62 protein-coding genes (1 of these 62 cut by a window edge) are annotated in these 54,854 nt (G+C 65.7%); 56 read left to right on the top strand and 6 right to left on the bottom strand.

Features of this window, described 5'->3' with window-relative positions; all coding sequences use genetic code 11:
• The 29 genes from rplD to dsbD all read left to right on the top strand — a co-directional run.
• On the top strand, nt 1-232 hold the 3' end of the coding sequence (gene rplD, locus AC07UK_RS20835) for a 50S ribosomal protein L4 (protein WP_010812396.1). It extends 389 nt beyond the left edge of the window; only the last 232 of its 621 coding nucleotides appear in the window; its start codon lies off the left edge, out of view; the stop codon is at nt 230-232.
• Nucleotides 229-543, top strand: a complete 315-nt coding sequence (gene rplW / locus AC07UK_RS20830; RefSeq protein WP_006576245.1) for a 50S ribosomal protein L23 — start codon at nt 229-231, stop codon at nt 541-543. Before rplD ends, rplW begins: the two co-directional genes overlap by 4 nt.
• Before the next feature lie 2 nt (nt 544-545).
• Nucleotides 546-1,376, top strand: coding sequence for a 50S ribosomal protein L2 (rplB, locus tag AC07UK_RS20825; protein WP_013958245.1), 831 nt, complete (start codon nt 546-548; stop codon nt 1,374-1,376).
• A 22-nt stretch (nt 1,377-1,398) separates the two neighbouring features.
• Nucleotides 1,399-1,674: a 30S ribosomal protein S19 gene (gene rpsS, locus AC07UK_RS20820; protein WP_010812394.1), complete on the top strand. Its 276-nt coding sequence runs from the start codon at nt 1,399-1,401 to the stop codon at nt 1,672-1,674.
• Nucleotides 1,675-1,683: 9 nt separating this feature from the next.
• Nucleotides 1,684-2,013 carry a 50S ribosomal protein L22 gene (gene rplV / locus AC07UK_RS20815; RefSeq protein WP_013958244.1) on the top strand — a complete coding sequence of 110 codons (330 nt, stop codon included), beginning with the start codon at nt 1,684-1,686 and terminating at the stop codon, nt 2,011-2,013.
• A 9-nt stretch (nt 2,014-2,022) separates the two neighbouring features.
• Nucleotides 2,023-2,823 carry a 30S ribosomal protein S3 gene (gene rpsC / locus AC07UK_RS20810; RefSeq protein ID WP_013958243.1) on the top strand — a complete coding sequence of 267 codons (801 nt, stop codon included), beginning with the start codon at nt 2,023-2,025 and terminating at the stop codon, nt 2,821-2,823.
• Nucleotides 2,824-2,825: 2 nt separating this feature from the next.
• Complete coding sequence (gene rplP, locus AC07UK_RS20805; RefSeq protein WP_013958242.1) at nt 2,826-3,242, top strand: 50S ribosomal protein L16; 417 nt, start codon at nt 2,826-2,828, stop codon at nt 3,240-3,242.
• A gap of 11 nt (nt 3,243-3,253) precedes the next feature.
• Nucleotides 3,254-3,448 carry a 50S ribosomal protein L29 gene (gene rpmC, locus AC07UK_RS20800; RefSeq protein ID WP_010812390.1) on the top strand — a complete coding sequence of 65 codons (195 nt, stop codon included), beginning with the start codon at nt 3,254-3,256 and terminating at the stop codon, nt 3,446-3,448.
• Nucleotides 3,445-3,723, top strand: coding sequence for a 30S ribosomal protein S17 (rpsQ, locus tag AC07UK_RS20795; protein ID WP_010812389.1), 279 nt, complete (start codon nt 3,445-3,447; stop codon nt 3,721-3,723). The genes rpmC and rpsQ overlap by 4 nt, the downstream gene beginning before the upstream one ends.
• A gap of 279 nt (nt 3,724-4,002) precedes the next feature.
• A complete protein-coding gene (gene rplN, locus AC07UK_RS20790; RefSeq protein WP_010812388.1) occupies nt 4,003-4,371 on the top strand; it encodes a 50S ribosomal protein L14 in 369 nt (122 codons plus the stop codon).
• 9 nt (nt 4,372-4,380) lie between these two features.
• Entirely contained in the window at nt 4,381-4,689 is a 309-nt protein-coding gene (rplX, locus tag AC07UK_RS20785) for a 50S ribosomal protein L24 (RefSeq protein ID WP_010812387.1), read from the top strand.
• A gap of 25 nt (nt 4,690-4,714) precedes the next feature.
• The gene (gene rplE / locus AC07UK_RS20780) at nt 4,715-5,257 is read left to right on the top strand and encodes a 50S ribosomal protein L5 (RefSeq protein ID WP_010812386.1); all 543 of its coding nucleotides are present in this window, start codon (nt 4,715-4,717) and stop codon (nt 5,255-5,257) included.
• A gap of 9 nt (nt 5,258-5,266) precedes the next feature.
• Nucleotides 5,267-5,572, top strand: a complete 306-nt coding sequence (rpsN, locus tag AC07UK_RS20775; RefSeq protein WP_010812385.1) for a 30S ribosomal protein S14 — start codon at nt 5,267-5,269, stop codon at nt 5,570-5,572.
• A gap of 27 nt (nt 5,573-5,599) precedes the next feature.
• Nucleotides 5,600-5,995: a 30S ribosomal protein S8 gene (gene rpsH / locus AC07UK_RS20770; protein WP_010812384.1), complete on the top strand. Its 396-nt coding sequence runs from the start codon at nt 5,600-5,602 to the stop codon at nt 5,993-5,995.
• Between the two features lie 10 nt (nt 5,996-6,005).
• Nucleotides 6,006-6,539, top strand: a complete 534-nt coding sequence (rplF, locus tag AC07UK_RS20765; protein WP_010812383.1) for a 50S ribosomal protein L6 — start codon at nt 6,006-6,008, stop codon at nt 6,537-6,539.
• Between the two features lie 11 nt (nt 6,540-6,550).
• Nucleotides 6,551-6,907, top strand: coding sequence for a 50S ribosomal protein L18 (gene rplR / locus AC07UK_RS20760; RefSeq protein ID WP_010812382.1), 357 nt, complete (start codon nt 6,551-6,553; stop codon nt 6,905-6,907).
• Nucleotides 6,908-6,928: 21 nt separating this feature from the next.
• Nucleotides 6,929-7,447 carry a 30S ribosomal protein S5 gene (gene rpsE, locus AC07UK_RS20755; RefSeq protein ID WP_006160449.1) on the top strand — a complete coding sequence of 173 codons (519 nt, stop codon included), beginning with the start codon at nt 6,929-6,931 and terminating at the stop codon, nt 7,445-7,447.
• A 10-nt stretch (nt 7,448-7,457) separates the two neighbouring features.
• A complete protein-coding gene (gene rpmD, locus AC07UK_RS20750; RefSeq protein WP_010812381.1) occupies nt 7,458-7,640 on the top strand; it encodes a 50S ribosomal protein L30 in 183 nt (60 codons plus the stop codon).
• A gap of 22 nt (nt 7,641-7,662) precedes the next feature.
• Complete coding sequence (gene rplO / locus AC07UK_RS20745) at nt 7,663-8,097, top strand: 50S ribosomal protein L15 (RefSeq protein WP_010812380.1); 435 nt, start codon at nt 7,663-7,665, stop codon at nt 8,095-8,097.
• Between the two features lie 44 nt (nt 8,098-8,141).
• Nucleotides 8,142-9,485 carry a preprotein translocase subunit SecY gene (gene secY, locus AC07UK_RS20740; RefSeq protein WP_013958241.1) on the top strand — a complete coding sequence of 448 codons (1,344 nt, stop codon included), beginning with the start codon at nt 8,142-8,144 and terminating at the stop codon, nt 9,483-9,485.
• Between the two features lie 23 nt (nt 9,486-9,508).
• Nucleotides 9,509-9,727 carry a translation initiation factor IF-1 gene (infA, locus tag AC07UK_RS20735; RefSeq protein ID WP_010812378.1) on the top strand — a complete coding sequence of 73 codons (219 nt, stop codon included), beginning with the start codon at nt 9,509-9,511 and terminating at the stop codon, nt 9,725-9,727.
• Between the two features lie 30 nt (nt 9,728-9,757).
• A complete protein-coding gene (gene rpmJ / locus AC07UK_RS20730; RefSeq protein ID WP_008642959.1) occupies nt 9,758-9,874 on the top strand; it encodes a 50S ribosomal protein L36 in 117 nt (38 codons plus the stop codon).
• A 19-nt stretch (nt 9,875-9,893) separates the two neighbouring features.
• Nucleotides 9,894-10,259, top strand: coding sequence for a 30S ribosomal protein S13 (gene rpsM / locus AC07UK_RS20725; RefSeq protein ID WP_010812377.1), 366 nt, complete (start codon nt 9,894-9,896; stop codon nt 10,257-10,259).
• A 24-nt stretch (nt 10,260-10,283) separates the two neighbouring features.
• Nucleotides 10,284-10,682: a 30S ribosomal protein S11 gene (rpsK, locus tag AC07UK_RS20720; protein WP_010812376.1), complete on the top strand. Its 399-nt coding sequence runs from the start codon at nt 10,284-10,286 to the stop codon at nt 10,680-10,682.
• Nucleotides 10,683-10,984: 302 nt separating this feature from the next.
• A complete protein-coding gene (gene rpsD / locus AC07UK_RS20715; protein WP_013958240.1) occupies nt 10,985-11,608 on the top strand; it encodes a 30S ribosomal protein S4 in 624 nt (207 codons plus the stop codon).
• A gap of 167 nt (nt 11,609-11,775) precedes the next feature.
• The gene (locus AC07UK_RS20710) at nt 11,776-12,756 is read left to right on the top strand and encodes a DNA-directed RNA polymerase subunit alpha (protein ID WP_010812374.1); all 981 of its coding nucleotides are present in this window, start codon (nt 11,776-11,778) and stop codon (nt 12,754-12,756) included.
• A gap of 135 nt (nt 12,757-12,891) precedes the next feature.
• A complete protein-coding gene (rplQ, locus tag AC07UK_RS20705) occupies nt 12,892-13,287 on the top strand; it encodes a 50S ribosomal protein L17 (RefSeq protein ID WP_010812373.1) in 396 nt (131 codons plus the stop codon).
• Nucleotides 13,288-13,407: 120 nt separating this feature from the next.
• Nucleotides 13,408-13,791 (top strand): divalent-cation tolerance protein CutA, encoded by a 384-nt coding sequence (cutA, locus tag AC07UK_RS20700; protein ID WP_013958239.1) that lies wholly within the window; start codon nt 13,408-13,410, stop codon nt 13,789-13,791.
• A gap of 72 nt (nt 13,792-13,863) precedes the next feature.
• The gene (dsbD, locus tag AC07UK_RS20695) at nt 13,864-15,771 is read left to right on the top strand and encodes a protein-disulfide reductase DsbD (RefSeq protein WP_436222844.1); all 1,908 of its coding nucleotides are present in this window, start codon (nt 13,864-13,866) and stop codon (nt 15,769-15,771) included.
• Between the two features lie 26 nt (nt 15,772-15,797).
• Here dsbD and AC07UK_RS20690 read toward each other — a convergent pair whose 3' ends face one another.
• The 3 genes from AC07UK_RS20690 to yihA form a co-directional block, all read right to left on the bottom strand.
• A complete protein-coding gene (locus AC07UK_RS20690) occupies nt 15,798-17,009 on the bottom strand; it encodes a magnesium transporter CorA family protein (protein WP_494687175.1) in 1,212 nt (403 codons plus the stop codon).
• 22 nt (nt 17,010-17,031) lie between these two features.
• Nucleotides 17,032-18,024 carry a porphobilinogen synthase gene (gene hemB / locus AC07UK_RS20685; RefSeq protein ID WP_494687176.1) on the bottom strand — a complete coding sequence of 331 codons (993 nt, stop codon included), beginning with the start codon at nt 18,022-18,024 and terminating at the stop codon, nt 17,032-17,034.
• A gap of 264 nt (nt 18,025-18,288) precedes the next feature.
• A complete protein-coding gene (yihA, locus tag AC07UK_RS20680; RefSeq protein WP_035817824.1) occupies nt 18,289-18,990 on the bottom strand; it encodes a ribosome biogenesis GTP-binding protein YihA/YsxC in 702 nt (233 codons plus the stop codon).
• Between the two features lie 499 nt (nt 18,991-19,489).
• Here yihA and AC07UK_RS20675 point away from each other — a divergent pair, with 499 nt between their 5' ends.
• From AC07UK_RS20675 to msrQ, 8 genes are all read left to right on the top strand, one after another.
• Nucleotides 19,490-20,149: a c-type cytochrome gene (locus AC07UK_RS20675; RefSeq protein WP_010812367.1), complete on the top strand. Its 660-nt coding sequence runs from the start codon at nt 19,490-19,492 to the stop codon at nt 20,147-20,149.
• A gap of 187 nt (nt 20,150-20,336) precedes the next feature.
• A complete protein-coding gene (locus AC07UK_RS20670) occupies nt 20,337-22,523 on the top strand; it encodes a cytochrome c biogenesis protein ResB (RefSeq protein WP_436222842.1) in 2,187 nt (728 codons plus the stop codon).
• 49 nt (nt 22,524-22,572) lie between these two features.
• Nucleotides 22,573-23,739, top strand: coding sequence for a c-type cytochrome biogenesis protein CcsB (gene ccsB / locus AC07UK_RS20665; RefSeq protein WP_494687214.1), 1,167 nt, complete (start codon nt 22,573-22,575; stop codon nt 23,737-23,739).
• A 159-nt stretch (nt 23,740-23,898) separates the two neighbouring features.
• Entirely contained in the window at nt 23,899-24,327 is a 429-nt protein-coding gene (locus tag AC07UK_RS20660) for a COG4315 family predicted lipoprotein (RefSeq protein ID WP_494687177.1), read from the top strand.
• Between the two features lie 30 nt (nt 24,328-24,357).
• Nucleotides 24,358-24,900, top strand: coding sequence for an RNA polymerase sigma factor (locus AC07UK_RS20655; protein ID WP_494687178.1), 543 nt, complete (start codon nt 24,358-24,360; stop codon nt 24,898-24,900).
• Nucleotides 24,897-25,739, top strand: a complete 843-nt coding sequence (locus AC07UK_RS20650; protein WP_494687179.1) for an anti-sigma factor family protein — start codon at nt 24,897-24,899, stop codon at nt 25,737-25,739. The genes AC07UK_RS20655 and AC07UK_RS20650 overlap by 4 nt, the downstream gene beginning before the upstream one ends.
• 179 nt (nt 25,740-25,918) lie before the next feature.
• Nucleotides 25,919-26,920, top strand: coding sequence for a protein-methionine-sulfoxide reductase catalytic subunit MsrP (gene msrP / locus AC07UK_RS20645; RefSeq protein ID WP_494687180.1), 1,002 nt, complete (start codon nt 25,919-25,921; stop codon nt 26,918-26,920).
• Complete coding sequence (gene msrQ, locus AC07UK_RS20640) at nt 26,920-27,618, top strand: protein-methionine-sulfoxide reductase heme-binding subunit MsrQ (protein ID WP_494687181.1); 699 nt, start codon at nt 26,920-26,922, stop codon at nt 27,616-27,618. The genes msrP and msrQ overlap by 1 nt, the downstream gene beginning before the upstream one ends.
• A 19-nt stretch (nt 27,619-27,637) precedes the next feature.
• Here msrQ and lysA read toward each other — a convergent pair whose 3' ends face one another.
• Nucleotides 27,638-28,897 (bottom strand): diaminopimelate decarboxylase, encoded by a 1,260-nt coding sequence (gene lysA, locus AC07UK_RS20635; RefSeq protein WP_494687182.1) that lies wholly within the window; start codon nt 28,895-28,897, stop codon nt 27,638-27,640.
• Between the two features lie 382 nt (nt 28,898-29,279).
• On the opposite strand from lysA, the gene cyaY reads away from it, so the two are divergent.
• Nucleotides 29,280-29,615, top strand: coding sequence for an iron donor protein CyaY (cyaY, locus tag AC07UK_RS20630; RefSeq protein ID WP_035820422.1), 336 nt, complete (start codon nt 29,280-29,282; stop codon nt 29,613-29,615).
• A gap of 71 nt (nt 29,616-29,686) precedes the next feature.
• Here the strand turns inward: cyaY and AC07UK_RS20625 are convergent, their stop codons facing one another.
• Nucleotides 29,687-32,059, bottom strand: coding sequence for a penicillin-binding protein 1A (locus AC07UK_RS20625; protein WP_436222836.1), 2,373 nt, complete (start codon nt 32,057-32,059; stop codon nt 29,687-29,689).
• Nucleotides 32,060-32,461: 402 nt separating this feature from the next.
• On the opposite strand from AC07UK_RS20625, the gene pilM reads away from it, so the two are divergent.
• The 11 genes from pilM to AC07UK_RS20570 all read left to right on the top strand — a co-directional run bounded on the left by pilM (nt 32,462) and on the right by AC07UK_RS20570 (nt 48,265).
• Nucleotides 32,462-33,532: a type IV pilus assembly protein PilM gene (gene pilM, locus AC07UK_RS20620; RefSeq protein WP_436223122.1), complete on the top strand. Its 1,071-nt coding sequence runs from the start codon at nt 32,462-32,464 to the stop codon at nt 33,530-33,532.
• Nucleotides 33,533-33,549: 17 nt separating this feature from the next.
• Nucleotides 33,550-34,209: a PilN domain-containing protein gene (locus AC07UK_RS20615; RefSeq protein WP_013958225.1), complete on the top strand. Its 660-nt coding sequence runs from the start codon at nt 33,550-33,552 to the stop codon at nt 34,207-34,209.
• A 2-nt stretch (nt 34,210-34,211) separates the two neighbouring features.
• Nucleotides 34,212-34,883 (top strand): type IV pilus inner membrane component PilO, encoded by a 672-nt coding sequence (locus tag AC07UK_RS20610; protein ID WP_114132203.1) that lies wholly within the window; start codon nt 34,212-34,214, stop codon nt 34,881-34,883.
• Nucleotides 34,880-35,431: a pilus assembly protein PilP gene (locus AC07UK_RS20605; RefSeq protein WP_013958223.1), complete on the top strand. Its 552-nt coding sequence runs from the start codon at nt 34,880-34,882 to the stop codon at nt 35,429-35,431. The genes AC07UK_RS20610 and AC07UK_RS20605 overlap by 4 nt, the downstream gene beginning before the upstream one ends.
• Complete coding sequence (locus tag AC07UK_RS20600) at nt 35,428-37,566, top strand: type IV pilus secretin PilQ (RefSeq protein WP_494687183.1); 2,139 nt, start codon at nt 35,428-35,430, stop codon at nt 37,564-37,566. Before AC07UK_RS20605 ends, AC07UK_RS20600 begins: the two co-directional genes overlap by 4 nt.
• Nucleotides 37,567-37,911: 345 nt before the next feature.
• Nucleotides 37,912-38,472, top strand: coding sequence for a shikimate kinase (locus tag AC07UK_RS20595; protein WP_436223121.1), 561 nt, complete (start codon nt 37,912-37,914; stop codon nt 38,470-38,472).
• Nucleotides 38,469-39,575, top strand: coding sequence for a 3-dehydroquinate synthase (gene aroB / locus AC07UK_RS20590; protein ID WP_436222833.1), 1,107 nt, complete (start codon nt 38,469-38,471; stop codon nt 39,573-39,575). The genes AC07UK_RS20595 and aroB overlap by 4 nt, the downstream gene beginning before the upstream one ends.
• Before the next feature lie 48 nt (nt 39,576-39,623).
• A complete protein-coding gene (locus AC07UK_RS20585; RefSeq protein WP_494687184.1) occupies nt 39,624-40,760 on the top strand; it encodes a deoxyguanosinetriphosphate triphosphohydrolase in 1,137 nt (378 codons plus the stop codon).
• Between the two features lie 101 nt (nt 40,761-40,861).
• On the top strand, nt 40,862-41,587 hold the full coding sequence (locus AC07UK_RS20580; RefSeq protein WP_494687185.1) for a transposase: 726 nt from the start codon (nt 40,862-40,864) through the stop codon (nt 41,585-41,587).
• A gap of 288 nt (nt 41,588-41,875) precedes the next feature.
• Complete coding sequence (locus tag AC07UK_RS20575; RefSeq protein ID WP_494687186.1) at nt 41,876-46,681, top strand: glutamate synthase-related protein; 4,806 nt, start codon at nt 41,876-41,878, stop codon at nt 46,679-46,681.
• A gap of 120 nt (nt 46,682-46,801) precedes the next feature.
• Entirely contained in the window at nt 46,802-48,265 is a 1,464-nt protein-coding gene (locus AC07UK_RS20570) for a glutamate synthase subunit beta (protein WP_436222829.1), read from the top strand.
• Nucleotides 48,266-48,349: 84 nt separating this feature from the next.
• Here AC07UK_RS20570 and AC07UK_RS20565 read toward each other — a convergent pair whose 3' ends face one another.
• Nucleotides 48,350-48,889 (bottom strand): GNAT family N-acetyltransferase, encoded by a 540-nt coding sequence (locus tag AC07UK_RS20565; protein WP_436222828.1) that lies wholly within the window; start codon nt 48,887-48,889, stop codon nt 48,350-48,352.
• Nucleotides 48,890-49,179: 290 nt separating this feature from the next.
• Here AC07UK_RS20565 and AC07UK_RS20560 point away from each other — a divergent pair, with 290 nt between their 5' ends.
• From AC07UK_RS20560 to AC07UK_RS20530, 7 genes are all read left to right on the top strand, one after another.
• Complete coding sequence (locus AC07UK_RS20560) at nt 49,180-50,202, top strand: Bug family tripartite tricarboxylate transporter substrate binding protein (protein ID WP_436222827.1); 1,023 nt, start codon at nt 49,180-49,182, stop codon at nt 50,200-50,202.
• Nucleotides 50,203-50,334: 132 nt separating this feature from the next.
• Nucleotides 50,335-51,153, top strand: a complete 819-nt coding sequence (locus AC07UK_RS20555; protein WP_436222826.1) for an ABC transporter ATP-binding protein — start codon at nt 50,335-50,337, stop codon at nt 51,151-51,153.
• The gene (mlaE, locus tag AC07UK_RS20550) at nt 51,150-51,929 is read left to right on the top strand and encodes a lipid asymmetry maintenance ABC transporter permease subunit MlaE (RefSeq protein WP_316151713.1); all 780 of its coding nucleotides are present in this window, start codon (nt 51,150-51,152) and stop codon (nt 51,927-51,929) included. Before AC07UK_RS20555 ends, mlaE begins: the two co-directional genes overlap by 4 nt.
• Nucleotides 51,930-51,991: 62 nt before the next feature.
• Entirely contained in the window at nt 51,992-52,504 is a 513-nt protein-coding gene (gene mlaD / locus AC07UK_RS20545) for an outer membrane lipid asymmetry maintenance protein MlaD (protein WP_114132215.1), read from the top strand.
• Nucleotides 52,501-53,475: an MlaA family lipoprotein gene (locus AC07UK_RS20540; protein ID WP_494687187.1), complete on the top strand. Its 975-nt coding sequence runs from the start codon at nt 52,501-52,503 to the stop codon at nt 53,473-53,475. Before mlaD ends, AC07UK_RS20540 begins: the two co-directional genes overlap by 4 nt.
• Nucleotides 53,476-53,688: 213 nt before the next feature.
• On the top strand, nt 53,689-54,318 hold the full coding sequence (locus AC07UK_RS20535) for an MlaC/ttg2D family ABC transporter substrate-binding protein (RefSeq protein WP_436222825.1): 630 nt from the start codon (nt 53,689-53,691) through the stop codon (nt 54,316-54,318).
• Between the two features lie 108 nt (nt 54,319-54,426).
• Complete coding sequence (locus AC07UK_RS20530; RefSeq protein WP_494687188.1) at nt 54,427-54,765, top strand: STAS domain-containing protein; 339 nt, start codon at nt 54,427-54,429, stop codon at nt 54,763-54,765.
• Nucleotides 54,766-54,854: the final 89 nt, after the last annotated feature.

The following is a 54,854-nucleotide window of genomic DNA, read 5'->3' as shown; positions in this document are numbered from 1 at the left end:
TGTCGACGCGCCCAAGACCAAGCTCTTGGCCGACAAGTTCAAGGCCATGGGCCTGGACTCGGTGCTGATCATCACCGACAGCCTCGACGAAAACCTCTACCTGGCTTCGCGCAACCTGCCGCACGTGGCAGTTGTCGAGCCGCGCCAGGCTGATCCGCTGTCGCTCGTGCACTACAAGAAGGTGCTGGTGACCAAGGCAGCCGTCGCGCAGATCGAGGAGTTGCTGAAATGACGCAAGTAGCCAAGAACGATCATCGTTTGATGCAGGTGCTGCTCGCGCCGGTGGTTTCCGAAAAGGCAACCCTGGTCGCCGACAAGAATGAACAAGTCGTGTTCGAAGTGGCCCGCGATGCCAACAAGGCAGAAGTGAAGGCCGCCGTCGAACTGCTGTTCAAGGTCGAGGTGCAGTCCGTTCAGATCCTGAACCAGAAGGGCAAGCAGAAGCGTTTTGGCCGTTTCATGGGGCGTCGCAACCACGTGAAGAAGGCCTACGTTTCGCTGAAGCCGGGTCAGGAAATCAATTTTGAAGCGGAGGCCAAGTAATCATGGCACTCGTCAAGACCAAGCCGACTTCCCCGGGTCGTCGCTCGATGGTGAAGGTGGTCAACAAGGACCTTCACAAGGGCGCCCCGCACGCTCCGCTGCTGGAAAAGCAATTCCAGAAGTCGGGCCGTAACAACAATGGTCATATCACCACCCGCCACAAGGGCGGTGGTCATAAGCACCACTACCGCGTGGTCGACTTCAAGCGTAACGACAAGGACGGCATCCCCGCCAAGGTCGAACGCCTGGAATACGATCCGAACCGCAGCGCCAATATTGCGCTGGTGCTGTTCGCCGACGGCGAGCGCCGCTACATCATCGCCACCAAGGGCATGGTTGCCGGTCAGCAACTGCTGAACGGCTCGGAAGCGCCGATCAAGGCCGGCAACAACCTGCCGATCCGCAACATTCCGGTCGGTACCACGATCAACAACGTGGAAATGCTGCCGGGCAAGGGTTCGCAGATCGCACGTGCTGCCGGCGGTTCCGCCGTGCTGCTGGCTCGTGAAGGCCTGTACGCCCAGGTTCGCCTGCGCTCCGGTGAAGTGCGCCGCGTGCACATCGAGTGCCGCGCCACCATCGGTGAAGTGGGCAACGAAGAGCACAGCCTGCGTGTCATCGGCAAGGCCGGTGCCACCCGCTGGCGCGGTATCCGCCCGACGGTGCGTGGTGTCGTGATGAACCCGGTGGATCACCCGCACGGTGGTGGTGAAGGCAAGACCGCCGCTGGTCGCGATCCGGTTTCGCCGTGGGGTACCCCGGCCAAGGGTTACCGTACCCGCAGCAACAAGCGCACGGACAGCATGATCGTCCAGAAGCGCCACAAGCGTTAATCGGTAGGTAGGAGCTAAAGATATGACTCGTTCCGCTAAAAAGGGTCCGTTCTGCGACGCCCACCTGCTGAAGAAGGTGGAAGTCGCCTCGAGCGGCAAGGACAAGAAGCCCATCAAGACTTGGTCGCGTCGCTCGACCATTCTGCCGGAGTTCATTGGCCTGACGATCGCCGTTCACAACGGCCGTCAACACGTGCCGGTGTACGTTACGGAAAACATGGTTGGCCACAAGCTCGGTGAATTTGCGATTACCCGCACGTTCAAGGGCCACGCGGCTGACAAGAAAGCGAAGAGGTAAGGTGCCATCATGGAAGTGAAAGCGATTCATCGCGGTGCCCGCATCTCCGCCCAGAAGACGCGCCTGGTCGCTGACCAGATCCGTGGTCTGCCGATCGAGCGCGCGCTCAATGTCCTGCAGTTCAGCCCGAAAAAGGCTGCCGGGATCGTGAAGAAGGTGGTCGAATCGGCCATCGCCAACGCTGAGCACAACGAAGGCGCCGACATCGACGAACTGAAGGTCAAATCGATCTTCGTCGACAAGGCAACCTCGCTCAAGCGCTTCACCGCACGGGCGAAGGGCCGCGGCAACCGCATCGAGAAACAAACCTGTCACATCACTGTGACGCTCGGCAACTAAGGAGTCACGATGGGACAGAAGATTCATCCGACTGGCTTCCGCCTGGCTGTCAGCCGTAACTGGGCTTCGCGCTGGTACGCCAGCAACACGAAGTTCGCCGGCATGCTGAAGGAAGACATCGAAGTTCGGGACTTCCTGAAGAAGAAGCTGAAGAACGCATCGGTTGGCCGCGTCGTGATCGAGCGCCCCGCCCGCAATGCACGCATCACCATTTACAGCTCGCGTCCGGGCGTGGTGATCGGCAAGAAGGGTGAGGACATCGAACTGCTCAAGGCTGAACTGCAGCGTCGCATGGGCGTGCCCGTGCACGTGAACATCGAGGAAATCCGCAAGCCGGAAACCGATGCTCAGCTGATCGCCGACTCGATCACCCAGCAGCTCGAGCGCCGCATCATGTTCCGCCGCGCCATGAAGCGCGCGATGCAGAACGCGATGCGCCTCGGTGCCCAGGGTATCAAGATCATGAGCGCCGGCCGTCTGAACGGTATCGAAATCGCACGTACCGAGTGGTACCGCGAAGGCCGTGTGCCCCTGCACACCCTGCGCGCCGACATCGACTATGGTTTCTCCGAAGCAGAAACCACCTACGGCATCATCGGTGTCAAGGTGTGGGTCTACAAGGGTGATCACCTCGGCCGCAACGACGCGCCGGTGGTGGAAGAGCCGCAAGACGACCGTCGTCGTCGCCCGGGTCGTCCGGAAGGCCGCCGCCGTGAAGGCGAAGGCCGCCCGGGTGGCAACCGTCGCGGTGGCGCCGGTGCAGGTGCCGGTCGCCGCGGTGCGCCTGGCGATGCGAAGAGTGGAGAATAACGATGCTGCAACCTAAGCGCAGAAAATACCGCAAGGAGCAGAAGGGCCGCAACACGGGTAAGGCTACCCGTGGTAACGCCGTGTCTTTCGGCGAATTCGGCCTGAAGGCCATGGGCCGTGGCCGCCTGACGGCTCGTCAGATCGAGTCGGCACGTCGTGCGATGACCCGCCACATCAAGCGTGGCGGCCGCATCTGGATCCGGATTTTCCCGGACAAGCCGATCTCGAAGAAGCCTGCCGAAGTCCGTATGGGTAACGGTAAGGGCAATCCGGAGTACTACGTGGCTGAAATCCAGCCGGGTAAGATGCTGTACGAAATGGATGGCGTGACCGAAGACCTGGCGCGTGAGGCGTTCCGCCTCGCAGCCGCCAAGCTGCCGATCGCCACCAATTTCGTGGTGCGCCAGGTCGGGACGTAAGGAGAGCAGGGATGAAAGCATCCGAACTTCGCGGCAAGGACGCCGCCGGGCTGAACCAGGAGCTCTCCGAGCTGCTGAAGGCCCAATTTAGCCTGCGCATGCAAAAGGCGACCCAACAGCTGCAGAACACCAGCCAGCTGAAGAAGGTTCGCAAGGACATCGCGCGTGTGCAAACCGTGCTGACTCAAAAGGCAAACGCGAAATGACTGAAGCTGCACAAACGGAAAAGTCGCTTCGCCGTACCCTGGTCGGCCGTGTCGTGAGCGACAAGATGGACAAGACCGTTACGGTCTTGGTGGAAAACCGCGTCAAGCATCCTCTGTACGGCAAGTACGTGCTGCGTTCGAAGAAGTACCACGCACACGACGAAGCCAACCAGTACAAGGAAGGCGACAAGGTCGAGATCCAGGAAGGCCGTCCGCTGTCGCGGACCAAGTCCTGGGTGGTTTCCCGGCTGGTAGAGGCTGCACGCGTCATCTAAGAACAACACGTTCTTAGCTTGACTTGCAAGTCCAGGATTATGTAGCTATAATCCTGGACTTCCGCTTTGTTGCGTTCGCCTTTGCAGTACCACCCGGGCGGGCCTGTGAAGCGAGCCAGGGCCGAGCGGCCTCAGCAAGTTGTTGAGATCGCCTGGTTCCTACCGACTTCAAAGTTGATCAACCCATACGGAGCTGGCGCAATGCCGGAGCCGACGGGACCAAGACTGACCGATGGGCGCTTTTTGCACCTGACGGATTAAGTTGGGAAGACAAACACCATGATTCAGACAGAAAGCCGGCTCGAAGTAGCCGATAACACTGGTGCGCGCGAAGTGCTGTGCATCAAGGTGCTGGGTGGCTCCAAGCGCCGCTACGCAAGCGTTGGCGACATCATCAAGGTGACCGTCAAGGACGCAGCGCCGCGCGGTCGCGTGAAGAAGGGCGACATCTACAACGCCGTCGTCGTGCGTACCGCCAAGGGCGTGCGCCGCGCTGACGGTTCGCTGATCAAGTTCGACGGCAACGCCGCCGTCCTGCTGAACAACAAGCTCGAGCCGATCGGCACCCGTATCTTCGGGCCGGTGACTCGTGAACTCCGTACCGAGCGCTTCATGAAGATCGTGTCGCTCGCTCCGGAAGTGCTGTAAGGAGCCGCCATGAACAAGATTCGCAAAGGCGACGAAGTCATTGTGCTGACCGGCAAGGACAAGGGCAAGCGCGGTACCGTGCAAGCCGTCCTGGGCGACAAGGTTGCGGTGCAAGGCGTGAACATCGCCAAGAAGCATGCCCGCCCGAACCCGATGCTGGGCACTACCGGTGGTGTGGTCGACAAGGTCATGCCCCTGCATATTTCCAACGTTGCGCTCGTGGATGCCAATGGCAAGCCGTCGCGCGTCGGCATCAAGGTGGAAGACGGCAAGCGTGTGCGCGTGCTGAAGACCACCGGCGCCGTCGTGGCAGCTTGATTCTGGGCACGTATAGGAGTTGAGCATGGCAGCACGTCTGCAAGAGTTTTACAAAGAACAGGTTGTGCCGAAACTGATCGAACAGTTCGGCTACAAGTCGGTCATGGAAGTGCCGCGCATCACCAAGATCACCCTGAACATGGGTCTTGGCGAAGCCATCAATGACAAGAAGATCATTGAGAACGCCGTGGGCGACCTGACCAAGATCGCCGGTCAGAAGCCGGTCGTGACGAAGGCCAAGAAGGCTATCGCCGGCTTCAAGATCCGTCAGGGCTACCCCATCGGTGCGATGGTGACCCTGCGCGGCGAGCGCATGTTCGAATTCCTCGATCGTTTCGTTACCGTGGCCCTGCCGCGCGTGCGTGACTTCCGTGGTGTGTCGGGCCGGTCGTTCGACGGTCGTGGCAACTACAACATCGGTGTGAAAGAGCAGATCATTTTCCCCGAAATCGAGTACGACAAGATCGACGCACTGCGTGGTCTGAACATCAGCATCACGACGACGGCAAAGAACGACGAGGAAGCCAAGGCACTCCTCGGTGCGTTCAAGTTCCCGTTCCGCAATTAAGGGGTAACCGTGGCTAAACTGGCTCTGATTGAACGTGAGAAGAAGCGCGCCAAGCTGGTGGCGAAGTATGCCGCCAAGCGCGCCAACCTCAAGGCCATTATTGACGACCAAGAAAAGTCGGAAGAAGAGCGTTACAGCGCGCGTCTCGAGCTGCAACAGCTCCCGCGCAACGCGAACCCGACTCGCCAGCGTAACCGCTGCGCGATCACCGGTCGTCCCCGCGGTACCTTCCGCAAGTTTGGCCTGGCGCGTAACAAGATCCGCGAAATCGCCTTCAAGGGCGAAATCCCGGGTCTGACGAAAGCCAGCTGGTAATTACGCACAGGCTACAGGAGAAACAGTATGAGCATGAGCGATCCTATCGCCGATATGCTGACGCGCATCCGCAACGCCCAGGGCGTGCAGAAAGCGTCGGTTGTCATGCCGTCGTCGAAGCTGAAAGTGGCAATCGCCAAGGTCCTGAAGGACGAAGGCTACATCGACGATTACGCCGTCCAGGAAGATGGCGGTAAGGCACAACTGAGCATCGGCCTGAAGTACTACGCCGGCCGTCCGGTCATCGAGCGCATTGAGCGCGTCTCGAAGCCCGGCCTGCGCGTGTACAAGGGCCGCAGCGACATCCCGCAAGTGATGAACGGCCTGGGTGTGGCGATCATTTCGACCCCGCAGGGTCTGATGACCGACCGCAAGGCTCGCGCCACTGGCGTGGGCGGCGAAGTTCTCTGCTACGTCGCTTAAGGAGAGAACCATGTCCCGTGTAGGTAAGGCTCCCATCGCGCTCCCCAAGGGCGCGGAAGTGAACGTGGCGGCTGGCGTGCTCTCCGTAAAGGGCCCGCTCGGTACGCTGTCGCAGCCGATTCACAGCCTGGTCAAGGTCAATGTCGAAAACGACACGCTGACCTTCAGCCCGGCTGACGAATCGCGTGAAGCAAACGCTCTGCAGGGCACGATGCGTGCTCTGGTGGCCAACATGGTCAAGGGCGTAACCACCGGTTTCGAGCGCAAGCTGAACCTCGTCGGCGTGGGCTATCGTGCCCAGCTGCAAGGCGCTGCGCTGAAGCTCCAGCTTGGTTTCTCGCACGACGTGATCCATGAGATGCCGGAAGGCGTGAAGGCGGAAACGCCGACGCAGACCGAGATCATCATCAAGGGTGCGGACAAGCAGAAAGTCGGTCAGGTTGCCGCGGAAGTCCGCGCGTACCGCCCGCCTGAGCCCTACAAGGGCAAGGGTGTGCGTTACTCGGACGAGCGCGTCATCCTGAAGGAAACCAAGAAGAAGTAAGGGGTGCAATGATGAACAAGAAAGACGCTCGTTTGCGCCGTGCACGTCAGACCCGCGCCAAGATCGCGGAGATGAAAGTCAATCGTCTGACCGTGTTCCGTACGAATTCGCATATTTACGCCCAGGTTTTCTCGGAGTGCGGCACCAAGGTGCTGGCTTCCGCGTCGACCGCAGAGGTGGAAGTGCGCAAGGAACTGGATGGCAAGGGCGCTACCGCCGCTGCCGCCACTGTGGTTGGCAAGCGCATCGCCGAAAAGGCGAAGGCTGCCGGCGTGGAAACCGTCGCGTTCGATCGCGCCGGCTTCCGTTTCCATGGCCGCGTTAAGGCCCTGGCAGACGCCGCCCGCGAAGCCGGCCTGAAGTTCTAAGCGCATAGAGAGAGATACGTCATGGCAAAGATGCAAGCAAAAGTCCAACAGGACGAACGCGACGACGGCCTCCGCGAGAAGATGATCTCGGTCAACCGCGTCACCAAGGTGGTGAAGGGTGGCCGGATTCTCGGTTTCGCTGCGCTGACCGTGGTTGGTGACGGCGATGGCCGCATCGGCATGGGCAAGGGCAAGGCTAAGGAAGTGCCGGTTGCTGTTCAGAAGGCAATGGACGAAGCCCGTCGCAAGATGGTCAAGGTCTCGCTGAAGAACGGCACGCTGCAACACGAAGTCGTTGGCAAGCACGGCGCCGCCAAGGTGCTGATGATGCCCGCCAAGGAAGGTACCGGCGTGATCGCCGGCGGCCCGATGCGCGCGATCTTCGAAGTGATGGGCGTCACCAACGTGGTGACCAAGTCGCACGGTTCCACCAACCCGTACAACATGGTTCGCGCCACGCTGGACGGCCTTCAGAAGATGAGCACGCCGGGCGAAATCGCCGCCAAGCGTGGCAAGTCGGTCGAAGACATCCTGGGTTAAGGTGAACGCAATGTCGCAGAAAACCGTAAAAGTGCAACTCGTGCGCAGCCTGATCGGCACGCGCGAGGATCATCGCGCCACTGTTCGTGGCCTGGGCCTGCGCCGCATCAACTCGGTGTCGGAGCTGCAGGACACGCCCGCTGTGCGCGGCATGATCAACAAGGTCTCGTACCTGGTCAAGGTTCTGGCCTGATACCGGGAACTCGGAGAGCAAGATGCAACTGAACAACCTGAAACCGGCCGCCGGTTCGAAGCACGCCAAGCGTCGCGTCGGCCGCGGTATCGGCTCCGGCCTGGGCAAGACTGCCGGTCGCGGCCACAAGGGTCAGAAGTCGCGTTCGGGCGGCTTCCACAAGGTGGGCTTCGAAGGCGGTCAAATGCCGCTGTATCGTCGTCTGCCCAAGCGCGGCTTCACCTCGCTGACCAAGGCGTTCAACGCCGAAGTCACGCTGCGTGACATCGAGCGCCTGGAAGCGGCCGAAGTCGACCTGCTGGTCCTGAAGCAAGCTGGCCTGGTGGGCGAGCTGGTCAAGAGCGCCAAGGTCATCAAGGCTGGCGAGCTGACCCGCAAGGTGACGATCAAGGGTCTGGGCGCCACCGCTGGCGCCAAGGCCGCGATCGAAGCCGCCGGCGGCCAGATCGCAGCCTGATACGGCATTTATCGCAGCATAGGCAGTCATAGTCGGAGCATCGTTTGGCCACGGCGAAACCCAATGCAAGCGCGCAAGCCAGGAACACGGCGAAGTACGGCGACCTCAAGCGCCGGCTGATGTTCCTGGTGCTGGCCCTGATCGTGTACCGCATCGGCGCTCATATTCCGGTGCCCGGTATCGATCCGGAGCAGCTTGCGAAGCTTTTCCAGAGTCAGTCAGGTGGCATCCTCGGGATGTTCAACCTGTTCTCGGGCGGGGCGCTGTCGCGCTTTACCGTCTTCGCGCTCGGCATCATGCCGTACATCTCGGCGTCGATCATCATGCAGTTGCTGACGATCGTGCTGCCGCAGCTGGAAGCGCTGAAGAAGGAAGGGCAGGCAGGGCAACGCAAGATCACGCAGTACACGCGCTACGGCACGGTGGTCCTGGCCACGTTCCAGGCGCTGTCGATTGCGGTGGCGCTGGAGTCGCAGCCTGGGCTGGTGCTGGATCCGGGCCTGATGTTCCGGGCCACGGCGGTGATTACGCTGGTGACCGGCACGATGTTCCTGATGTGGCTGGGTGAGCAGATCACCGAGCGTGGTCTGGGCAACGGCATCTCGATCATCATCTTTGGCGGTATCGCGGCGGGCCTGCCCAACGCGATCGGCGGACTGTTCGAACTGGTCCGCACGGGTTCCATGAGCATCATCGCGGCGATCTTCATCGTGGCGATCGTGATCGGTGTGACCTTCGCCGTGGTGTTTGTCGAGCGGGGCCAGCGCAAGATCCTGGTGAACTATGCCAAGCGTCAGGTCGGCAACAAGGTGTACGGCGGCCAGTCGTCGCACCTGCCGCTGAAGCTGAACATGGCAGGGGTGATTCCGCCGATCTTCGCATCGTCGATCATCCTGTTCCCGGCGACGATTGCAGGCTGGTTCACGTCCCAGTCGACGGGTGCGGTTGGCCGGTTCGTCAAGGACCTGGCTGCCACGCTGTCGCCGGGCCAGCCGGTCTACATCCTGCTGTACGCTGCTGCGATTGTATTTTTCTGCTTCTTCTATACGGCCCTGGTGTACAACAGCCGTGAAGTGGCAGACAACCTGAAGAAAAGCGGTGCCTTCATTCCGGGCATTCGTCCGGGCGAGCAGACGACGCGCTATATCGACAAGATTCTGGTGCGCCTGACGCTGGCTGGTGCGGTCTATATCACACTGGTCTGCCTGTTGCCGGAATTCCTGGTGCTGCGGTGGAACGTTCCGTTCTACTTTGGCGGAACCTCGCTGCTGATCATCGTGGTCGTCACGATGGACTTCATGGCTCAGGTTCAGTCTTACGTGATGTCGCAGCAATATGAGTCGCTGCTGAAGAAGGCGAATTTCAAGGGCAATCTGACCTTGCGCTGACTTCGGATCGGTACAGGCTAGGTATGGCAAAAGACGACGTCATCCAGATGCAGGGGGAGGTCCTGGAAAACCTGCCCAATGCGACGTTCCGGGTCAAGCTGGAGAATGGCCACGTAGTACTGGGCCATATCTCCGGCAAGATGCGAATGAACTACATCCGGATTCTTCCGGGTGACAAGGTGACGGTCGAGCTGACCCCATATGATCTGTCGCGCGCACGAATCGTCTTCCGGACGAAGTGAGCGAACAGGAATTGAAGGAAGAGGAAAATTATGAAAGTGCTGGCTTCTGTTAAGCGCATTTGCCGCAACTGCAAAATCATCAAGCGCAACGGTGTCGTGCGCGTGATCTGCTCGTCGGATCCCCGCCACAAGCAACGCCAAGGCTAATCGGAAAGAGGATTGACGAATGGCACGTATCGCAGGGGTTAACATCCCGAACCACAAGCACACCGAAATCGGCCTGACGGCCATTTATGGTGTCGGCCGCTCGCGCGCTCGCAAGATTTGCGAGGCCACCGGTGTACCGTTTGACAAGAAGGTCAAGGATCTGACCGACGCCGACCTGGAAAAGCTTCGTGACGAAGTGGGCAAGGTCACGGTCGAGGGTGACCTGCGTCGTGAAACCACGATGAACATCAAGCGTCTGATGGACCTTGGTTGCTATCGTGGCATGCGTCACCGCAAGGGCCTGCCCATGCGCGGCCAGCGTACCCGGACCAATGCCCGCACCCGCAAGGGTCCGCGCAAGGCCGGCGTGGCTCTGAAGAAGTAAAGCCGAAGGCAGAGGAAGAAACTAATGGCAAAAGGTCCGAATAACGCCGCTCGCGCGCGTAAAAAGGTCAAGAAGAACGTTGCCGACGGCATTGCGCACGTCCACGCCTCGTTCAACAACACCATCATCACGATCACCGACCGCCAGGGCAACGCCCTGTCGTGGGCGACCGCCGGTGGCCAGGGCTTCAAGGGTTCGCGCAAGTCGACCCCGTTCGCTGCCCAGGTCGCTGCCGAGAACGCCGGCCGCGTGGCGCAAGACCAGGGCATCAAGAACCTGGAAGTGCGCATCAAGGGCCCGGGCCCGGGTCGTGAATCGGCTGTCCGCGCGCTGAACGCGCTGGGCATCAAGATCGCGATCATCGAAGACGTCACGCCGATTCCGCACAACGGCTGCCGTCCGCCGAAGCGCCGCCGCATCTGAGCGTTGGTGTGTCCGGGCCCGGCGGGTTTACCTGCCGGATCCGGATATGGTAGTATCGCGCGCTGACCTGCTGCATTTTAATGCGGCAGGTTTTCGTTTTGCGTCGAGGGAATGTCTCTTACGGCACATTTCCATGCCGGCGCACTGAAAATGCTTGCAGCGTCGTTCCCGGCAACGGGACGCGCTTAATAAGCCCACCGTCCGTCACGGTCTCCCGGGTGCAGAAATGCACTGCGGAAGCACTGCGTTGGCGGACTCGCGGCGCGTCTTGAAGGCGTCGCGATCGATCAAAGGAAGACAACGTGGCACGTTATACCGGCCCGAAGGCCAAACTTTCCCGCCGTGAAGGCACCGACCTGTTCCTGAAGAGCGCCCGCCGCTCGCTCGCCGACAAGTGCAAGCTGGACAGCAAGCCCGGCCAGCACGGCCGTACCTCGGGTGCCCGCACCTCCGACTACGGCAACCAGCTGCGTGAAAAGCAGAAGGTCAAGCGCATCTACGGTGTGCTCGAGCGCCAGTTCCGCCGCTACTTCGCCGAAGCCGACCGCCGCAAGGGCAACACCGGCGAAAACCTGCTGCAACTGCTGGAATCGCGCCTGGACAACGTCGTGTACCGCATGGGCTTTGGCTCGACCCGCGCTGAAGCGCGCCAGCTGGTGTCGCACAAGGCGATCCTGGTGAACGGTCAGACCCTGAACGTGCCGTCGGCCCAGATCAAGTCTGGCGACGTCGTCACCATCCGCGAACAGTCGAAGAAGCAAGTCCGTATCGCTGAATCGCTGTCGCTGGCCGAGCAGTCGGGCTTCCCGACCTGGGTGGCGGTGGATTCGAAGAAGTTCGAAGGCACCTTCAAGCAAGTACCGGATCGCGCCGATATCTCGGGCGACATCAACGAAAGCCTGATCGTCGAACTGTACTCGCGTTAATCACGCGAGCGGAACGGCCCAGAGCTTGCGTTCGCCGCAAAGCTTCCCTTTCAGCCCGACGCGCTGTATGCGCGGTCGGGCTTCGCCCATCTCGCGATGGGATTTTCAGGTTCCAAACGTCAGCCTTATCGGTGTAACGAGCCGAGGGTATTGAAAAGGACAACCTAATGCAAACAGCACTCCTCAAGCCAAAAATCATCGCCGTCGAGCCTCTGGGCGACCATCACGCCAAAGTCGTGATGGAGCCGTTCGAGCGCGGCTACGGCCATACGCTCGGTAACGCCCTGCGTCGCGTGCTGCTGTCGTCGATGGTCGGCTATGCACCGACCGAAGTCACGATCGCTGGGGTGGTCCACGAGTATTCCACCATCGACGGCGTGCAGGAAGACGTCGTCAACCTGCTGCTCAACCTGAAGGGCGTGGTGTTCAAGCTGCACAACCGCGACGAAGTCACGGTGTCGCTGCGCAAGGATGGCGAAGGCGTGGTCACGGCTGCCGATATCGAACTGCCGCACGACGTCGAGATCATCAACCCGAACCACGTGATCGCCCATCTGTCCGCCGGCGGCAAGCTGGACATGCAGATCAAGGTCGAGCAAGGCCGCGGCTATGTGCCGGGCAACGTGCGCAAGTTCGGCGACGAGTCGGGCAAGGTCATCGGCCGCATCGTGCTGGACGCTTCGTTCTCGCCGGTGCGCCGCGTGTCGTACGCCGTTGAATCCGCTCGCGTGGAACAGCGTACCGACCTGGACAAGCTGGTGATGAACATCGAAACCGACGGCGTGATCTCGCCCGAGGAAGCGATCCGCCAGTCGGCCCGCATCCTGGTCGACCAGCTGTCCGTGTTCGCCGCGCTGGAAGGCACCGAGTCGGCAGCCGAAGCTGCATCGAGCCGCACGCCGCAGATCGATCCGATCCTGCTGCGCCCGGTCGACGACCTGGAGCTGACGGTGCGTTCGGCCAACTGCCTGAAGGCCGAAAACATCTACTACATCGGCGACCTGATCCAGCGTACCGAGAACGAACTGCTCAAGACCCCGAACCTGGGTCGCAAGTCGCTCAACGAGATCAAGGAAGTCCTCGCCTCGCGTGGCCTGACCCTCGGCATGAAGCTCGAGAACTGGCCGCCCGCAGGTCTGGAGAAGTAATTGTGGCGCGGGGCACTTGTCCCGCACCGCGGTAACCGCCCTGGCTTCGGCCGGGGCTCGTATGACTACCGGCCCGCGTCCAGCCGCATCGGACGATAGAAGAGCTGGTCAAACACTTAACTGAAAGGAATCATCATGCGTCACCGTCATGGTCTGCGGAAACTGAACCGCACCTCGTCGCACCGTCTCGCGATGCTGCGCAACATGTCCAACTCGCTGTTCCAGCACGAGCTGATCAAGACCACCGTGCCCAAGGCCAAGGAACTGCGCAAGGTTGTCGAGCCGCTGATCACGCTGGCCAAGAAGGACACCGTTGCCAACCGCCGCCTGGCTTTCGCCCGCCTGCGCGACCGCGACATGGTCACCAAGCTGTTCACCGAACTGGGCCCGCGCTACGCCACCCGTCCGGGCGGCTACACCCGCATCCTGAAGTTCGGCTTCCGTCAGGGCGACAACGCGCCGATGGCGCTGGTCGAACTGGTGGATCGCCCGGAAATCACCGAAGCCCCGGCTGAAGAAGCCGCGGAATAAGGTAGTTTCCCGCCCGCCGCTGCGGCGACGGGTTCGGGCACACCGCTTACAATCGAGCCAGGCTTCTGCCTGGCTCTTTTGTTTTTGGGCCGCCGCCGTGCCTGCCGCGAGGAGATGTCGATGCAAAGCCATGCCAGCCAGCCGGATGCCGGCGCCCCGGGCGATCCGGCCGAGGTGATCGTGGTGATCACCAATACCCCCGATGCCGAGACCGCGGCGCACCTGTCGCAGGTAGTGCTGCAGGCGCGCGCCGCCGCCTGCGTGAACCGCCTGGCGCCGGTCGAGTCCGAGTACTGGTGGCAGGGCAAGCTGGAGCGCGCGCAGGAGTGGCCACTGCTGATCAAGACCACGCGTGCACGCTACGCTGCGCTGGAGGCCGTGATCCGGCAACATCACCCCTATGACGTGCCGGAGCTCATCGCCTGGCCGGTGACGGCGGGTTACGCGCCGTACCTGGCCTGGGTCCGCAGCGAGACCGAGACCGCCGCAGCGCCGGCAAAGTAGGGGCAACGGCGCCCACAGCGCAGCAGCAGGTACGCAGGTAACCCCGGTTCAAGACAGACAGGAAACAGCGACATGAACATCGGTTTGGCACTTCCGGAGCGCGCGCGCGGGCAGGACTGGGCGCGGCATATTGCCGCAGCGCTGCTGGCGGCATTGGCCTGGGTGTGCCTGGCGGGCGGCGCGCATGCCGCCACCGAAGACGACTTCCTGCCGCCGGAGCAGGCCTTCCGCTTCGCCGCGAGCCAGCTTGACGACAAGACGGTCGAGGTGCGCTTCGAGGTTGCGCCCGGCTACTACATGTACCGCGAACGCTTCGCCTTTGCCGCGCAGCCCGCGGACGTAAAGCTGGGAACGCCGGTGTATCCGCACGGCAAGGTCAAGTTCGACGAGACCTTCGGCAAGGAGATGGAGACCTACCGCGACAGCGTGGTCATCCGTGTGCCGGTGGACGCGGCGCCGGCCGACGGCAAGTGGTCGCTGACGGTCACTTCGCAGGGCTGCGCCGACAAGGGCCTGTGCTATCCGCCGATGGAGAGCGTGTACAAGGTCGGCAGCAGCGGGCTGGCCGACCTGTTCGGCAAGCGCGGGCGCTCGGACGCGCCCGCGGCGGCGCTGGCGCCGGAGCCGGCCACGCCCGGCGCGGCGGCGGTGCTGCGCGCCGACGACAGCGACCGCATCGCCGGCGCGCTGGCGAGCCGCAACCTGGCCCTGATCGCGGCGCTGTTCTTCGGCCTGGGCCTGCTGCTGACGTTCACCCCCTGCGTGTTGCCGATGGTGCCGATCCTGTCCTCCATCGTGGTGGGCGAGCACGTCACGCGCGGCCGTGCGCTGCTGGTGTCGCTGGCCTACGTGCTGGGCATGGCTGTGGTGTACACCGCGGTCGGCGTGGCTGCCGGGCTGCTGGGCGAGGGCCTGTCGGCCGCGCTGCAGACACCGTGGGTGCTGGGCCTGTTCGCGGCGCTGATGGTGGCGCTGGCGCTCTCGATGTTCGGGCTGTACGAACTGCAACTGCCGCGGCGCTGGCAGACCCGCCTGACAGAATCGTCGAACCGACGCCAAGGCGGCCAGGTGGCGGGTGCGGCGGCGATGGGCGCGATCTCGGCGCTGATCGTCGGACCCTGCGTCACCGCGCCGCTGGCCGGGGCGCTGGCCTATATCGCGCAATCCCGCGATGCCGTGATCGGCGGTGCGGCGCTGTTCGCCATGGCGCTCGGCATGGGCGTGCCGCTGGTGCTGGTGGGCGTGGGCGCGGGCAACCTGCTGCCGCGGGCCGGGCGCTGGATGGAGGTCACCAAGCGCTTCTTCGGCTTCCTGCTGCTGGGCGTGGCGCTGTGGATGCTGGGGCCGGTGCTGCCGGCCTGGGCCTCGATGCTGGCGCTGGCGGCGCTGCTGCTGGTGGCGGCGGTATTCCTGGGCGCCTTTGACGGCCTGGGCCCGGATCCGCGCAACCTGGCGCGGGTGGGCAAGGGCGTGGGCGTGCTGTTTGCGATCGCAGCGGCGATCGTGCTGATTGGCGTGGCCTCGGGCGGGCGCGATCCGCTGCAGCCGTTGTCGCACCTGAGCGTGGCACGCAGTGGCGCAGGAGCCTCTTCTGGCGCGCAGACGGTGCGCTTCGAGCGCGTGCGCAGCGTGGCCGAACTCGATGCCCGCGTGGCGCAGGCCGCGGCCGCAGGCAAGCCGGTGCTGCTGGATTTCTACGCCGACTGGTGCGTCAGCTGCAAGGAAATGGAGCGCATGACCTTCGTCGATCCGCGCGTGCGCGCGCGGCTGTCGGAGATCGTGCTGCTGCAGGCGGACGTGACCGCCAACAATGCCGACGACAAGGCGCTGCTCAAGCGCTTCGGCCTGTTCGGGCCGCCCGGCATCATCCTGTTTGGCCCGGATGGCCGCGAGCGCCCGGTGCGCGTGATCGGCTACCAGTCGGCCAACCGCTTCCTGGAAAGCCTGGAGCGGGCCTTCGGCACGCGTACCAGTACCTGAGGCGTACCTGGCGCTGCGCTGCGGGGCTACCGTTCCAGCCGCCGCCCCAGCGCCCACAGCGCGGCCAGCCCCAGCGCCACGGCGCCCATCAGGCCGATCGACCACCAGAACCCGTCCGGCTCGCGCAGCCAGGGCATGCGGTCGAAGTTCATGCCGAAGACGCCGGTGATCAGCGTTAGCGGCATGAACAGCGCCGTGATCAGCGTCAGCGTGCGCATGGTGCGGTTGGTCCGGTGCGCCACCGCCGAGAAGTGGATCTGCACCGCCGACTCGATCGAATCCTCCAGGCGCCTGGCGTGCGCCAGCACGCGCTGGATATGCTCCATCACGTCGTTGATGCGCACCAGCAGCACCTCGTCGCGTCCCGGCGCATTGGCCGCGCCGCCGGGCTGGTCGCTGCTGTAGCGGTTATCGAGCAGGCTGTCACGGAATTCCTGCAGCGCGTCGCGTTGCTCTTCGCTCAGGTGTTCCAGCTTGCGCAGCTGGATGCGGGCATCCAGCAGTCCCTCCCAGCTTGAAAAACTGCGGCGCGAATTGAGCAGCGCGCGCTGCCAGCGGTCGAGCTGGCGCGTCAGCGGCGCGCGCAGTTCCAGGTAGCGGTCGACCATCGCATTGAGCAGGCGCAGCATCAGGTCCTCGGGCCGGCTGGGCGGGCGCACGCCGTGCAGCAGCGGCTGGCCGTTGCGCACGGGCGTGGCCTGCGGGCGCGGTGCCTGGCACAGCTCCAGCAGGCGCTGGCGCACCTGGTCGACCGTGCGCGACTGCCCCGAGCGCACCGTGACCAGCACCGTGTCGAACATGAAGAACGTGACCGGCTGTGTGTCGATTCTGGCCAGTGCCGGGAGGAAGCCGGGCGGATAGCGCTTCTGGCGGGCGGCGGTCTCGGCAGCAGGCGGCTTCGCCGTGCCGGCCGCGGGATCCTGCGGCTCGGCCTCGGCGATGGCGCGGCTGGTCTCGAAGGTCAGCTTGCGGAAGATCACCATGTCGTACGCATTGGTCGTATCGAAATACGACGGATGCGCGGCATTGGTGGCGTCGGTCAGGTGCAGGTCCAGGATCGGCGCGCCGGCAAGCTGGCGCACGCTCTCGCGCCAGGCATCCGGCGCGGCGGTGACTTCCTCGGTGGAAAAGTCCGCCCAGACGAAGAGCGCGGCGGCATTGCCGTTGAGGAAGTTGCCCGCCTCGGTGAGCGAGGCGAGCGGGTGTACCTGGCTGGCCGAGAAGCCTAGCAGTTCCATAGGCGCTCTGTCCGTTGGCCGCTCAGGCTGTCAGCAGCCGCGCGGCGTCGCGCGCGAAATAGGTCAGGATGCCGTCGGCGCCGGCGCGGCGGAAGGCCAGCAGCGATTCCATCATCACCTTGTCGTGGTCCAGCCAGCCGTTCTGCGCGGCGGCCTTGAGCATCGCGTATTCGCCGCTGACCTGGTAGACGTAGGTGGGGAAGCGGAACTCGTCCTTCACGCGGCGCACGATGTCCAGGTACGGCATGCCGGGCTTGACCATCACCATGTCGGCGCCTTCCAGGATGTCCTGCGCCACTTCGCGCAGGGCTTCGTCAGTATTGGCCGGATCCATCTGGTAGGTCATCTTGTTGCCCTTGCCCAGGTTGGCGGCCGAGCCCACCGCGTCGCGGAAGGGGCCGTAGAACGCCGACGCATACTTGGCCGAGTACGCCATGATGCGCGTATGGATATGTCCGTTGTCTTCCAGCGCCGTGCGCACCGCGCCGATGCGGCCATCCATCATGTCGGACGGAGCCACGATGTCGACACCGGCTTCGGCCTGTGCCAGTGCCTGGCGCACCAGGATCTCGACGGTCACATCGTTGATGACGTAGCCGTTGTCGTCCAGCACGCCGTCCTGGCCGTGGCTCGTGTACGGGTCGAGCGCCACGTCGCAGAGCACGCCGAGCTCGGGGAAGCGGTCCTTGAGCGCGCGCACGGCACGCGGCACCAGGCCCTCGGGGTTGGTGGCCTCGATGCCGTCCGGCGTCTTCAGCGACGGGTCGATCACCGGGAACAGCGCGATCACTGGGATGCCCAGCTTGACGCAGTCTTCGGCCACCGGCATCAGCAGGTCGACCGACACGCGCTCGACGCCCGGCATCGACGCCACCGCCTGGCGCTGGTTCTGGCCGTCGAGGATGAAGACGGGGTAGATCAGGTTGTCCGGGGACAGGCGATGCTCGCGCAACATGCGGCGGGAGAAATCATCGCGGCGCATGCGGCGCGGGCGGTATTCGGGGAAGGTGGACATGGCGGGCGTCTTGACTGTAGGGCTGGACAGGAAAGCGGGCCGGCAAGCACGGCGCGCGCGGCAAAGCGCGGTCCAAGGCGGCTGGCCGAAGAAAAACTAAACTTTTGAGCGTGCCCGCTATCATACTCGCGGACACTTTGCGTTGCGCCCTGCGTGGCGCGGTGTCCCCCGCTACTCCTCCCTGAGCGGGTACCCGCCCCTGCGGCGGGAAAGTTTGTCCCCGTTGCTTGCAGCGGGGCTTTTTTTTGTGTGCTGACCTGGTGATTACACCGCCGGGTCGGCAGCAGGCGGCTCGCTCTTCTCCGCTGCGGACTTGGCTTCGGCCTTCTGCGCTTCCGGCAGGTTCAGCCAGCCGGCGATCACGCCCTGCGCCTCTTCGATGCCCCGGCGCTTCAGGCTGGAGAAGAGCTGTGCCGTCATGGGCACCGGCGTTTCCATCTGCTCGGCGTAGCCCTGCAGCATCTTGCGGGTCTCGCGCAGCGCCTTGGCGTTGTCGCTGTTGGTGAGCTTGTCGGCCTTGGTCAGCAGCACGTGGATGGGGCGCCCCGTCGGCAGGAACCACTCCACCATCTGGCAATCGAGATCCGTGAACGGACGGCGCGCGTCCATCATCAGGATCAGGCCGGACAGTTGCTGGCGCGTCTGTACATAGTCGCTCAGCAGCCCCTGCCAGTGGTACTTGGCCGTGCCCGAGACCTCGGCATAGCCGTAGCCGGGCAGGTCGACCAGGAAGGCGAGCGGGTCGGGCGCCTTGACCGGCGCCACCGAGAAATAGTTGATGTGCTGCGTGCGCCCGGGGGTGCGCGACGAGAACGCCAGCCGCTTCTGGTTGCACAGGATGTTGATGGCCGTGGACTTGCCGGCGTTGGAGCGGCCGGCGAACGCCACCTCCGGCACGGCCGTGGCGGGCAGGTCGCGCAGATGGTTCACGGTGATGAAGAAGCGGGCCTGGTGAAGAAGGGACATGCGCTAGAGCGGTGGGGCGGGCCGCGGAGGCTGTGCGCATTGCGCATGCCGGGGCCGGGGTCTCGCCAGGGTGGGATGGCTGGCGGCCTGGGCCGCCCGCCGGGGTTGATCTGGCGCAGCCCGAAAGGGGCATGACAAGGCGCAAGGCATCAATCCGGCACATAAGTTATTGTACAATACGCCGGTTAACGGTCTCCTGAACGGGTGACGCGTGGCATCCATGGCCGCGTGCCTTGGCTGCCGTCGTCCGGGCGGGGAGCCTAGTGTGTCGTTCCATCGTGGGCAGGGCCTTGCCCCGCATTGCGCGTTGCACCGGAGGGTGCGGCGGCGGCGGGAGCGGGCTGGCGGGGTCTGCCGCCACGGCCAGCGCTTTGCGGATCGGTCAGCCGCGCGCGGGTCGCCACGATACCAGCCTTTGCACCGGCGCGTCCTCACCGCCGGCAAAGCGCCGGGCCGGCACGCATCACGGTATCCAAAACAATTCAGAGAAGGTGTGCGAATGAACCGCATTGCGAAGATTCTGGGTGTCCTGGCTTTGGCCGTTCCTGCCGCCGCCCTTTCCGGAATGGCATCTGCCGCAGAGCAGGCCGCCGCAAAGGCTGACCCGGCCAAGGGTGAAACGCTGTACACGCAAGGTGCCCCCGACCGCAATGTGCCCGCCTGCCTGAGCTGCCACGGCGCCGCCGGCAACAGCGCCGCGGCCGCCAACCCGAAGCTGGCCGCCCAGCATCCTGAATATGTCCACAAGCAGCTGGCCGACTTCAAGTCCAAGGCACGCAACAACGCGATCATGGTGCCGATGGCGTCGGTGCTGACCGATGAGGAAATGCGCAACGTCGGCGCCTACCTGGCCAAGCAGTCGCTCAAGCCGGCCACCGCCAAGAACAAGGACACCATCGAAGCCGGCCAGAAGATCTACCGCGGCGGCATCGCTGCCAAGGGCGTGCCCGCCTGCGCCGCCTGCCACGGTCCTACTGCCGCCGGCATCCCCGCCCAGTACCCGCGCATCGGCGGCCAGTGGGCGGACTATACCGAAGCACAACTGGTGGCATTCCGCCAGGGCACCCGCAAGAACAACCCGGTCATGACGACCATCGCCGCCAAGATGTCGGATGCCGAGATCAAGGCGGTGGCGGATTACGTCGCCGGCGTTCGATAACGATTCCGCGACTCCGCTGGCGCCCGCCAGGCGCCGGCGCGTTGGTCTGGCGGCCCCCGTTCCGGCGGGTGTGCCGCGGCATGCAACCGAACGCGCCTGTCACAATCGAAAAGGGTGGCCTGCTTGCCAAAGCATGTCCACCCTTTTTTCATTTCCAAGCCGCACGTTGTTTTAGGTTTCCCTGCACATGTCGACCGCTTCCACTTCAGGGCTGCACCTGAAGACCTCTCACCGCGTGCTGCGCGACGCGGTCGAATTGTTGTCCTCGATGCGCTTCGCGATCGCGCTGCTGACGGTGATCTCCATCGCCAGCGTGATCGGCACCGTGCTCAAGCAGAACGAGCCGTATCCCAACTACGTCAACCAGTTCGGGCCGTTCTGGGCCGATGTGTTCCACACGCTGTCGCTGCAGAAGGTCTACGGGTCCTGGTGGTTCCTGCTGATCCTGGCCTTTTTGGTGGTGTCGACCAGCCTCTGCCTGGTGCGCAACGCGCCCAAGATGGTGGCGGACATGCGCTCGTGGAAGGACCATGTGCGCGAGCGCAGCCTGCGCGCCTTCCATCACCGCGGCGAATTCGACGGCGCGCGCCCGCGCACCGAGGCGGTGAGCCGCCTGTCGGCGCTGCTGCGCAACCGCGGCTACCGCCTCAAGGCGGTCGAGCATGACGGCGCAACGCTGCTGGCGGCCAAGGCCGGCGCGGCCAACAAGGCCGGCTATATCCTGGCGCACACCGCTATCGTGGTGATCTGCATTGGCGGCCTGCTGGATGGCGATCTGCTGATCCGCGCGCAGATGTGGCTGGGCGGCAAGACCCCGATCAGCGGCAACGCGGTCATCAGCGAGATCCCGCCGCAGCACCGGCTGTCGGCGAGCAACCCGGGCTTCCGCGGCAACGCTTACGTGCCCGAAGGCTCCACTGTCTCCACCGCCATCCTGAACATCGCCGATGGCGCGTTGGTGCAGGACCTCCCGTTCGCGATCACGCTGAAGAAGTTCAAGGTCGATTTCTACGAGACCGGCATGCCCAAGCTGTTTGCCTCGGATGTGGTCGTGACCGACCGCGCCACCGGCAAGCAGACCGAGGCCACCATCAAGGTGAACGAGCCGCTGATCGTCGACGGCATCGCCATCTACCAGTCCAGCTTCGAGGACGGCGGCTCGCGCCTGAAGTTCGTCGGCTACCCGATGCAGGGCAGCGGCCACGCCACCTTCACCGTCGATGGCGCGGTGGGCGGCAACAAGCCGCTGGCGGGCACCGGCACCAGCGCCGACAGCGAAGGCCTGACGGTCGAGTTCAGCGACTTCCGGCTGATGAATATCGAGAACGTCACCGATGCCTCGGGCAAGCCCGACGCGCGCGGCGTGGCGCGCAAGTCCTTCAACGAGACGCTGGAGAAGCACCTGGGAGCCGCCGCCAGCACCGACCGCGCCAAGACGCTGCGCAACGTCGGCCCGTCGGTGCAGTACAAGCTGCGCGACCGCACCGGCCAGGCGCGCGAGTACAACAACTACATGGTGCCGGTGCAGATGGACGGCCAGTCGGTGTTCCTGGCCGGCATGCGCGAATCGCCCAGCGAACAATTCCGCTATCTGCGCATCCCCGCCGACGACCAGGGCAGCGTGGCCGACTGGATGCGCCTGCGCGCCGCGCTGCAGGACCGCGCGCTGCGTGGCGAGGCCGCGCGCCGCTTTGCGCTGGCGTCGATGCCGGGCGATGACAAGGCCGACCTGCGCCGCCAACTGGCGGAAAGCTCGCTGCGTGCGCTCGACCTGTTCGCCGGCGCTACGCGACCCTCGCCGGATTCGCCCCCGGGCGGCTTCACCGCGATCGCGGCCTTCCTGGAGAAATCCGTGCCCCCGGCCGAGCAGCAGAAGGCGGCCGACGTGCTCCTGAAGATCCTGAACGGCTCGATGTGGGAGCTGTGGCAGCTGGCGCGCGCCCAGGACAAGCTGCCGGTGGTGGCCAACAGCGCCAAGAGCGGCACTTTCCTGCAGCAGGCCATCAACGCGCTGTCGGACAGTTTTTTCTACGGCGCGCCGGTGTTCCTGCAGCTCGACGACTTCAAGGAGATCAAGGCCAGCGTGTTCCAGCTGACCCGTGCGCCGGGCAAGAACATCGTGTATCTTGGCTGTCTACTGCTGGTGCTGGGCGTGTTCGCGATGTTCTATATCCGTGAGCGCCGGGTCTGGATCTGGGTGAAAGACAAGCCCGCCGAGGGCGACACCGAGCCTGGCAGCCATGTGCTGATGGCGATGTCGACCCAGCGCCGCACGATGGATTTCGAAAAGGAATTCACGGCGTTGCGCGACGATATCGGCCGCGCCGCAGGGGGCCGCAGCGATGCGCCCGGGCCCGCCGGCACTCCCCACTGAATTGAGCAGGTACGCTATGTCCTCAAATGTGAACCAGGCCGGTCCCGCCATGCGCGGCACCACGCGCGCCGACACCGGCGCTGACGAGGCCTATCTCGAGCCTTCCTTCCTGCGCCGCCTGACCTGGGTGGACTGGCTCTTTGCGCTGGCACTGGCGATTGGCGCCGGCGTGGCGCTGTCGCAATACGGGCAGTGGATGGACGGCTACGACAAGGCCGTGCTGATCGGCGCCGTGCCTACCTTCGCGCTGCTTGGCTGGCACTGGAAGGCGGTGCGCCCGCTGATGCTGGCGCTCACCGCACTGTCGCTGTTCGCGATCCAGCTCTACCAGGGGCAGCTGGCGCGCGCGGACCAGGCTTTCTTCCTGAAGTATTTCCTGTCGAGCCAGTCGGCCATCCTGTGGATGAGCGCGCTGGTGTTCCTGTCCACGCTGTTCTACTGGCTCGGGCTGGCGACGCGCTCGGACACGGGCTACAGCATCGGCAGCAAGCTGTGCTGGGGCGCGGTGGTGCTGGGCTTCACCGGCCTGCTGGTGCGCTGGTATGAGTCCTACCTGATCGGTACGGACATCGGCCATATCCCCATTTCCAACCTGTATGAAGTGTTCGTGCTGTTCACGCTGATCACTTCGCTGTTCTACCTGTACTACGAAGGCCGCTACGCCACGCGCGCGCTGGGCCCGTTCGTGATGCTGGTGGTGTCGGCCGCGGTGGGCTTCCTGCTGTGGTACACGGTCAGCCGCAATGCGCAGGAGATCCAGCCGCTGGTGCCGGCGCTGCAAAGCTGGTGGATGAAGATCCACGTGCCGGCCAACTTTATCGGCTACGGCACCTTTGCGCTGGCGGCGATGGTCTCGGTGGCCTACCTGCTCAAGCAGCGCGGCATCCTGGCCGAGCGCCTGCCATCACTGGAACTGCTTGATGATGTGATGTACAAGGCCATCGCGGTCGGCTTTGCCTTCTTCACCATTGCCACCATCCTGGGCGCGCTGTGGGCGGCCGAGGCCTGGGGCGGCTACTGGAGCTGGGACCCGAAGGAAACCTGGGCGCTGATCGTCTGGCTGAACTACGCGGCATGGCTGCACATGCGGCTGATGAAGGGCCTGCGCGGCACGGTGGCGGCCTGGTGGGCGCTGGTCGGCCTGCTGGTGACGACCTTCGCGTTCCTGGGTGTCAACATGTTCCTGTCGGGCCTGCACAGCTACGGCGAACTGTGACGCGGCGTCATGCTGCAATGCAAAAACCTGCCTCCGGGCAGGTTTTTTTTCGTCCTTTTTCAATTTTTTTGGACACTCAGGGAATAAACGCATCACATCCGGTGTTTACTTGAGGAGCGGTGCCGGCTGGCGGCACCGGTTTGCATGGAGAACAAGATCATGGCAAGTGTGCGTCGTAACGCTGCAGCATCCCTCGTTCGTCCCGCCGCGCTCGCGCTCGGCTGCGCGGCGGTCCTGCTCGCCGGCTGTGCCGGTATGGGCGGCACTGCCGGCAATATGCCGCCCACGGTGAAGGTGACCAGTGGCGTGCTGACCGATCCGCAGGGCCTGACGCTGTACACCTTCGACCGCGACACCGCCGGCAGCGGCAAGAGCGCCTGCAACGGCCCGTGCGCCACCAACTGGCCGCCGCTGATGGCAGCACCTGGCACCAGTGCGTCGGGACAGTACACCATCATCACGCGCGATGACGGCGGCAAGCAGTGGGCGTACCGCGGCATGCCGCTGTACCGCTTTGCCAAGGACGCCAAGCCGGGCGACCGCGCCGGCGACAACCTCAACAACGTCTGGCACGTGGCCAAGCCCTGACGCTTCGGCAGCCACCACCGCAGCCACGGCATGGAAGGGTTTGACGGCCAGCTCGTCGCGCTGGCGCCGCGGCTGCGGCGCCATGCGCGCGGCCTCACCGGCGACGCGGCGCTGGCCGACGACCTGGTGCAGGACACGCTCGAGCGCGCGCTGCGCTACCGCTGGCGCTTCCGCCTGCGCCCCGGCGCCTGGTGGGGCGACGGCGCCGATGGCCTGCTGCCGTGGCTGCTGACCCTGATGCACCGCCTGCGCCTGAATACCGTGCGCAGGAAGGAACTGGTGGTCACCACCGACACGCTGCCCGAGGTCAGCGCCCCCGCTGACGACCCCGGCCTGCGCCGCGACCTGGTGCAGGCGCTGGCGCAACTGCCGGAGGCGCAGCGCGCGGTGCTGCTGCTGGTCAGCCTGGAGCAACTGACGTACGCCGAGGCCGCGCGCGTGCTCGACGTGCCGCAGGGCACAGTCATGTCGCGCCTGGCGCGGGCGCGCGAGCACATGCGCCGGCTGCTCGACGGCAAGGCGTCCGCTGCCGCGCCGGCAGCTTCCGGCAAGCCCCTGCAGCGGGTGAAATGATGTCCGCCATCCACGAAGCCGATCTCCACGCCTACGCCGATGGCCAGCTTTCCGGCGCGCGCCGCGCGGCCGTGGAGGCGTACCTGGCGCAGCACCCGGACGCGGCGGCGCAGGTTGCCGCCTGGCGCCGGCAGGCCGACGCCCTGCACGGGGGGCTGGATCCGATACTGAACGAACCGGTGCCGCTCGCGGCCTTGCCGCCCGGGCTGCATGGCGATGGCCGGCGCGACACCGCGCGACCACGGCGGCCGCGCTGGACCATGGCGCTGGCGGCCACCTGCGCGTCGGTGGCGCTGCTGTCTGTCGGCGGCGTTCTCGGCTGGCTGGCCCATGGCCGCCTTGGCGGCGTGTCCGTGGCGATGGCCCCCGGCGAGCGCTTTGCGCGCGAGGCGCTGGCCACGCACGCGGTCTACGCTCCGGAAATGCGCCACCCGGTTGAAGTCGCGGCGACGGAAGAGGCCCACCTGATCGCATGGCTGTCCAAGCGCCTGGGCACGGCGCTGCAGGTGCCGGACCTGCGCGCGCAGGGCTTCCACCTGATCGGCGGCCGGCTGGGCGTGGCCGAAGGCGGTCCGTCGGCCATCCTGATGTATGAGGCGGACGATGGCACGCGCCTGTCGCTGCAGCTGCGGCGCATGGCACAGGGCACGCCCGATACGGGCTTCCGCGTCGAGCGCATGCCAGGCGCAGGCACCAGGCGGCCAGCCCCCGGCCGCGACCCGATGATGGCCTTCTACTGGATCGACCGCGACCTCGGATTTGCGCTGGCGGGCCCGCTGGAACGGGCGCGGCTGCTGACGCTGGCGCAGGTGGTGTACCAGCAATACCAGGGTGGATAGCGGGGCGCGAGGTGCAGGCGGCACATTACGTGCGTCTGACGCCTCATGACCCGCGGCATTCCGACGCAGGCACAAAAAACTGTCAGGACTGGCCCGCACTCTCCGACCAAGGCCAGAGTCCAATCCTGCAAGCGTGTTGGCGCGACCGGCGCCGGCACGGCCAGGCAACGAGGAAAACCATGCTGATCCCTTCCCCCAAATGGCTGCGCGGCGGCGATATCGCCGCCAGCGAGATCACGCCCCGTCACGTCTTCGAAGCGCGCCGCCGCGTGCTGGCGCTGGCCGCCGCCGGCGCCGCCGGCAGCACGCTGGCGCCGTGGTTTGCGCGCCAGGCCCTGGCGCAGGGGCAGCACGGCCAGAAGCTGGCCGCCACGCCCAACAACGCCTACGTCATCACCGACAAGCGCACGCCCTTCGAGGACGTCACCACCTACAACAACTTCTACGAATTCGGCACGGACAAGTCCGACCCGGCGCGCAACGCCGGCACGCTGCGCCCGCGCCCGTGGCAGGTGTCGGTGGAAGGGCTGGTGAAGAAGCCCAAGGTCTATGACCTGGACGAGCTGATGAAGCTGGCGGCAATGGAAGAGCGCGTCTACCGCCTGCGCTGCGTCGAGGGTTGGTCGATGGTGATCCCGTGGGTCGGCTACCCGCTGGCCGAGCTGATCCGGCGCGTCGAGCCGCAGCCTGGTGCCAGGTACATCCAGTTCATCACGCTGGCCGACAAGAAGCAGATGCCCGGCGTCAGCAGCGGCGTGCTCGACTGGCCGTACAGCGAGGGCCTGCGCATGGACGAGGCCATGCACCCGCTGGCGCTGCTGACCTTCGGCCTGTATGGCGAGACCCTGCCCAACCAGAACGGCGCGCCGATGCGCATTGTGGTGCCATGGAAGTACGGCTTCAAGAGCGCCAAGTCGATCGTGAAGATCCGCTTTGTCGACAAGCAGCCACCCACCAGCTGGAACCTGGCCGCGCCGCAGGAATACGGCTTCTATTCGAACGTGAACCCGGACGTGGACCATCCGCGCTGGAGCCAGGCCACTGAGCGCCGCATCGGCGAGGAGCGCGGCAGCGGCTTTGGCGCGCTGTTTGCGCCCAAGCGCAAGACCCTGCCGTTCAATGGCTACGGCCAGCAGGTCGCCTCGCTGTACCAGGGCATGGACCTGAAGAAGTTCTTCTGATGCAAGGCGAACACATGGCTACCTCTTCCACCAGCGCCGCCGCCATGGCGGCGCGCAAGCCGGCCGGCCTGGCCACGTTGTCGCCGCAGCGCGTGCGCGCGCTCAAGCTTGCGCTCTGGCTGCTGGCGCTGCTGCCGTTCGTACGGCTGCTGTACCTGGGTGCCACGGAACAGTTCGGCGCCAATCCGCTTGAATTCGTGACCCGCTCCACCGGCACCTGGACGCTGGTGATGCTGTGCCTGACGCTGACCATTACCCCGCTGCGCCGTCTCACCGGCTGGAACTGGCTGATCAAGCTGCGGCGCATGCTGGGCCTGTTTGCATTCTTCTACGGCCTGCAGCACTTCCTGCTGTGGATCGGGGTGGACCGCGGCTTTGACTTCGCCTACATGATCAAGGACGTGTACAAGCGGCCCTTCATTACGGTGGGTTTCACTGCCTTCATGCTGATGATCCCGCTGGCGCTGACCTCGACCAACGGCATGGTGCGCTGGCTGGGCGGCAAGCGCTGGCAGGCGCTGCACAAGCTGGTCTATGCGATCGCCGTGCTGGCCATCCTGCACTACTGGTGGCACAAGGCGGGCAAGAACGACTTTGGCGAAGTGTCGATCTACGCCGCGGTAGTGTTCGTGCTGCTGGGGATGCGGCTGTGGTGGCGGCTGCGCAAGCCCGCGGGGGCGCGCCAGCCCGCCGCGTAGGCGGGCCGGGCTTTGGGATTCAGTCCTGCAGCAGGCGTTCGTCGCGGAACAGGTCCTCGACCAGTTCGCGCTCGCGCACCAGGTGCACGCTGGCGCCATCGACCATCACTTCGGCGGCGCGCGGGCGGGTGTTGTAGTTGGAGCTCATGGTGAAGCCGTAGGCGCCGGCCGACATCACTGCCAGCAGGTCGCCCGGCTGCACCGCCAGCGCGCGGTCGCGGCCCAGCCAGTCGCCCGATTCGCACACCGGGCCGACGATGTCGTAGGTCACCGCTTGCGCATCGCGCAGCACCACCGGCTCGATGCGGTGGTAGGCCTCGTACATGGCCGGGCGTGCCAGGTCATTCATGGCGGCATCGACGATGCAGAAATTCTTGGCCGCGCCGGGCTTGAGGAACTCCACTTGCGTCAGCAGCACGCCGGCGTTGCCCACCAGCGAGCGGCCCGGCTCGAACAGCACCTCGCGGTGGCCGTGGCCGCGCGCGGCCACGCGTTCCAGCAGCGTGGTGGCAAAGCCGGTGATGTCCGGCGGGGTTTCGTCGGTGTAGGTGATGCCCAGGCCGCCGCCAACGTCGATATGCTCCAGGCGGATGCCGTCGCGCTCCAGCGCCTCGACCACGTCCAGCACCTTGTCCAGCGCTTCAAGATAGGGCTCCACCTCGGTGATCTGCGAACCGATATGGCAGTCGATGCCGGTCACTTCCAGGTGCGGCAGCGCGGCCGCGGCGCGGTAGGTCGGCAATACGTCCTCGAAGGCGATGCCGAACTTGTTGCCCTTCAGGCCGGTGGAGATATACGGGTGCGTCTTCGCATCCACGTCCGGGTTGATGCGCAGTGACACGCGCGCACGCTTGCCCATGCGGCCGGCCACTTCGTTGAGGCGGTCCAGCTCGGGGATCGACTCGACATTGAAGCAGCGCACGTCGTGTGCCAGCGCCAGTTCCATTTCCGCCGCGCTCTTGCCCACGCCGGAGAACACCACCTTGCGCGGGTCGCCGCCGGCGGCCAGCACGCGCTTGAGCTCGCCGCCCGAGACGATGTCGAAGCCGGCACCGAGCTTGGCAAACACCTGCAGCACCGCCAGGTTGGAGTTTGCCTTCATGGCGTACTGGACCTGCGCCTTGCGGCCCTGGCAGGCGGCGGCGTAGGCCTGGTAGGCAGCGGTCAGCGCCGCGCGCGAGTACACATAGGTCGGCGTGCCGAATTCAGCGGCGATGCGCGCCAGCGGCACCTGCTCGACGGCAAGCGCGCCGTCCTGGCGATGGAAAAATGCAGTCATGGTTATCGGGTGGTGGGGGCGGCAGGGGACGAGGCCGGTTGCGTGGCGGGGGCAGGGGTGGCGGGCGGGGCCGGCATGGCATCGGCGCGGCCCAGGCCCGGATCCGTCACGGTCGGCGGGGTCGGCTCGGGCGGCACTTTGGGCATGGTCAGTGGCCCGCGGATGCCGCATCCGCCCAGTAGGGGCATCGTAAGGGCGGCGGCAAACGCCGATACAATCGCAACACGACGCAGCATCGGGTCGTCCTTTAGGCTGTTGGCAAGGCGTTGGATGGCCCGACGCGCAACGGCCGGGCATCCGAAGGATTCTTAACAAAAAAAGCCGTTCGCGCCACGTACGCCCGGTCCGGGCAGCGGCGGCAACGGCGGTCTCGGAGTTTAGCATGCCCCCCTTGAGCGAAAGCGAGTTCCTGGCCCTGGCCACGCAGGAGCTGGACCGCATCGAAGCCACGGTCGAGGCGGCCGCCGACGCGGCCGACGCCGATATTGAGATCAGCCGCACCGGCAACGTGATGGAGCTGGAGTTCGAGAACGGCACCAAGATCATCATCAACAGCCAGGCGCCGATGCAGGAGCTGTGGGTGGCCGCGCGCGCCGGCGGCTTCCACTTCCGCCGCGACGGCGAGCGCTGGATCGACACCCGCAACGGCGGCGAGCTGTATGCGGCGCTGTCGGGCTACGTCAGCGAGCAGGCCGGCGCGGCCCTCAGGCTGGGCTGAGGCAAAGCCTGCCTCGCGGGCAAAAGAAAAGCCGGCCTCGTGGCCGGCTTTCTGCTGTCTGGCGGCCGTGATCAGGCGCCGCCGAACATCTCCAGGATCTTCTTCTTCTCGGCCTCGGAGTCGGTCGGCGCGGTGGCCGATTCCTCCGCCTTGCCCGGCCACGGATCGCCCAGGCCCACCGAAGCCACCCCGGCGCCGCCGGCGTTCTCTTCGAAGGTCCAGTCGCCGCCCACCATCAGCACGCCTTCCGGCGCTGGGCGCTCGGGCGACTCCGGCACGCCCTTGAGCGCCTTGCTCATGTAGCCCACCCAGATCGGCAGGGCCAGGCCGCCACCGGTTTCGCGCACGCCCAGGCTCTTGGGCTGGTCGTAGCCCATCCAGGCGATCGCCACCAGGTTGGGCGTGTAGCCGGCGAACCAGGCATCGACCGCGTCGTTGGTGGTGCCGGTCTTGCCCGCCAGGTCGTTGCGGCCCAGGCGCTGCTTGGCGGGGTTGGCGGTGCCCATGCGCACCACGTCGCGCAGCATGGTGTCGGCGATAAACGCGGTGCGTGCGTCCAGCACGCGCACCGCGTCGCTGCCGGCACGCTGCGGCTGGGTTTCGGAGATCACGTTGCCGCGCGCGTCCACCACCTTCTGGATCAGGTACGGGTTGACGCGGTAGCCGCCGTTGGCGAACACCGAGTACGCGCCCGCCATCTGCAGCGGCGTCACGGCGCCCGAGCCCAGCGCCATCGGCAGGTAGGCCGGGTGCTTGTCGGCCTCGAAGCCGAAGCGCGTGATGTAGTCCTGCGCGTACTGCGTGCCGATCGCGCGCAGGATCCGCACCGAGACCAGGTTCTTGGACTTGGCCAGCGCGCGGCGCATGGTCATCGGGCCCTCGAAGCGGCCGTCATAGTTCTTCGGTTCCCACACCTGGCCGCCGGTATCGGGCCCGATCGTCAGCGGTGCGTCGTTGATCACCGTGGCCGGCGAGAAGCCCTTTTCCAGCGCGGCCGAGTAGATGAACGGCTTGAAGCTGGAACCCGGCTGGCGCCAGGCCTGGGTCACGTGGTTGAACTTGTTGCGGTTGAAGTCGAAGCCGCCCACCATCGAACGGATCTCGCCGTCCTGCGGGTTGATCGACACGAACGCCGCGGCCACTTCCGGCAGCTGGGTCACCGACCAGTCGCGTTTCTCGTCCTGGGTCACGCGGATGACCGCGCCGGGGCGCATCTTCATCTTGGGTTGCGCGTTGGACGACAGCGACGGCGAGATAAAGCGCAGCGCCGGGCCTTCGATGGTTGCCACTTCGCCGGACAGCAGCGTCGCCTTCACCTGCCTGGCCGACACGCTGGTGACCACGGCCGAGCGCAGGTCGCCGCTGCCGGGGTGCTCGACCAGCGCATCGTCGATGGCCTGCTCGCGCTCGGCCGGGTCGGAAGGCAGGTCGATAAAGGCCTCGGGGCCGCGGTAGCCGTGCTTGCGCTCGTAGTTCATGATGCCGGAGCGCACCGACTCATAGGCGGCGTCCTGGTCCGGCTTGGTCAGCGTGGTGTAGACCGTCAGGCCGCGCGTGTAGGTTTCTTCGCGGTACTGCGCGTACATCAGCTGGCGCACGATCTCGGCGACGTACTCGGCGTGGGTGGAGAACTCGTTGCCCTCGGTGCGCACCTTCAGCTCGGCATGCAGCGCCTGCTCGTACTGGTCGGGCGTGATATAGCCCAGGTCGCGCATGCGCTGCAGGATGTACTCCTGGCGCACCTTGGCGCGGCGCGGGTTGACCACCGGGTTGTACGCCGACGGCGCCTTGGGCAGGCCGGCCAGCATGGCGGCCTCGGCCGGGGTCACGTCGCGCACCGACTTGCCGAAGTACACGCGCGCGGCGCTGTCGAAGCCATAGGCGCGCTGGCCCAGGTAGATCTGGTTCATGTACAGCTCGAGGATCTGGTCCTTGCTCAGGTTGGCCTCGATCTTGTACGCCAGCAGCATCTCGTAGATCTTGCGCGTGTAGGTCTTCTCGCTGGACAGGAAGAAGTTGCGCGCCACCTGCATGGTGATGGTGGAGGCGCCCTGCGACAGCCCGCCGCGCAGGTTGGCCAGCCCGGCGCGCAGCACCCCGACGAAGTCGACGCCGCCGTGCTCGTAGAAGCGGTCGTCCTCGATCGCCAGGACCGCCTTTTTCATCACGTCCGGAATCTCGGCGATGGGCACGAAGTTGCGCCGCTCTTCGCCGAATTCGCCGATCAGCACATTGTCCGCGGTGTAGATGCGAAGCGGGATCTTGGGCCGGTAGTCGGTGATGGTGTCCAGCGATGGCAGGTTGGGCGCAGCCACCAGCAGCGCGTAGCCAAGCAGCAGCGCGATCACGACGGCTCCGGCGACAACCAGTCCGACCGCCCCGAACATGAGCCGCGCCCAGATTGAGCGGCGGGCAGGGTGGGACTTGTGTTGTGCGGTGGCCATAAGGGAAATACCTAGTCAGGGGTGCCCGGGATTATATCTTCCGGCATAGGCCCGTCCGGGCGTACAGTGGTGCGGGCGCCGCTATCGCGCTGTTACAAGATGTAATGTGGCGAATGCTGGCATGCACGGCGACGTTGCATGCAGCTAAAGGCGCACGGGCGGGCGCACAAGCGCGCACGGAAGGGAACCCGACGACCGTGGGGTTTTGGCAACGGATTGGCGAGGGGCTTCTCAAAAAGAACTCGGCGCCAGTTCGGCACATTGCCACCGATGCTGGATTTTGTGAGAATCGACCAACATAAAAGAGCAAACGTTTCATTCAAGAAACAAGGCTCGCCCGATTAGAGCGTTCAAGCCAGGGGCGAGTTCAAAAGTCAGGGGGTCACCTTGCGTCGGGGCATTTTGTCGGGGCTTCTACGCCGGACTACGGTCGGTGTGGATATCGGGTCGTCCAGTGTCAAGGTAGTCGAGCTGTCCGTAGGGGGCAGCAGGCAAGATTACCGGCTGGAAAAATGCGCCAGCGAACTGCTGGACCGCAACGCCGTTGCCGATGGCAACGTCATCAATATCGAGGCCGTCGGGATCGCGCTCAGACGCGCGCTGGGCAAGGCCGGCATCCGTTCGAAGGACGTGGTGCTGGGCGTGCCGTCCATGCTGACGGAGTCACAGACTGTCAGCCTGCCGGACAACCTGTCCGAAGACGAGCTGTATTCCCAGGTCGAATCCGAGGCGCACCGGCTTTATCCGCCGTCGCAGGCGGTCAACTTCGACTTCGCCGTGATCGGTCCCAGCGAGACCGAGGGCGGTATCGGCGTGCGCGTCACGGCGGCCAACAGCGACCGCGTGCAGGAGCGCGTGACCGCGGCCGAGATGGCCGGGCTCAAGCCCCAGGTCATGGATGTCGAGGAATACGCGGTGCAGCGCTCGATCGTGCAGATGCTGGGCGTGCCGCACGAGATGCCCGAGGCCGATGCGCGCGCGCTGCCGGTGGTGGCGGTGATCCACCTGGGCGGCAGCCGTTCCAAGGCGATCTTCTACCAGGGCTGGAAAGAACTCTATGAGCAGCCGCTGAACAGCTACGGCGACCAGCTCACGCAGAGTGCGGCGCGCATGTTCACCCTCGACGCGCTCAAGGCCGAGATCAAGAAACGCAAGAACACGCTGCCTGAAGCCTGGCGCGCGCAGTTGCTCAAGCCGTCGCTGGATGCACTGGCGATGGAAGTGCAGTCCGCGGTCGGCAACTTCATCGCCAGTTCCAGCCTGGGCCGGGTCGACGAGATCCTGCTCTCGGGCGGGCATGCGTCGCTGCTCGGCGTGCAATCGGCGATCCAGCACCAGACCAAGATCACCACCACGCTGGCGAACCCGTTCGCCAACATGGCGACCAACGCCAAGGTCAACGAGCGCTACCTGCAGCGCGACCTGCCGGCGTATATCGTCAGTGCCGGCCTGGCCCTGCGCGGCCTGCAATAACGCACCGGAGGCATCAGATGTCTACGAACACACTGCCTTCGGTCAACCTGCTGCCTTACCACGAAGCCCGCAAGGCAGCACGCCGCAAGAAGGTCTATACGATGCTGGCCGGCGCCGCAGTGGCTGGCGCTGCCGTGGTGCTGCTGGGTGGCTACTATATCGACGGGCGCATCGCTTCGGTGGTCGCGCTCAACCAGGTATTGAGCGCTGAGAACGCCAAGCTGGACGGGCAGATCCGCGAGGTCAACAGCCTGAAGAAGGACATCGACGCGCTGCTGCAGCGCCAGAAGGCCGTTGAAAGCCTGCAGACCGAGCGCAACCGCCCGGTTCAGCTGCTTGAGGAACTGGTGCGGCAGGTGCCAGAAGGCGTCTACCTGACCAGCCTGAAGCAGACCGGCGAGGCCTTCACCATCGCGGGCGTGGCGCAGTCCAACGAGCGCATTTCCGAGCTGCTGCGCAACCTGAGCGGGGTGGCCTGGCTGGACAAGGCCGAGCTGGTCGAATCCAAGGCCGTCACCATGACCAACAACCTGCGCGAGCAGCGCCGGTTGTTCGAGTTCTCAATGCGCTTCACGTATCGCGCGCCGGAAGCGGCGGCCGACGGCAAGAAGGCCGTGCCGGGCGCCTCCGCACCCGCAGCCGCCCCAGTTCCCGCACCCGCAGCCGGAAAGGCCTGACCATGGCGCTCAATACTGAAATCAACCTGGCCGACCTGACCGGCCAGTTCCGCGGGCTCAACCTGAGCGAACCGGAGACGTGGCCGGCCGCGCCGCGCGTGCTGTTCGCGGTGCTGGCCGCGGCCGTGGTGCTGCTGCTGGGCTGGCAGTTCTACTGGAGCGCCAGGTTCGACGAACTCGACCGCCAGCGCCAGGAACAGGAAAGCCTGAAGCAGGCGTACCAGTCCAAGGTGGCGCAGGTGGCCAACCTGGACGCGCTGCGCGAGCAGAAGAAGCAGGTGGAGCAGCGCGTGGCGCTGCTTGAGCGGCAGCTGCCCAACAAGGCCGAGATGGATGCACTGCTGGCCGACGTCAACCACGCCGGCGTCGCGCGCGGGCTGCAGTTCGAGCTGTTCAAGCCGCAGGGGGCGGTGATCAAGCCCTACTTCGCCGAGATCCCGGTGAACCTGCGCGTGACCGGGCGCTACCACGAGGTGGCGCAGTTCAATGCCGACGTGGCGGCACTGTCGCGGATCGTGTCGATGCAGAACCTGCAGCTGGCCAATACCAAGGATGGCGGGATGTCGATGGAGGCGGTGGCGATGGCCTACCGCGCGCTCGACCCGGACGAGCAGGCCGCGCAGCGCAAGGCCGCGGCAGCCGCTGCGGCAGCCAAGGCAGGAGGTGCCAAATGAGCCGCACCGCGCGTACCCGCAGCCTCGCCTGGACCACGGCGCCACGCACGTTCGCGGCGGCGGCGCTGGCCGTCGGCCTGCTGGGCGCCTGCGGCGCCAGCGATGAAGACGCCTTGCGCCAGTGGATGGATGCCACCCGCAGCGCGCGCGCCAAGCCGCCCGAGCCGCTGCCCGACGCCCGGCCCTATGTGCCGCGCGAGTACGCCGCAGCCAAGGCGCCCGAGCCGTTCGCGCAGGCCAAGATCGGCGAGCTGAACAAGACGCTGGCGGATTCGCCCGAAGCCGGGCGGCGCCGCGAGCCGCTGGAGGACTACCCGCTCGAGAACTTCAAGATGCTCGGGATGATGATGAAGCACGGGGAGACCTTCGGCATCGTGCGGGTTGATAACAAGATCCACCATGTCAAGGTGGGTCAGTATCTCGGCCAGAGCTATGGCCGGGTGGTCCGCATCACCGATCAGGAGATCGTGCTGCGCGAATTGGTCCGGGAGGGGGTATCAGAGTGGAAAGAGAAAATGACCAGCCTGAAGCTGGAGGTGGCGGCATGACCCTTACGCGCTGGTACCGTGCGCTTGCGGGCGCCGCAAAGACAACGATGGCGCTGGCGCTGTTGCTGGTGATTGCCGCGCCGGCCGCTCTGGCACAGAGCAACCGGATCAAGGCGGTTGACGTCAGCATGGTCGGGGAGCAGACCGTGTTCACGATCGAGCTCGAACGGCCGCTGGCGCAGAAGCCGGCGGATTTCACCACGCAGAACCCGGCACGGCTCGCGATCGATTTCTTCGATACCGGCTTTGCCAACCGGCGCGCGCAGTACGACTACGGCGGCAAGCTGGTCAAGTCCGCCAACGTGGTGCAGATCGGCGACCGTACCCGCGTGATCCTCGACCTCACGCGCAACGCCACCTATCGCACCGACCAGCGCGGCAACTACTTCGTGGTGGCGCTGGATAACGTGGCGCCGGCGCTCAAGAACGCCGCGCCCACGTTTGCGCCGGCGGCGACGGCGACGCCTGCAGCCGCTGCGGCGCGGCCGTCGGTGCGCAATGTCGACTTCCGCCGCGGTGCCGATGGCGCCGGGCGCGTGGTGGTGGACCTGTCCTCGCGCGATTCGGGCATCAATATCGCGCAGCAGGGCAAGAACGTCGTGGTCGATTTCCTCGGTACCACGCTGCCTGACAACCTGCGGCGTCGCTTCGACGTCAGCGACTTCGGCACGCCGGTGCAGGGCATGCATGCCTCGGACGCCAACGGCAACGCGCGCCTGACGATCGAGCCGCGCGGCAACTGGGAATACAGCTCGTACCAGACCGATACCCAGTTCGTGGTCGAGGTGCGCCCGGTCAAGGAAGACCCGACCAAGCTGATCAGTGGCCCGGGCTACCGCGGCGAGCGCTTGTCGCTGAACTTCCAGAACATCGACATCCGCTCGCTGCTGCAGGTGTTCGCCGATTTCACCAACCTGAACATCATCACTAGCGAAAGCGTGCAGGGCAACATCACGTTGCGCCTGAAGGACGTGCCGTGGGACCAGGCGCTGCAGATCGTGATGGATGCCAAGGGCCTGGCCTCGCGCCGCAACGGCAATGTGCTGTGGGTGGCGCCCAAGGCGGAGCTGCAGACCAAGGAGAAGCTGGAGCTGGAGTCGCAGCAGCAGATCAGTGACCTGGAGCCGATCCGCAGCCAGGTGTTCCAGCTCAACTACCAGCGTGCCGAAGACGTGCGCAAGATGCTGCTGGGCCTGGGGGCGGGCGGCGGTGCAGCTGCGGCGGCGCCCATTGGCGTGGCAGGGGCGGCGGGCGCCAGCACGCGCATGCTGTCCAAGCGCGGTTCGCTGACGGCCGATGCGCGCACCAACCAGCTCTTCGTCTCGGATATCGCCACCAAGCTGGAAGAGGTGCAGAACTTCATCGGCAAGATCGACATCCCGGTGCGCCAGGTGATCATCGAGGCGCGCATCGTCGAGGCCACCGATACCTTCAGCCGCAACCTGGGCGTGAAGCTGGGCTTTGCCGGGCAGTACAACAACGCCAAGGTCGGCAACACCTACAACAACGTGCTGCCGGGCTCGACCTCGGACAACGGCCCGTTCCTGAGCCTGCCGGCAGGCGCCATCAACGGCGCCAATCCGGCCAATATCGCGGTGAGCCTGTTCAACAGCGCCGCCACGCGTTTCCTGGCGCTGGAGCTGTCGGCACTGGAAGCGGACGGCAAGGGCAAGATCATCTCCAGCCCGCGCGTGGTCACGGCCAACAACATCAAGGCGCTGATCGAGCAGGGTACCGAGCTGCCGTACCAGGCGGCGACCTCCAGTGGCGCGACCTCGGTGCAGTTCCGCAAGGCCAACCTGAAGCTGGAAGTGACGCCGCAGATCACGCCCGAAGGCAATGTGCTGCTCGATGTGGACGTGAACAAGGACAGCGTGGGCATCCAGACCACCTCGGGCTTTGCCATCGACACCAAGCACGTGCAGACCCAGGTGCTGGTGGAGAACGGCGGCACGGTGGTGATCGGCGGCATCTACACCCAGACCGAGTCCAACGACACCGACAAGGTGCCGCTGCTGGGCGACATCCCGGTGCTGGGCAACCTGTTCAAGAGCAACGCCAAGGTGCGCAACCGCACCGAGCTGCTGGTGTTCCTGACCCCGCGCATCCTGAACGAGAGCGTGTCGCTCAGGTAGGGACATGGCGTCCGGAGGCGCCGGATACAGTAGACTGGCAGGCCGCATCGAGGGATGCGGCCTTTTTTTGCGCGCCGCGGGAGGCCCGGAGGCGGCCCCGGGACGGGCCGGCCATGTGGGCCATGCCGCATTCGCCACTTGCCGGCCGCGCCACAACATAAGAAGATGATGCAGTTCCCAACCGGGGAGGACGGCCCGCATGCCACGCTCCCGAACGACAGTCCAGTGACAGCCTCAGCGACAGGCCCGGCGGCACAGCGCCAGGCCCAGGATCGGCGCGACGCCGATCGATCCGACTCCGAGCGACCGGAATCCGATCGACCCAACCTCTTTTTCGTCGGCCTGATGGGCGCCGGCAAGACCACCGTGGGCCGCACGGTGGCGCGGCGCCTGCACTATCCGTTTTTCGATTCCGACCATGAACTGGAAGCGCACTGCGGTGTGCGCATCCCGGTGATCTTCGAAGTCGAGGGCGAAGCCGGCTTCCGCGACCGCGAGGCCGCAATGATCCGCGAGCTGGCCGCGCGCCAGGGCATCGTGCTGGCCACCGGCGGCGGCGCCGTGCTGCGCGCCGAGAACCGCGAGGTGCTGAAGGCCCGCGGCACGGTCGTGTACCTGCGCGCCAGCCCGCACGACCTGTGGCTGCGCACCCGCCACGACCGCAACCGCCCGCTGCTGCAGACCGAGGACCCCAAGGGCAAGCTCGAGGCGCTCTATGCCGAGCGCGACCCGCTCTACCGCGAGGTTGCCGACTTCATCATCGAAACCGGCAAGCCCTCGGTGGCGCAGCTTGCTAATATGGTGTTGATGCAACTTGAAATGGCCGGTTTCCCGATCGATCCCCCGCAGCCGGCCTCCGCGCCGCCGGGAGCGTCGGAGCCGCCGGCGCAGGACCCCAATCCATGATTACGCTTGAAGTCGACCTGGGCGAGCGCAGCTACCCCATCCATATCGGTACCGGCCTGCTGGACAACGCCGAACTGCTGCGCCCGCATGTGCGCGGCCAGCACGCCGTCATCGTCACCAACGAAACCGTCGGCCCGCTCTATGCGGCGCGCGTCGAGGCTGCGCTGGCCGCGCTCGGCAAGACCGTGCGCACCGTCACGCTGCCCGACGGCGAAGCCTTCAAGCACTGGGAAACGCTGAACCGGATCTTCGACGCGCTGCTGCAGGCCGGCGCCGACCGCAAGACCACGCTGGTCGCGCTGGGCGGCGGTGTGGTGGGCGACATGACCGGGTTTGCCGCGGCCTGCTACATGCGCGGCGTGCCCTTTATCCAGATGCCGACCACGCTGCTGGCGCAGGTGGATTCGTCGGTGGGCGGCAAGACCGGCATCAACCATCCGCTGGGCAAGAACATGATCGGCGCGTTCCACCAGCCCAACGCGGTGATTGCCGACATCGACACGCTGCGCACGCTGCCCGCGCGCGAGCTGGCCGCTGGCATGGCCGAGGTGATCAAGCACGGCGCTATCGCCGATGCCGAGTACTTCGGCTGGATCGAGCGCAACATCAAGCCGCTGAATGCCTGCGACCCGGACCTGATGGCGCTCGCCGTGCAGCGCTCCTGCGAGATCAAGGCCGGCGTGGTGGCCCAGGACGAGCGCGAGGGCGGCCTGCGCGCCATCCTCAATTTCGGCCACACCTTCGGCCATGCGATCGAGGCCGGCATGGGCTACGGCGCCTGGCTGCACGGCGAGGCGGTCGGCTGCGGCATGGTGATGGCCGCCGACCTGTCGCACCGGCTGGGCTTTATCGACACTGAAACCCGCGCCCGCATCCGCGAGCTGACGCGGGCCGCCAACCTGCCCGTGGTGGCGCCGGAACTCGGTGCCGACCGCTATATCGAACTGATGAAGGTCGACAAGAAGGCCGAAGCGGGCAGCATCAAGTTCATCCTGCTGAAGCAGCTCGGCGAAGCGTTCATCACCACCGTGCCGGACGCTGACCTGCGCGCCACGCTCGCGCACGCCGTGCTCAAACCTCCCACCGAGGCCCCGGTCGCCTGACCGATCGGTTATGCCTCGCCACCCCGCCCCAGCCACCGGACGCGCCGCATGACCGACTTTGAAAGCCATCTCGCCCCTTACGCCGCCCGCTCCGCGCAGACGCGCGGGCGGGTGCATGCCGAACCCGCATCGCTGTCGCGCAGCGAATTCCAGCGCGACCGCGACCGGGTCATCCACAGCACGGCGTTCCGGCGGCTCGAATACAAGACCCAGGTCTTCGTCAACCATGAAGGGGACCTGTTCCGCACCCGGCTGACCCACAGCCTGGAGGTGGCGCAGATCGCCCGCTCGATCGCGCGCAACCTGCGCCTCAATGAAGACCTGGTCGAGGCGATCTCGCTGGCGCACGACCTGGGGCACACCCCCTTCGGCCACGCCGGGCAGGATGCGCTCAATACCTGCATGAAGAACCATGGCGGCTTCGAGCACAACCTGCAGAGCCTGCTGGTGGTGGACGAGCTGGAAGAGCGCTACGGCGGCTTCAACGGGCTGAACCTGACCTTCGAGACGCGCGAGGGCATCCTCAAGCATTGCTCGCGGGTCAATGCCTCGGCGCTGGGCGAGCTGGGCCGGCGCTTCCTGGAGGGCACGCAGCCGTCGCTGGAGGCGCAGCTGGCCAACCTGGCCGACGAGATCGCCTACAACAACCACGATATCGACGACGGCCTGCGCTCGGGGCTGCTGACGCTGGAGCAGCTGGACGAGGTGCCGATGTGGGCCCGCCACCGCGCCGAGGTGGCCGCTGTCTTCCCCAGCGTCAACGGCCGGCGCGCCATCAACGAGACGGTCCGGCGCATGATCAATACGCTGATCGTCGACCTGATCGAGACCACCAGCCGCAATATCGCCGCGGCCAACCCGCGCAATATCGACGCGGTGCGCGCCGCCGGCCCGCTGGTCGGCTTCAGCCCGCAGATGCATGAAGAAGCGGCCGAACTCAAGCGCTTCCTGTTCCGGCACCTGTACCGGCACTATCTGGTGATGCGCATGTCGGCCAAGGCGCAGCGCATTGTCGGCGACCTGTTCCAGGCCTTCATGTCCGACCCGCGCCTGCTGCCGCCGCAGTATCAGGCCAGCCATGGGGGCGACCAGTCGCGGCTGATTGCCCACTACATCGCGGGCATGACCGACCGCTACGCGATCCGCGAGCACCGCCGCATCTTCGCGGTCAGCGAAGGCAACTGACAGCCGCGTTCCGGCTGGCCCTCCGATCGGCGCGCCAGCCTGCGGCATAAGTGGGGACGGATCAGGCTATCATGCAGGCATCAATGCTCGCATGACCTGTCATGGCACGCCTTCCCCGCTTTTCCCCCGCCGGTCTTCCCGCCCTGGTGTTGCAGCGCGGCAACAACCGCCAGCCCGTGTTCCTGGGGCCGGACGACTACCTGCACTACCTCGACTGCCTGCGCATGGCCGCGCGCGAGCATGACCTTGCCATCCACGCCTACGCGCTGCGGCCCAACCACGTGCACCTGGTGGCCACGCCCAAGGAGGCAGACTCGCTGAGCCTGACCATGCAGGCGGTGGGGCGGCGCTATGCGCGCTACTTCAACCGGGTGGCCAGCCGCACCGGCACGCTGTGGGAAGGGCGCTTCCGTTCCGCGGTGTTCGACCCCGCCCGGTGGATGCTGCCGGCGATGCTCTATGTCGAGGGTAACGCGCTGCGCGCGGGCGAGGTGACCACCCCCGAGGCCGATCGCTGGAGCAGTTACCACCATCACGCCGGCATCGAGGCCAGCCCGTTTGTGAGCGACCACTCCGCGTACTGGGAGCTGGGCAATACGCCGTTCGAGCGGCAGTCGAACTACCGGATGCTGACCGCCGAGGGCCTGTCGGGCAAAACCCTGGAGGCACTGCGCGGCCATGCCCACAGTGGCTGGCCGCTTGGCGACGAAGCGTTCCTGGCCCAACTGGAGCGGCATGCAACGCGGCGCGTGCAGCCGTTGCCGAAAGGACGCCCCAAAAAGGTGCAAACCGCATCAACGAGTGTGTCAGAATCGCCGCAAAATTAATGTGTCCCTATTTAAATGGATCACGGAAATGGTGCGTAACTTAATGTGATCTGACCCCATTTAAAAATTTTGCGAGACGAACGCGATTCCCATATAGTTGCTCCACCCACAGTCATTGTGCGGCGCGTCACGCTCGTGTACGCCGCTGCGGCCCGCTGACAGCTTCGTCCCCATTTTCCGTCCCGCCGGTTTCCGGTTTGGGTGGAGGAATAAAGAAAACGAGAAAGCGCGCGGTCCCCGTTCCGGTACGCCCAGCCAGTTCGCGCAGCCTTCACCGGAATTCAGCCCGTGGACCAAACGAAAAATCTTTCGGCCCAAGCTCAGGCACAAGCGCAGACCAGCGAGTCTTCCCACGCCATTGACCTGCGCCCGCAAGCGCAGGGCATGTACGATCCCAGCAACGAGCATGACGCCTGCGGCGTCGGCATGGTCGCGCACATCAAGGGCAAGAAGTCCCACGAGATCATCTCGCAGGGCCTGAAGATCCTGGAGAACCTGGACCACCGGGGTGCGGTCGGCGCCGATGCGCTGATGGGCGACGGTGCCGGTATCCTGATCCAGATCCCGGACCAGTTCTACCGCGAGGAAATGGCCGCGCAGGGCGTGAGCCTGCCGCCCGCCGGCGAATACGGCGTGGGCATGATCTTCCTGCCGAAGGAACACGCCTCGCGACTGGCCTGCGAGCAGGAACTGGAGCGCACGGTCCGCCTGGAAGGCCAGGTCGTGCTGGGCTGGCGCGACGTGCCGGTCGACGCCAAGATGCCGATGTCGCCGACGGTGCGCACCACCGAGCCGGTGATCCGCCAGATCTTCATCGGGCGCGGCCGCGACATCATGACCACGGACGCGCTGGAACGTAAGCTCTACGTTATCCGCAAGACCGCCAGCCACGCCATCCAGGCGCTCAAGCTCAAGCACGGCAAGGAATACTTCGTGCCGTCGATGTCGGCCCGTACCGTGGTGTACAAGGGCCTGCTGCTGGCCAACCAGGTCGGCGAGTACTACCTGGACCTGCTGGACCAGCGCGCCGTCTCGGCCCTGGCCCTGGTGCACCAGCGCTTCTCGACCAACACCTTCCCGGCCTGGGAACTGGCCCACCCGTACCGCATGGTCGCCCACAACGGCGAAATCAACACGGTCAAGGGCAACGTCAACTGGATCAACGCACGTACCGGCGCGATCTCGTCGCCGGTGCTGGGCGACGACCTGCCCAAGCTGTGGCCGCTGATCTACCCGGGCCAGTCCGACACCGCATCGTTCGACAACTGCCTCGAACTGCTGACGATGGCCGGCTACCCGCTCGTCCACGCGATGATGATGATGATCCCGGAAGCCTGGGAACAGCACACGCTGATGGACGACAACCGTCGCGCCTTCTACGAGTACCACGCCGCCATGATGGAGCCGTGGGACGGCCCGGCCGCGATCTGCTTCACCGATGGCCGCCAGATCGGCGCCACGCTGGACCGCAACGGCCTGCGCCCGGCACGTTTCTACGTGACCGAGGACGACATCGTGGTGCTGGCCTCGGAAGCCGGCGTGCTGCCGTTCCCGGAGTCGCGCATCGTTGAGAAGTGGCGCCTGCAGCCGGGCAAGATGTTCCTGATCGACATGGAACAGGGCCGCATCATCGACGACAAGGAACTCAAGGACAACCTGGCCAACGCCAAGCCGTACAAGAGCTGGATCGACGCCGTGCGCATCAAGCTCGACGAACTCGACGCCAAGCCGGAAGACGTTGCCGCCGAGAAGAAGCCGGTGGCCAAACTGCTGGACCGCCAGCAGGCCTTCGGCTACACCCAGGAAGACGTCAAGTTCCTGATGGCGCCGATGGCGCTGGCCGGCGAGGAAGCCACAGGCTCGATGGGCAATGACAGCCCGCTGGCGGTGCTGTCGTCCAAGAACAAGACGCTGTACCACTACTTCAAGCAGCTGTTCGCCCAGGTCACCAACCCGCCGATCGACCCGATCCGCGAGAACATGGTGATGTCGCTGGTGTCGTTCATCGGGCCGAAGCCGAACCTGCTGGAGCTGAACAACATCAACCCGCCGATGCGCCTCGAAGTGTCCCAGCCGGTGCTGGACTTCAAGGACATCGCCAAGATCCGCAACATCGAGCACTACACCGGCGGCAAGTTCCGTTCATACGAGCTGAACATCTGCTACCCGAAGGCCTGGGGCAAGGAAGGCATCGAAGCCCGCCTGGCCTCGCTGTGCGCCGAAGCCGTGGATGCGGTGCGTTCGGGCTTCAACATCCTGATCGTGTCGGACCGCCGCGTAGATGCCGAGCATGTCGCGATTCCCGCGCTGCTGGCCACGTCCGCCATCCACCACCACCTGGTGGAGAAGGGCCTGCGCACGTCCACCGGCCTGGTGGTCGAAACCGGTACCGCCCGTGAAGTGCACCACTTCGCGCTGCTGGCCGGCTATGGCGCCGAAGCCGTGCATCCGTACCTGGCGATGGAAACGCTGGCCGAAATGGCCCAGGGCCTGTCCGGCGACCTGTCGCCCGAGAAGGCCGTCAAGAACTTCGTCAAGGCGATCGGCAAGGGCCTGTTCAAGGTGATGTCCAAGATGGGCATCTCCACGTACATGTCGTACACCGGCGCTCAGATCTTCGAAGCCATCGGCCTGTCGCGCGAGCTGGTGCAGAAGTACTTCCATGGCACCCCGTCGAACGTCGAGGGCATTGGCATCTTCGAGGTGGCCGAGGAAGCCCTGCGCCTGCACCGCGACGCCTTTGGCGACAACCCGGTGCTGGAAAGCATGCTGGACGCCGGCGGCGAATACGCCTTCCGCATCCGCGGCGAAGAGCATATGTGGACCCCGGACTCGGTCGCCAAGCTGCAGCACTCGGTGCGCGCCGACGACGGCAAGGGCGCCTACCAGACGTACAAGGAATACGCCAACATCATCAACGACCAGAGCAAGCGCCACATGACGCTGCGCGGTCTGTTCGAGTTCAAGGTCGATCCGGCCAAGGCGATTCCGCTGGAAGAAGTGGAATCGGCCAAGGAGATCGTCAAGCGCTTCGCCACGGGTGCGATGTCGCTCGGCTCGATCTCGACCGAAGCCCACACCACGCTGGCGCTGGCGATGAACCGCATCGGCGGCAAGTCGAACACCGGCGAAGGCGGCGAGGACGAGAAGCGCTACCGCAACGAGCTGCGCGGCATCCCCATCAAGCAGGGCGATACCCTCAAGGGCCTGCTGGGCGACGGCGTGATCGAGAACGACCTGGAACTGCGCGACGGCGATTCGCTTCGCTCCAAGATCAAGCAGGTGGCGTCGGGCCGTTTCGGCGTGACCGCCGAATACCTGGCTTCGGCCGACCAGATCCAGATCAAGATGGCGCAGGGCGCCAAGCCCGGCGAAGGCGGCCAGCTGCCCGGCCACAAGGTCTCGGACTACATCGGCAAGCTGCGTTACTCGGTGCCGGGAGTGGGCCTGATCTCGCCGCCCCCGCACCATGACATCTACTCGATCGAGGATCTGGCACAGCTGATCCACGACCTGAAGAACGTCAACCCGTCGTCGGATATCTCGGTCAAGCTGGTGTCCGAAGTGGGCGTCGGCACCGTGGCCGCGGGCGTGTCCAAGGCCAAGGCCGACCACGTGGTCATCGCCGGCCATGACGGCGGCACCGGCGCCTCGCCGTGGTCGTCGATCAAGCACGCCGGTACGCCGTGGGAGCTGGGCCTGGCCGAAACGCAGCAGACCCTGCTGCTCAACGGCCTGCGCAACCGCATCCGCGTGCAGGCCGACGGCCAGATGAAGACCGGCCGCGACGTCGTTATCGGCGCGCTGCTGGGCGCTGATGAATTCGGCTTCGCCACCGCGCCGCTGGTTGCCGAAGGCTGCATCATGATGCGCAAGTGCCACCTGAACACCTGCCCGGTGGGCGTGGCCACGCAGGATCCGCAGCTGCGCAAGAAGTTCCAGGGCAAGCCGGAACACGTGGTCAACTTCTTCTTCTTCGTTGCAGAAGAGGCCCGCGAGATCATGGCCCAGCTGGGCATCCGCAAGTTCGACGAGCTGATCGGCCGCGCCGACCTGCTCGACACCAAGCCGGGCATCGAGCACTGGAAGGCACGCGGCCTGGACTTCAGCCGCATCTTCCACCAGGTGTCGCTGGGCGCGGACGTGCCGCTGTACCACACCGACGTGCAGGACCACGGCCTGTCGGCGGAAGCCGGCAAGGCGCTGGACCACGTGCTGATCGCCAAGGCGCGTCCGGCGATCGAGAAGGGCGAGCGCGTCTCGTTCATCCAGCCGGTCAAGAACGTCAACCGTACCGTCGGCGCGATGCTGTCCGGTGTGGTCGCCAAGCAGCACGGCCACGAAGGCCTGCCTGACGACACCATCCACATCCAGCTGCAAGGCACCGCCGGCCAGTCGTTCGGCGCGTTCCTGGCGCATGGCATCACGCTGGACCTGGTGGGCGACGGCAACGACTACGTCGGCAAGGGCCTGTCGGGCGGCCGCGTGATCGTGCGCGCCCCGCACGAGTTCCGCGGCGACCCGACCCGCAACATCATCGTCGGCAACACCGTGCTGTACGGTGCCATCGCCGGTGAAGCGTTCTTCAATGGCGTGGCCGGCGAGCGCTTCGCGGTGCGCAACTCCGGCGCGGTTGCCGTGGTGGAAGGCACCGGCGACCACGGTTGCGAGTACATGACCGGCGGCACGGTGGTGGTGCTGGGCGGCACCGGGCGCAACTTCGCGGCCGGCATGTCGGGCGGCGTGGCCTACGTCTATGACGAGGACGGCCTGTTCGACAAGCGCTGCAACACCTCGATGGTGGCGCTGGAAGCGGTGCTGGGCTCGGCCGACCAGGAGAAGGGCCAGCCCCAGGCTTCGTGGCACAAGGTCGACGGCAAGCGCGTGCTGGATGAAGTCATCCTGCGCAACCTGATCGAGCAGCATTTCCGCTACACCGGTTCCGAGCGCGCCAAGGCGCTGCTGGCTGACTGGACCACGGCACGCCGCAAGTTCGTCAAGGTCTTCCCGACCGAGTACAAGCGCGCGCTGGGCGAGATGTACGCCAAGGAACAGGCCGCCCGCGACAGCGACCGCGAAGCCATCGCGGCCTGAGCGAGCGCAACGCAACGACGCAGAGGGGCCGCGGCAGCCGCCGCGGCCCTGACAAGATTCTGACCCCACCGCAGGGCCGGCGACGCCGCCGGTCCCGCGCAGCATGACCAAGGACGCAACATGGGTAAGGCGACTGGCTTTCTCGAATTTCCGCGCCAGAACGAAGGCTACGAAGCGGTAGTCAAGCGCGTGAAGCACTACAAGGAATTCGTGTTCGCGCTGTCCGACAGCGAAGCGAAGATCCAGGGTGCGCGCTGCATGGACTGCGGCATCCCGTTCTGCAACAACGGCTGCCCGGTCAACAACATCATTCCCGACTTCAACGACCTGGTGTACCGCCAGGACTGGAAGTCGGCGATCGAGGTGCTGCACCAGACCAACAACTTCCCCGAGTTCACCGGCCGCATCTGCCCCGCACCGTGCGAGGCCGCCTGCACGCTGGGTATCAATGAACTGCCGGTGGGCATCAAGTCGATCGAGCACGCCATCATCGACAAGGCCTGGGAAGAGGGCTGGGTCAGGCCGCAGCTGCCGCGCCACAAGACCGGCAAGACCGTGGCCGTGGTCGGCTCCGGCCCCGCCGGCTTGGCTGTCGCGCAGCAATTGGCACGCGCCGGCCATGACGTGACCGTGTTCGAGAAGAACGACCGCATCGGTGGCCTGCTGCGCTACGGCATCCCCGACTTCAAGATGGAGAAGACGCTGATCGACCGCCGCATCGAGCAGATGCAGGCCGAAGGCGTGACCTTCCGCGCCGGCGTGATGGTGACCGACGGCGAACTGCCGGCCGGCATCAAGAACTACGCCCGTGAAACCATCTCGGCCCAGGCCCTGATGGACCAGTTCGACGCCGTGGTGCTGGCGGGCGGCTCGGAAGTGCCGCGCGACCTGCCGGTGCCGGGCCGCGACCTGGCCGGCATCCACTTCGCGCTGGAATTCCTGATCCCGCAGAACAAGGAAGTGGCCGGCGACGGCGAAAACGAGATCCGCGCCGAAGGCAAGAACGTGATCGTGATCGGTGGCGGCGATACCGGCTCCGACTGCGTGGGTACGTCCAACCGCCATGGCGCCACCTCGGTGACGCAGTTTGAACTGCTGCCGCAGCCGCCGGAAGAAGAGGACAAGCCGCTGGTGTGGCCGTACTGGCCGATCAAGCTGCGCACCTCGTCGTCGCACGATGAAGGCTGCGAGCGCGACTGGTCGGTCGCGACCAAGGAATTCATCGGCGAGAACGGCAAGGTCACCGCTCTGAAGGCCTGCCGCGTCGAATGGAAGGATGGTCGCATGCAGGAAGTCGAAGGCAGCGAGTTCATCCTGCCGGCCGACCTGGTGCTGCTGGCGATGGGCTTCACCAACCCGGTGGGCTCGATGCTGGAAGCGTTCGGCGTGGATACCGATGCGCGCAAGAACGCCAAGGCCTCGACCGAGGGCGAGCGTGCCTACCACACCAACGTGCCCAAGGTGTTCGCCGCCGGCGATGTGCGCCGTGGCCAGTCGCTGGTCGTGTGGGCGATCCGCGAAGGCCGCCAGGCTGCGCGTTCGGTCGATGCCTTCCTGATGGGCCACACTGAACTGCCGCGCTGATTCACCCCGGCAAGAACAAAAAGCCCGCCTGGCGCAAGCCGGCGGGCTTTTTGTCGTCCTGGCGCCAGTGTGCTGATGGAGCGCTCAGTCGGCCAGCGTGCGCTCCATCAGCATCGCATTGGCGCCGTAGCTGGCCAGCTTGGCCGCATGGGCGGCGGCCGCGTGCGCCGCCACCGGGGCGTACCCGAGCCTGCGCCACCACGGCGCGGCCGACTGCACCGCGATCAGCCGCGAATGCCGCAGCCCCGCCGCGCGCGCGGCTGCCAGTGCCGCCGCGTACAGGCGCGGCGCCAGGCCGGCGCCGCGTCCGGCGGGAGCCACCGCCATGTCGTGCACGAACCAGGTGAGGGCATCCGGCCCGGCGCCATGGCGCCAGCCATCGTCGAGCACGCCGTCCAGCGGCGGCAGGGTGGCTTCGGGCCAGGCGTGGGTAAAGAGGTAGGCGGCGAGCGCGCCGGGATGCCCGGGATCGTCCGCGACCCAGCAGGTGGCGGGGGACAGCGCCAGCCGGCTTGCCAGCGCGGCCTGGCTCTCCAGCAGGACTTCGGTATAGCAGCTGGCTTGCACCGCCAGCACGGCCGGCAGGTCGGTGGTGACCATGGGCCGCAGGGTGTCAATCGTCATCGGCCGATTATAGCCGGCGAGGTCCGTGCGCCCTGGCCGCCATGGCGCGTTTGGCAAGGCCTGGCGCGGCCTTCAGGGTTCTCCCGGCTATGGTTTACGTGTCTGTGGTGGCCTGGGTAATGTCCTTACAATTTTCAAAAACAACTAACGGAAAACTGCCTCGCAAATCCTTTTTCCCCAGAACCAGCTTGCCGCCTCCTCAGGAGACCGGCCGGAGGAAATTGATGCCCGAAGTGCGCAAGTTGTCGCGGCTTTGGCGAGGTAAAGCAAAGTTGGCGCCGCGCCCCCCAATGGGCCCTGTCCGGCGCTGGCTCCAGCCTTTCCTGTGCCTGTATGCCCTGGGGTGTGCCACGCTGGCGCTGGCGGTGCCAGCCATGCCGGCGCATGCCGGGACCCAGCAGCTCACCCGCAGCATGTCGTTCCCCGACCGCCCGATGCGCCTGATCGTGCCGTTCCCGGCCGGCGGCGTTGCCGATGCGGTGGCGCGCATGTTGGCCGAGCGTCTTTCCGCCCGGCTGGGCGTGCCGGTGGAGGTCGACAACCGGCCCGGCGCCGCCGGCACCATTGCCGGCGACGTGGTCGCCAAGGCCAGCTCCGATGGCCACACCCTGTTGTTGCACCAAGCCAACATGCTGATCCAGCCCGGACTGGAGCCGGTGCCGTACGACGTCGTGCGCGATTTCACGCCGGTGGCGCGCGTAGCCACCACGCCGCTGTTCCTGGTGATCGATGCCAGGCTGCCCATGCGCACGCCCGAGCAATGGATGACCGCGGTGAAGTCGAATCCCGGCTCCTACAGCTATGGCTACGGCCAACCGGGCAGCCCCTCCCACCTGTACGCCGAGTACGCCGTGCGCGGCATCCGCAGCGGCGTGCCGCTGGTCACCGCCAAGGGCGAAGCCGCCGTGGTCCAGGAGATGCTGGCCGGCCGCATCAGTGCCTGTTTCTGTTCGTTTGCCGCGGTCCAGGGCCAGGTCAGGAGCGGCGGGTTGCGCCTGGTCGGGGTGACGGGCGTGGCCCGCTCGCCGCTGGCGCCGCTGGTGCCGACCCTGCAGGAATCGGGGCTGGAAGGCTATGCCGCGGCCGCCTGGTTTGGCGTGATGGCGCCAGCCAAGACGCCGCGCGCGATCGTCGCCAGGCTGGCGGTCGAGCTCGACGCCGTCATGTCCGAGCGCGAGGTGCGTTCGCGCCTGCAGGCAGCGGGGGTCACGCCGCTGCGCGACTCGCCGGAGGCATTCGCCACCGCGATCCGCTCGGAATCGATCCAATGGCAGGTGATCCTGAAGGACGTTGCGCCGACACAGGAGCCTTGAGCAGCAAAGGGGTGGACCGGTTTGGGAGGCTAGGGCAAGTCTGAGAGAGGGGCATGTGGCGCGGGGCACACGGGCGCCAGCAGGGCTAGGTAGTACACCTTATAATGCGCGCCTGTCCTGACCGGTGCCAACGTGACCGATTCTCCTCAAAACCTCGTCGAACTGACTGCGGTGGACTTCGCCTATGCGAACCACGGCAAGCCGATCCTGTCCGGCCTGACCATGCATTTCCCGCGCGGCAAGGTGATTGCGGTGATGGGCGGCTCGGGTTGCGGCAAGACGACGGTGCTGCGGCTGATCGGCGGCCAGGTCCGCCCGCAGGCGGGCACGGTCAGCTTTGCCGGCACCGATATCCACACGCTGGATACCCGCGGCCTGTACGCGGTGCGCCGCCAGATGGGCATGCTGTTCCAGTTCGGCGCGCTGTTTACCGACCTGTCTGTGTTCGACAATGTGGCGTTCCCGCTGCGCGAGCACACCGACCTGCCCGACTCGATGATCCGCGACCTCGTGCTGATGAAGCTCAACGCGGTCGGCCTGCGCGGCGCGCGCGACCTGCTGCCGTCGCAGATCTCGGGCGGCATGGCGCGGCGCGTGGCGCTGGCTCGCGCGATCGCGCTGGATCCGGCGCTGCTGATGTATGACGAGCCCTTCGCCGGGCTGGACCCGATCTCGCTCGGGCTGACCGCGCGGCTGATCCGCAGCCTGAACGACGCGCTGGGCGCCACCACGATCATCGTCTCGCACGACGTGCACGAGACCTTCCAGATCGCCGACTACGTCTATTTCATTGCCGACGGCCGCATCGTCGCGCAGGGCGAGCCAGAGGCGCTGCGCGCCTCCACCGACCCGTTCGTGCACCAGTTCGTCCATGCCGAGGCCGACGGCCCGGTGCCGTTCCACTACGCCGGACCTTCGCTGGCCGAGGATTTCGCCGGAGGTGCGCGGTGACGGACTTCTTTACCACCATCGGCGCGGCCGTGCGCCGCAGCCTGTCGGGGCTGGGCCGCGCCACGCGCATGTTCCTGACCCTGCTGGGCCTGTCGCCGGCGCTGCTGCGCCGCTTCCGGCTGGTGACCGACCAGGTCTTCTTTGTCGGCAACCTGTCGCTGGTGATCATCGCGGTGTCGGGCCTGTTCGTGGGCTTCGTGCTTGGCCTGCAGGGCTACTACACGCTGAACCGCTACGGGTCCGAGCAGGCACTCGGGCTGCTGGTGGCGTTGTCGCTGGTGCGCGAACTGGGCCCGGTGGTGACCGCGCTGTTGTTCGCCGGCCGCGCCGGCACCTCGCTGACTGCCGAGATCGGCCTGATGAAGGCGGGCGAGCAGCTGACGGCCATGGAAATGATGGCGGTGAATCCGCTGCAGCGCGTGATCGCGCCGCGCTTCTGGGCCGGCGTGATCGCCATGCCGGTGCTGGCGGCGATCTTCAGCGCGGTCGGTATCCTGGGCGGCTACGTGGTGGGCGTGCAGTTGATCGGCGTTGACGCCGGCGCCTTCTGGTCGCAGATGCAGGGCGGTGTCGATGTGCGCGCCGACGTGCTCAATGGCGTGATCAAGAGCTTTATCTTTGGCATTGCCGTGACGTTTATTGCCCTGTACCAGGGCTTCGAGGCCAAGCCCACGCCGGAAGGCGTCGCGCGCGCGACCACCCGTACCGTGGTGATAGCGTCGCTGGCCGTGCTGGGGCTGGATTTCCTGCTGACCGCGCTGATGTTCAGCAACTGACGCGGCCATACCAACGACAAGACAGCGACAAGAACACTACGGGGTTGAAGAAAGAGATTCCAATGAAAAAGAATGCACTCGATTTCTGGGTGGGGCTGTTCGTCGCGGCGGGCTTCGTCGCCGTGCTGTTCCTGGCCCTCAAGGCGGGGAACATGAGCGCCTTTTCCTTCCAGGACAGCTATAGCGTGCAGGCGCGCTTTGACAATATCGGCGGGCTCAAGCCGCGCGCGCCGGTCAAGAGCGCGGGCGTGGTGGTCGGCCGCGTGGCGGCGATCCGCTTCGACGACAAGACCTACCAGGCCACCGTCGAGATGAGCCTGGAGAAGCGCTACCAGTTTCCCAAGGACACCTCGGCCAAGATCCTGACATCCGGACTGCTCGGCGAGCAGTACATCGGCCTGGAAGCCGGCGGCGACACCGCCATGCTGGCCGAAGGCGGACGCATCACCATGACGCAGTCGGCGGTGGTGCTGGAAAACCTGATCGGCCAGTTCCTGTACAACAAGGCGGCAGATGCCGGCGGCGGTGCGTCCGCCGGTGCCAGCGCCCCGGCGCCGGCAGGGGCCCTCAAATGAGCGTTGCCCCATCCTTCTGCAAGGGCCTGGCCGCGGTGGCTGCCGCGGCCGTGCTTGCCGGTTGCGCCACGGGCCCCACCGCCAATCCGAAAGATCCGCTGGAGCCGTTCAATCGCGAAGTCGCGAAGATCAACGAGGACTTTGACAAGGGCATCCTGCGCCCGGTGGCCCAGGTCTATGCCGACTACATGCCCACGCCGGTGCAGCGCGCGGTGGAGAACTTCTTCTCCAACGTGAGCGATGTCTACTCGGCGGCGAACAACCTGCTGCAGGGCAAGCCGGCCCGCGCCGCCGAAGACACCATGCGCGTGGCCATGAACACCGTGCTGGGGATCGGCGGCCTGATCGACATCGCCACCCCGGCCGGCCTGCCCAAGTACAAGGAAGACTTCGGCCAGACGCTGGGCGTGTGGGGCGTGCCGCCCGGGCCGTACCTGGTGCTGCCGCTGTTCGGGCCCAGCACGGTGCGCGACACCGGCGGCATGCTGGTGGACCGCAGTTTCGATCCGTCGGCCTATTTCTATCCGGTATCGCTGCGCAATTCGCTGACCGGCGTGCGCATCGTCGCCGGCCGGGCGCAGCTGCTGGGCGCGAGCAACCTGCTGGAGCAGGCGGCGCTGGACAAGTACTCGTTCATGCGCGATTCCTACCTGCAGCGGCGCCAGTACCTGATCTACGACGGCAACCCGCCTGAAGGCGACGAGGATGCAGACAGCGCCCCGGAGATCCCGGCGGCGCGCCCTGAAGCCCCTGCCGCGACCGAAGGTGAAAAGCCCGCCACGCCCGCTACGCCTGCTACGCCGGCGCAGCCTGCAGCACCGGCGCCCGCTGCGCAGCCGGCCGACGCCTCGGCCCCGGCCGCCACGCCGGCGCAGCCGCCCTCGGGCGACCTGCAGCCTGAGAGCCAGAGCCTGCCGATACCGCCCATGGATCCGATGCAGCGGATCGTGCCGGGTGTCCGTATCCGCTGACCCGGCGTGGCGCGGGCGGCTCCAGGGCCCGCGCCAGGCTGTGAATGCCCTGTGAGGGCTGAAACAATTTGTTTATAAGTAGCGGCAAAGGCGCTTGTGGGGGCAACCACCACTCCGCGCTTATGTTCCAATCACCGCAAGGCCGCGCGCCAGCCATGGCGCCCGGCCAGTTCGCCCTCGGCGAAAAACGTCTTTGATAAAGAAGGAAAATCCATGATAAAGCGACTGTTGGTCCCCTTCCTTACGGTAGTTGCCTTCGCAGGCACGGCGCACGCCCAGGTGGCGGCCCAGGACGCAGCGACCCCGGACGGGCTGGTCAAGGCCGTGGTCAGTGACGTGATGGCGACCGTCAAGGCCGACAAGGACATGCAGGCTGGCAATATCGCCAAGATCACCGCGCTGGTCGAGCAGAAGATCATCCCCAACGCCAACTTCCAGAAGACCACGCAGATCGCCATGGGCCGCAACTGGTCCAAGGCCACGCCCGAGCAGCAGAAGCAGATCACCGAGGAGTTCAAGACCCTGCTGATCCGCACCTATGCCGGCGCCATTGCCCAGATCCGCGACCAGACCGTGCAGTACCGCCCGTACCGCGGCACGGCTGACGATACCGATGCCACCATCCGTACCCAGGTCGTCAACAAGGGCGAGCCGATTCAGATGGACTACCGCCTGGAAAAGACCGCCCAGGGCTGGAAGGTCTATGACATCAACGTGCTGGGCGCCTGGCTGACCGAAGCCTACAAGGGCAGCTTCAACACCATCGTCGGCCAGCAAGGCGTCGAGGGCGTGATCAAGACGCTGCAGGACCGCAACCGCCAGCTGGCCAGCGCCAAGAGCTGAGGCGCGTGCCCAACGGTGCGCCGCTGCAATGCAGCACGGCGCGCCGATCTGCTCTACAATGGCCGTTCGCGGCACAGACTCCCGCCCGATGTGCGGGAGTCGTCGTTTTTGCCACCGTATTCAAGCTTCCGATCCCCAGGCCACGCATCCATGCTCTCGCTAGGTACCTCGCTGACCAACCAGAACGCCGCCGCCGTGCTGCGTGACGGGCTGGCTCGTGTGGCGCAGGGCGAGGTGCAGGTCGACTGCACCGGCCTGGCGCAGGTGGATTCCTCCGCGGTCGCCGTGCTGCTGGCATGGAACCGCGCCGCCGCCGCGCGCAGCCAGGCGCTGTCGCTACGCGGCGTGCCACCACAGCTGTCGCAACTGGCCAGCCTGTACGGGGTGGACGGCCTGCTGGGCCTGGCCCCCGCGGCCGCACCGCAAGGGCACCACCACCGACATTGATCCGGCATCGCCGGTCGCCAGCACGGCGGCCGCCCGCGATGCCGCGGCGACGGCCCTGCGCGGTCGCCGAGCCCCTGGGGGCGGATCAA

The sequence above is a fragment of the Cupriavidus sp. GW821-FHT07C08 genome (assembly GCF_059419025.1).
This window is presented reverse-complemented; position numbering and strand designations above follow the sequence as displayed.

Excerpts from the sequence above, each read along its gene's own strand:
- AC07UK_RS20610 (WP_114132203.1), top strand. The coding sequence starts at position 34,212 with ATGGCGCTCAATACTGAAATCAACCTGGCCGACCTGACCGGCCAGTTC.
- AC07UK_RS20650 (WP_494687179.1), top strand. The coding sequence starts at position 24,897 with ATGATGTCCGCCATCCACGAAGCCGATCTCCACGCCTACGCCGATGGC.
- rpmJ (WP_008642959.1), top strand. The coding sequence starts at position 9,758 with ATGAAAGTGCTGGCTTCTGTTAAGCGCATTTGCCGCAACTGCAAAATC.
- AC07UK_RS20625 (WP_436222836.1), bottom strand. The coding sequence starts at position 32,059 with ATGGCCACCGCACAACACAAGTCCCACCCTGCCCGCCGCTCAATCTGG.
- hemB (WP_494687176.1), bottom strand. The coding sequence starts at position 18,024 with ATGTCCACCTTCCCCGAATACCGCCCGCGCCGCATGCGCCGCGATGAT.
- AC07UK_RS20675 (WP_010812367.1), top strand. The coding sequence starts at position 19,490 with ATGAACCGCATTGCGAAGATTCTGGGTGTCCTGGCTTTGGCCGTTCCT.
- AC07UK_RS20540 (WP_494687187.1), top strand. The coding sequence starts at position 52,501 with ATGAGCGTTGCCCCATCCTTCTGCAAGGGCCTGGCCGCGGTGGCTGCC.
- rplW (WP_006576245.1), top strand. The coding sequence starts at position 229 with ATGACGCAAGTAGCCAAGAACGATCATCGTTTGATGCAGGTGCTGCTC.
- rplQ (WP_010812373.1), top strand. The coding sequence starts at position 12,892 with ATGCGTCACCGTCATGGTCTGCGGAAACTGAACCGCACCTCGTCGCAC.
- aroB (WP_436222833.1), top strand. The coding sequence starts at position 38,469 with ATGATTACGCTTGAAGTCGACCTGGGCGAGCGCAGCTACCCCATCCAT.
- rpsH (WP_010812384.1), top strand. The coding sequence starts at position 5,600 with ATGAGCATGAGCGATCCTATCGCCGATATGCTGACGCGCATCCGCAAC.
- rplN (WP_010812388.1), top strand. The coding sequence starts at position 4,003 with ATGATTCAGACAGAAAGCCGGCTCGAAGTAGCCGATAACACTGGTGCG.
- infA (WP_010812378.1), top strand. The coding sequence starts at position 9,509 with ATGGCAAAAGACGACGTCATCCAGATGCAGGGGGAGGTCCTGGAAAAC.
- AC07UK_RS20670 (WP_436222842.1), top strand. The coding sequence starts at position 20,337 with ATGTCGACCGCTTCCACTTCAGGGCTGCACCTGAAGACCTCTCACCGC.
- AC07UK_RS20655 (WP_494687178.1), top strand. The coding sequence starts at position 24,358 with ATGGAAGGGTTTGACGGCCAGCTCGTCGCGCTGGCGCCGCGGCTGCGG.
- AC07UK_RS20690 (WP_494687175.1), bottom strand. The coding sequence starts at position 17,009 with ATGGAACTGCTAGGCTTCTCGGCCAGCCAGGTACACCCGCTCGCCTCG.
- AC07UK_RS20605 (WP_013958223.1), top strand. The coding sequence starts at position 34,880 with ATGAGCCGCACCGCGCGTACCCGCAGCCTCGCCTGGACCACGGCGCCA.
- rpmC (WP_010812390.1), top strand. The coding sequence starts at position 3,254 with ATGAAAGCATCCGAACTTCGCGGCAAGGACGCCGCCGGGCTGAACCAG.
- rpsM (WP_010812377.1), top strand. The coding sequence starts at position 9,894 with ATGGCACGTATCGCAGGGGTTAACATCCCGAACCACAAGCACACCGAA.
- cutA (WP_013958239.1), top strand. The coding sequence starts at position 13,408 with ATGCAAAGCCATGCCAGCCAGCCGGATGCCGGCGCCCCGGGCGATCCG.
- AC07UK_RS20535 (WP_436222825.1), top strand. The coding sequence starts at position 53,689 with ATGATAAAGCGACTGTTGGTCCCCTTCCTTACGGTAGTTGCCTTCGCA.
- mlaD (WP_114132215.1), top strand. The coding sequence starts at position 51,992 with ATGAAAAAGAATGCACTCGATTTCTGGGTGGGGCTGTTCGTCGCGGCG.
- msrQ (WP_494687181.1), top strand. The coding sequence starts at position 26,920 with ATGCAAGGCGAACACATGGCTACCTCTTCCACCAGCGCCGCCGCCATG.
- rplV (WP_013958244.1), top strand. The coding sequence starts at position 1,684 with ATGGAAGTGAAAGCGATTCATCGCGGTGCCCGCATCTCCGCCCAGAAG.
- AC07UK_RS20615 (WP_013958225.1), top strand. The coding sequence starts at position 33,550 with ATGTCTACGAACACACTGCCTTCGGTCAACCTGCTGCCTTACCACGAA.
- rplO (WP_010812380.1), top strand. The coding sequence starts at position 7,663 with ATGCAACTGAACAACCTGAAACCGGCCGCCGGTTCGAAGCACGCCAAG.
- AC07UK_RS20600 (WP_494687183.1), top strand. The coding sequence starts at position 35,428 with ATGACCCTTACGCGCTGGTACCGTGCGCTTGCGGGCGCCGCAAAGACA.
- rpsK (WP_010812376.1), top strand. The coding sequence starts at position 10,284 with ATGGCAAAAGGTCCGAATAACGCCGCTCGCGCGCGTAAAAAGGTCAAG.
- rplR (WP_010812382.1), top strand. The coding sequence starts at position 6,551 with ATGAACAAGAAAGACGCTCGTTTGCGCCGTGCACGTCAGACCCGCGCC.
- rplE (WP_010812386.1), top strand. The coding sequence starts at position 4,715 with ATGGCAGCACGTCTGCAAGAGTTTTACAAAGAACAGGTTGTGCCGAAA.
- AC07UK_RS20565 (WP_436222828.1), bottom strand. The coding sequence starts at position 48,889 with ATGACGATTGACACCCTGCGGCCCATGGTCACCACCGACCTGCCGGCC.
- ccsB (WP_494687214.1), top strand. The coding sequence starts at position 22,573 with ATGCGCGGCACCACGCGCGCCGACACCGGCGCTGACGAGGCCTATCTC.
- AC07UK_RS20660 (WP_494687177.1), top strand. The coding sequence starts at position 23,899 with ATGGCAAGTGTGCGTCGTAACGCTGCAGCATCCCTCGTTCGTCCCGCC.
- AC07UK_RS20710 (WP_010812374.1), top strand. The coding sequence starts at position 11,776 with ATGCAAACAGCACTCCTCAAGCCAAAAATCATCGCCGTCGAGCCTCTG.
- rpsS (WP_010812394.1), top strand. The coding sequence starts at position 1,399 with ATGACTCGTTCCGCTAAAAAGGGTCCGTTCTGCGACGCCCACCTGCTG.
- yihA (WP_035817824.1), bottom strand. The coding sequence starts at position 18,990 with ATGTCCCTTCTTCACCAGGCCCGCTTCTTCATCACCGTGAACCATCTG.
- lysA (WP_494687182.1), bottom strand. The coding sequence starts at position 28,897 with ATGACTGCATTTTTCCATCGCCAGGACGGCGCGCTTGCCGTCGAGCAG.
- rplP (WP_013958242.1), top strand. The coding sequence starts at position 2,826 with ATGCTGCAACCTAAGCGCAGAAAATACCGCAAGGAGCAGAAGGGCCGC.
- rpmD (WP_010812381.1), top strand. The coding sequence starts at position 7,458 with ATGTCGCAGAAAACCGTAAAAGTGCAACTCGTGCGCAGCCTGATCGGC.
- AC07UK_RS20570 (WP_436222829.1), top strand. The coding sequence starts at position 46,802 with ATGGGTAAGGCGACTGGCTTTCTCGAATTTCCGCGCCAGAACGAAGGC.
- rpsQ (WP_010812389.1), top strand. The coding sequence starts at position 3,445 with ATGACTGAAGCTGCACAAACGGAAAAGTCGCTTCGCCGTACCCTGGTC.
- rpsE (WP_006160449.1), top strand. The coding sequence starts at position 6,929 with ATGGCAAAGATGCAAGCAAAAGTCCAACAGGACGAACGCGACGACGGC.
- AC07UK_RS20585 (WP_494687184.1), top strand. The coding sequence starts at position 39,624 with ATGACCGACTTTGAAAGCCATCTCGCCCCTTACGCCGCCCGCTCCGCG.
- rplX (WP_010812387.1), top strand. The coding sequence starts at position 4,381 with ATGAACAAGATTCGCAAAGGCGACGAAGTCATTGTGCTGACCGGCAAG.
- AC07UK_RS20595 (WP_436223121.1), top strand. The coding sequence starts at position 37,912 with ATGGGCGCCGGCAAGACCACCGTGGGCCGCACGGTGGCGCGGCGCCTG.
- AC07UK_RS20580 (WP_494687185.1), top strand. The coding sequence starts at position 40,862 with ATGGCACGCCTTCCCCGCTTTTCCCCCGCCGGTCTTCCCGCCCTGGTG.
- rpsC (WP_013958243.1), top strand. The coding sequence starts at position 2,023 with ATGGGACAGAAGATTCATCCGACTGGCTTCCGCCTGGCTGTCAGCCGT.
- rplF (WP_010812383.1), top strand. The coding sequence starts at position 6,006 with ATGTCCCGTGTAGGTAAGGCTCCCATCGCGCTCCCCAAGGGCGCGGAA.
- msrP (WP_494687180.1), top strand. The coding sequence starts at position 25,919 with ATGCTGATCCCTTCCCCCAAATGGCTGCGCGGCGGCGATATCGCCGCC.
- rplB (WP_013958245.1), top strand. The coding sequence starts at position 546 with ATGGCACTCGTCAAGACCAAGCCGACTTCCCCGGGTCGTCGCTCGATG.
- AC07UK_RS20560 (WP_436222827.1), top strand. The coding sequence starts at position 49,180 with ATGGGCCCTGTCCGGCGCTGGCTCCAGCCTTTCCTGTGCCTGTATGCC.
- dsbD (WP_436222844.1), top strand. The coding sequence starts at position 13,864 with ATGAACATCGGTTTGGCACTTCCGGAGCGCGCGCGCGGGCAGGACTGG.
- cyaY (WP_035820422.1), top strand. The coding sequence starts at position 29,280 with ATGCCCCCCTTGAGCGAAAGCGAGTTCCTGGCCCTGGCCACGCAGGAG.